Here is a 57,375-nt window from a genome sequence, read left to right on the forward strand (position 1 = left end):
CGGGCTCAAAAGGCGGTCCAAAGAGAGTCCCGCCCGACCACAATTTTAAGGCCGAAATCCCCATGTCAAATCGGCCACGTTCCGTGGCCTGCGCCCGCCGGTCCCAGCGGAGTCGCCATGCGGGCTTGAGTTCCAGCCCGGTCACCACCGACCCTGGCTCTCCGGTGGTGGGCCACCGCCTTGCCCAGGGACCGCTTGTGGTCACCGATCAGCCCGCCAGTCACCAGGCAGCCGGTCGCCCCCTTGGTGGGTCACCGGGTGGCCGCCGGTCTCGCTGGAGGTTTCCTGGCGGGACCACAACACCGCCCATCCCCTGCCGCAACCCCTTCACTCGAACGCCAGTCCCTTTCACCCGGACACCAACGGCCGAGTGACCCGCCCCTCCCCTGGTCCTCTCCACCACTCCCTGTTCGCCCCCGGACGTACGGATGCCCCGATGGGGTGGCCATCGGGGCATCAGGGTCAAGGGGTGCGGAGGGCCTGTGCTGCCATCCTCGTGTCGCCTGCCGGTTCTGCTTGGCGTGGCATCATCGACTTCGAGGTCACCGACAGGTGGGTTTCGGTGAGTGCTCGGATCTCCGCCAACAGGTCCAGGTGTTCCTGGGATGGCGGGGGGCCGACGAAGTTCGAGTGGTCGTGCGCTGTTCGTTCAGCACGCCTTGCGAGGTGCTGAATCCGTCGAATGAGTACCAGGTCCTCGTCCGAGACCTGCGAGCGCCGTTGCTCCATCACCAGAGCAGCGTTCACCCCGACAAGGGGGACGGTCCATCCCCTAGCCGAGCGAACCTCGGACGGTCACTCCAGTACCCGTTCGACCCAATCGTGAAACTGCCCGATGTGGTGTTCCGACGGCACTAGTACACCGCCCTTGGCATACGCGCGTGACGACATGGCGGGCTGGCATCGCTCACAGGCGTCGAAGTCCTGTTCGTTCACCCGGTGGAACAACTCGACCGAGCGGGAGACGTCGCGGCCCTCCGCCACTACCTGTTTCGCGTACAGCCAATCGCACTCCACGATCGTGAGATCCGGCGCCATCGGGTACATGCGGTGGATGATCACGTGATCGGGGACGAGGTTGATGAAGACCTGCGGGCGGATCGTGATGGCGTAGTAGCGGCGGTCCTGGTCGTCGCTGACGCCCGCGAGCTTGTCGAAGCCCTCACTGCCGTCCACGGTGAAACCGCTGATCTCCGACCCGAACTCGGCGCCATGTCCGACGTAGTACTGAGCGGCGTACCCATCCGCGAATTCGGGCAGCACCTCGGTGAGCTCGGGGTGGATCGTGGCGCAGTGGTAGCACTCCATGAAGTTCTCGATGATCAGTTTCCAATTGGCCTTCACCTCGTACCTGATGCGTCTGCCGACCTCGAGTTCGTCGATCTCGTAGCCGTCGATGGCGCTCAACGCCCCGAGGCGTTCCGTGACGGCACTGGTCACCGTGTCGTCGAAGGACGGCGGGTCCTCCGCGAGGGTGATCCACGCGTAGCCGAGCCATTCCCGCAGGTGGACGGTCGTGAGGCCGTACTCCACGCGGTCGACGTCGGGCATGGACGTGAGGTTGGGGGCGGCGATCAGCTTGCCGTCCAGGCCGTAGGTCCACGCGTGGTACGGGCACTGGAAGGCGCGTTTCACCGACCCGGACTCGGTGGTGCACAGGCGGGCGCCGCGGTGGCGGCAGACGTTGAGGAACGCCTTGAGCGAGCCGTCCCGCGCCCGCGAGATGATCACGCTCTCGCGGCCGACCGTGACCGTGCGGAAGTCGCCGGGGTTGGGCAGGTCGGAACTCCGGACCGCGCAGAACCACATCCGCTCGAAGACGCGCTCCTGCTCCCGAGCGAAGATGTCGGGGTCCGTGTAGTACCGGCCGCCGAGGGTGGAGATGAGGCTGCTGGGCTGCTCGGTCGCGGTCATCCGGTGGCCACCTTCTCTTCCGCTGCCGAGCCGGTCAGCCTGGCGGGGTCGAACAGGGCGATGGGGTGCTCGGTCGTGCCGTCCGCGACGAGGTCGGCGAGGATCTCGCCGACGACCGGCACGAACTTGAAGCCGTGGCCGGAGAAGCCGCAGGCGACGACCACCGCCTGGTGGTCGGGGTGGCGGGCGATGACGAAGTGCTCGTCGGCGGTGTTGGTGTACATGCAGGTCGCGGCCCGCAGGAAGTCGCCGGGCAGAGTGGGCATCGCCGCTCCGACGAAGTCGGCCATCGCGGCGACCTCGTGGTCGTGGACGGTGCGGTCGATGGTCTCCGGGCTGCACGGGTCGCCGCCGCGGAAGAACGCGACCTTCACGCCGCCGTCGATCCCGTTGTGCGCGGGGAAGCCGTAGAACTGCCTGCCCTCGGGGTTCTCCCAGATGTAGACGGGGTGCCGGTCGGGCAGGAACGGCTCGGCGCCGCCCGCCGGTTCGAACCAGTACTGGACCTGGCGCTCGATCACGAACGGGATGCCGAGGTCGGCGAGCAGGCCCGGAGCCCACGCGCCGGGGCAGATCACCAGCTGCTCGGCGCGGTAGGTGCCCTGCGCCGTCACCACCTCGACGCCGCCGTCGGCGGTCCAGGAGAGCACTTCCTCCTCGAACCGCAGCTCCGCGCCCGCGCGGGCGGCCAGGTCGAGGTGCGCGCCGACGCTGGCCTCGGGCACGACCAGGCCCGCGCCCGCCTCGTAGAGCGCGATGTCCTCGTCGGTGGGGCGCATGGTCGGGAAGCGGCGGCGGATCTCGGCCGCGTCGAGCAGCTCGTGCGGCAGGTCCCACTCCTGGGCCGACCGCAGGCTGCCGGACACCGTGCGCGACTCCGGCCGTCCGACCATGATCCCGCCGACGCGGTGGAAGATCTCCCGGCCCGAGTCGGCCTCGATCCGCGCCCACATCTCGTGCGCGCGCAGCAGCAGCGGCACGTACGCGGGGTCCTCGAAGTACGCCTGCCGGGTGATCCGGGAGCCGCCGTGGCTGGAGCCCTGGGTGTGCACCGGCTTGAACTTCTCCAGGCCGAGCACCCGCTGCCCGCGTTCGGCGAGCCGGTACGCCGCGGCGCTGCCCATCCCGCCGAGGCCGATCACGATGACGTCATAGGTGTCGGGCACGGCGTCAGCTCCTCAGTCGGGTCATCTTCGGGTCGAACAGGGGCTCCTCGGCGACGACGGCCGCGACGCGCTCGCCGAAGTACTCGACCTCCACCGCCTGGCCGGGCAGGGCCAGGTCGGCGGGCAGCCAGGCGTACGCGATGGTCAGGCCGGTCGTGTAGCCGTGGGCCGCGCTGGTCACGTACCCGGCGGGGGCGCCGTTCACGTGGACGGGTTCGTTGCCGAGCACCACGGCGTGCGGGTCGGCGATGGTCAGGCAGGCCAGCTTGCGGGTCTGCTTCCGGGCCGCGAGGGCGTCGCGGCCGACGAAGTAGCCCTTGTCCATCCGCACCGCGAACCCGACCCCGGCCTCGTACGGGTCGTGCTCGGTGGTCATGTCGGTGCCCCAGGACCGGTAGCCCTTCTCCAGCCGCAGGCTGTTGAAGGCGCTCCGGCCCGCGGCGATGACGCCGTGCGCCTGCCCGGCCTCCCACAGCACGTCCCACAGCTCGCGGCCGACGTCGGCGGTCGTGTACAGCTCCCAGCCCAGCTCGCCCACGTAGGACAGCCGCATCGCGGTGACCGGGACGTTGCCGACGTAGGCCTTCTGCGCCTTGAAGTACCCGAGCCGGGTGTCCACTGTGGAGATCGGCTCGACGAGGTCGCGCGCGAGCGGCCCCCACACGCCGATGCAGCACGTGCCCGCGGTGATGTCGCGGACCTGGACGCTGCCGTCGCCGGGCAGGTGCCGGGTCAGCCAGTCGAGGTCGAGGTTGCCGTTCGCGCCGACCTGGAACCGGTTCTCCGCCAGCCGCGCCACGGTGAGGTCGCTGCGGACGCCGCCGTCCTCGCCGAGCAGCAGCGTGTACGTGACCGCGCCGGGTTTGCGGGCGAGGTTGTTGGTGGTCATGGTCTGGAGGAAGTCGAGCGCGCCGGGGCCGGTGACCTCCAGGCGCTTCAACGGGGTCATGTCGAACAACGCCACGCGGCTGCGGGTCACGAGCGCTTCCGCGCCCGCGATCGGCGACCAGAACCGGGACGCCCACTCGTTGCGCGCGGGGACGTCGGCGACCTCGGGCAGGTCGGCGTTGGCCTCGTACCAGTGCGCGCGCTCCCAGCCCGCGCCTTCGAGGAACACCCCGCCCAACGCCTGCTGCCGCTCGTAGAACGGGCTGGCGCGCAGCGGGCGCGGATCCTCCAAGGGCTGCAACGGGTGCAGGATGTCGTAGACCTCGACGAAGTTCTGGCAGCTCCGCTTGAGCACGTACTCGGGCGCGAGCTGGACGTCCTCGAACCGGTTGAGGTCGGCGTTGTGCAGGTCCTGCTTCGGCTGGCCGTCGACCAGCCACTCCGCCACGGCCCGCGCGACGCCCGCGGAGTGGGTGATCCACACCGCTTCGGCGACCCAGAAGCCGTCCAGGTCGGGGTGCTCGCCCAGCAGCGGCATCCCGTCCGTGGTGAACGAGAACAGGCCGTTGATGCCGTCGTCCACCTTGGACTCGGCGAGCACGGGCAGCAGGTCCACGGCGGCGGTCCACGAGTCCTCGAAGTCCTCCGGCGTGAACAGCCGCTCGGACGCCATGGACTTGGTGAACCGCGGGTCGCCGATCTCGCGGGGGTCGATGGGCATGGGCTTGTGCCCGTAGGCGCCGATGCCGAGCCGGTCGCCGTGGCCGCGGAAGTACAGGTCGGCGTCCTGGTGGCGCAGGATCGGGCCGCCGACCTCGCCGGTCGGCAGGGCCGTGGTCTTCGCGTACTGGTGCGCCATCGGCACGAGCGGGACGGTGAGGTCGACCAGGTCGCCGAGCAGCGGACCCCACATCCCGGCGCACGACACGACGACGTCGGCCTTGAACGTGTCGGTCTCGGTGGTCACGCCGGTGACGCGCCCGGCGGCGCGCTCGACGGCGGTGACCTTCTGGTGCGGCACGAACACCGCGCCGCGCGCGATGGCCCGTTCCGCCTGGGTCTGCGCGGCGAGGACGGGTTTCGCCAGGCCGTCGGTCGGGATGTGGAACCCGCCGAGCACCTTGGCCGCGTCGAGCAGCGGGTGCAGCGCCACGCACTCCTCGGGCGAGATCAACGAGGTCTCGACGCCCCACGCGGTCGCCCAGCCGTGCCGCCGCTTCAGCTCGGTCAGCCGCTCCGGCGTGGTCGCGACCTCCAGGCCGCCCACGGCGTCGAAGCAGCCGAGTTCGCCGTACTTGCGCGCGGTGTAGCTCGCGAACTCGGTCATGGTCTTGTTGCCGGTGGTCTGGAAGACCAGCCCCGGCGCGTGCGAGCTGGACCCGCCCGTGGCGAACAGCGGTCCCTGCTCCAGGACCGTGACGTCGGTCCAGCCCCGCTCGGTCAGCTCGTCGGCCAGCGCGCACCCCACGATGCCCGCGCCGACGATGACCACCCGTGGTCGACCCGCCATCTGTGCCCTCCCACCGGAGTTGCGAAAGGCGCTTGGTGTTCCGCCCTCTGCAACAAGTTGCGCTCAGCGCTCCCCGATGTCAATCCCTCCATCCGAGTAGTCACGCGCCGGAAACGCGGCGTTCGGCCGCTACCGGCAGGTAATGGGACAAAACGACAAGAACCCCGTCTCACCAGGTGAAACGGGGTTCGAGATCGAGGATCTTCTAGTCGGCGAAGTACCCCAGCTGCGCGGACAGCTCGGACGCCGCCACCGTCATCGGCTCGACGACCTGCCGCACCCGCTGCCGCGAGAGCCGGTAGGACGGCCCGGAGGCGCTCATCGCCGCGATCACCTCGCCGCGCTGCCCGCGGATCGGCACGGCCACCGCGTGCAGGCCGAGTTCCAGCTCCTCGTAACAGGCCGCGTAGCCGTCGACCACGACCCGGTCCAGCTCCACGGACAGCTCGTCCGGGTCCACGACCGTGCGCGGCGTGTACCGGTCCAGCGGCAGGCCGAGCAGGCGTTTGCGCTCCTCGGGGGGCAGGAAGGCGAGCAGCACCTTGCCGCTGGACGTGGCGTGCAGCGGCGTGCGCTGGCCGATCCAGTTCTGCGCGCTGATCGCGGCCGATCCCCTGGCCTGGGTGATGTTGATGGCGACGCCCATGTCGGCGACCGCGATGTTCACGGTCTCGCCGAACTCGTCGGCCAGCGACTGGCAGGTCGGCTGCCCCAGCTTGGTGAGGTCCATCCGCCCGGTGGCCGCGCCCGCGAGCCGCACGACGCCGAACCCGATCGCGTACTTCCCGCGGTCGCCGAGCTGCTCCACGAGCCCGCGGGACTCCAGCACGCTCACGAGTCTGGACGCCGTGGACTTGTGCACACCCAGCTCACCAGCGATTTCGGTGATCCCCGCCTCGCCGTGCGCCAGCATCTCCAGCACGCTGATGGCGCGGTCCACGGACTGGACCTGAGCCACCGTTCCCCGATCTGCGTCCGAGTTGCTCATGGCGCAACAGTAACCACCGGGCGGACCGACCATGCTCCAACCAGGCGAACCTCTTGACGGCGACCCCCGCCAGCCTCACATTGTTGCGTTATCCAGGTCGTGTTCTGCATCGCGCAACGGAGGCGCCCCCATGATCCGCGTCTGCACCGTCATCGACCTCCCCCCCGGCGAGGCGGTCCGCATCGTGGCGCACGTGCCCATCGCGGTGTTCAACGCCGACGGCGAGCTGTACGCCGTCGACGACACCTGCACCCACCAGGACGCCTCCCTCGCGGACGGCTGGCTGGAGGGCTGCTGGATCGAGTGCCCGCTGCACGCGTCGTCGTTCGACCTGCGGACCGGGATGCCCAACGGGCTGCCCGCCAAGAGACCCGTCCGCACCTACCCCGTCGTCGTCCAGGACGACGTCGTCTACGTGGACACCGCAGTGCAGGACGTGGCGTGAGGACCATCGCGGTCGTCGGCGCGTCGCTCGCCGGGCTGCGGTCCGCGGAAGCGTTGCGGGCACAGGGTTTCGACGGCAGGCTCGTGGTCGTCGGCGACGAGCCGCACGAGCCGTACGACCGGCCGCCGCTGTCCAAGGACTTCCTGCTCGGCACCGCCGACCGCGAGTCGCTGGCGCTGTCGGACCCCGACGCGCTGGCCGCACTCGACGCCGAGTGGCGGCTGGGCGTGCGCGCGGACCGGCTCGCCCCGGACACCCGCGAGGTCCACCTGTCCGACGGCTCCTCGGTCGTCGCGGACGGCGTGGTCATCGCGACCGGCGGCGCGGCCAGGACGTTGCCCGGCACGCTGTCGTTGCGGACGCTGGACGACGCCGTGGCGCTGCGCGCGGCCCTCACCGGCGGCGCGGAACGGCTCGTGGTGGTCGGGGCGGGGTTCATCGGCGCGGAGGTGGCGTCGACCGCGCGCAAGCTCGGCCTCGACGTGACCGTGGTGGAGGTGCTGCCGATCCCGCTCGGGCGCGTGCTCGGGCCGGAGATCGGCGCGGTGTGCGGCGAACTGCACCTGGACCACGGCGTGGCACTGCGCTGCGGCGTCGGCGTGGACCAGGTGTCCAGCTCCGGTGTCGTGCTGACCGACGGGACGGTGCTGGCGGCGGACGTCGTCGTCGCGGGCATCGGCGCGTACCCGGCGACCGACTGGCTCGCGGACTCGGGCGTGGCGGTCGGCAACGGCGTCCTGTGCGACCAGGGCGGCGTGACGAGCGTGCCCGGCGTGGTCGCGGTCGGCGACGTGGCGCGGTGGAGCGGGCAGCGGCACGAGCACTGGACCAGCGCGGCCGAGCAGTCGTCCGTGGCGGTGCGGAACCTGCTCGCCGGGCAGACCGTCGCGGTGCACGACCGACCGGGCTACTTCTGGTCCGACCAGTACGGCGTGCGCGTCCAGTTCGTCGGCGAGACCCACCTCTACGACGAGGTCCGGTACGTCGACGGCACCCCCGAGGACCGCAAGTTCGCCGCCGTGTACCTGCGCGGCGACACCGTGGTCGGGGTGGTGGCGATGAACAACGCCAAGCACTTCACCAGGCTGCGCAGGCAACTCGGCGCGGCCACACTGTCCACACCGGCACCGTGAGGCCGGCCACCCGCGTTCGGCTTGACAGGGCCGTCCGCCTGCGGGAACGGTGAAACGATCAGTCCATCTCGCAAGGAGGCGAACACCCGTGTCGAAGCTGTTCATCGACGGCCGGTGGATCGGGTCGAGTAGCGGCGCCGAGCGCGAGGTGATCAACCCCTTCGACCGGAGCGTGGTCGCCACCGTCGCGGAGGGCACGGCGGCCGACGCCGAGGCGGCCGTCGCGGCGGCCCGGCGCGCGTTCGACGACGGCGGCTGGTCCTCGACCAGCCCGGAGCACCGCGCGGCCGTGCTCAACCACGTGGCCGACCTGCTCGACCGGGCGAAGGAGGACATCGCCCGCACGGAGACGCTCGACACCGGCAAGACGCTGGTGGAGAGCCGGATCGACGTCGACGACGTGGCGGCGGTGTTCCGCTACTACGGCAACCTCGCGGGCGCGCTGCACCCGCGGATCGTGCCCGGCGCGGGGCCGGACGTGATCAGCCGCATCGACTACGAGCCGGTCGGCGTGTGCGCGATGATCGCGCCCTGGAACTACCCGCTGCTCCAGGTGTCGTGGAAGATCGCGCCCGCGCTGCTGGCGGGCAACACGTTCGTCGTGAAGCCCAGCGAGATCACGCCGCTGACGACGATCAAGCTGTTCGAGATCCTGGCCGAGGCGGGTGTGCCCGCCGGGGTGGCGAACCTGGTGCTGGGCACCGGGCCCGAGGTCGGCTCGGTGCTCGTGGAGAGCGATGACGTGGACCTCGTGTCGTTCACCGGCAGCCTCGGCGTCGGGCAGTACATCATGCGCTCGGCGGCCACGTCGTTGAAGAAGGTCGCCCTGGAGCTGGGCGGCAAGAACCCGCACATCGTGTTCGCCGACGCCGACCTGGACACCGCCGTCGACTACGCGCTCACGGCCGCGTTCTTCCACGCGGGCCAGGTGTGCTCGTCCGGGACCCGGCTCATCGTGCAGGACTCGGTGTACGACGACTTCGTCGCCGAGGTGGCGCGGCGGGCCGACCTGGTGAAGCTGGGCAACGGGTTCGACGAGTCGAGCGAGAGCGGGCCGCTGGTGTCGGCCGAGCACCGCGCCAAGGTGGAGAAGTACGTGGAGATCGGCCTCGCTGAGGGCGCGCGGCTGCTCGCGGGCGGGAAGAGGCCGTCCGACGCCGCTTTGCAGGACGGGTTCTTCTTCCGCCCCACGGTGTTCGCGGACTGCACCCGTGAGATGAAGCTCGTGCAGGAGGAGACGTTCGGCCCCATCATCACGGCCGAGCGGTTCAGCGACCAGCAGGAGGCCGTGTTCCTCGGCAACGACACCGAGTACGGCCTGGCGGGCGGCGTGTGGTCGCAGGACCTGGAGAAGGCCCAGTGGGTCGCCAAGCGCTTGCGCCACGGCACCGTGTGGATCAACGACTTCGGCCCGTACCTGCCGCAGGCGGAGTGGGGCGGGTTCAAGCGGTCCGGCATCGGCCGCGAACTCGGGCCCACCGGGCTGCACGAGTACTGCGAGCCCAAGCACGTCTACCAGAACCTCAAGCCCACGGCCCAGAACTGGTTCGCGAGGAGTGCGGATGCCTGAGTACGACTACGTCATCGTCGGTGGCGGCACCGCCGGTTCGGTGCTCGCCGCCCGGCTGTCCGAGGACCCCGAGGTGACGGTGTGCGTCGTCGAGGGCGGCCCGAGCGACGTGGGCGACCCGCGGGTGCTGGAGCTGCGCAACTGGATCAACCTGCTCGGGTCCGAACTGGACTACGACTACCCGACCGTCGAGCAGCCGCGCGGCAACTCGCACATCCGCCACTCGCGGGCCCGCGTGCTGGGCGGCTGCTCGTCGCACAACACGCTGATCAGCTTCGTCCCGTTCCCCCAGGACCTGGACGGCTGGGGTCCCGGCTGGGACTGGGAGACGTTCGGCCCGTACTACGACCGGCTGCTGAACAACATCATCCCGGTGGACCCGAAGGACCGGAACCCGATCGCGCTGGACTTCATCGCCGCCGCCAAGGCCGCGCTGGACGTGCCCGAGGTCGAGGACTTCAACGCCAAGCCGTTCGCCGAGGGCACCGGGTTCTTCTCGGTGGCCTACCACCCGGAGAACGGCCACCGCTCGTCCGCGTCGACCGCCTACCTGCACCCCGTCCTGGACCGCCCGAACCTCACGCTGATGCTGGAGACGTGGGTGTCGCGGGTGTCCTTCGTGGACGGTCGCGCGGTCGGCGTCGAGACGTCGGCAGGCCCGGTCACCGCGCGGCGGGAAGTGCTGCTGTGCGCGGGGGCCATCGACACCCCGCGGCTGCTGATGCTGTCCGGCGTCGGCCGCGCCTCGGACCTGGCGGCGTTGGGCATCGACGTGGTGCACGACCTGCCGGGCGTGGGCGAGAACCTGCTGGACCACCCGGAGTCGGTGATCGTCTGGGAGACCGACGGCCCCATCCCGCTGAACTCGGTGATGGACTCCGACGCGGGCCTGTTCGTCCGCCGCGACACGTCCGACCCCCGGCCGGACCTGATGTTCCACTTCTACCAGATCCCGTTCACCGCCAACACCGAACGGCTCGGGTACCCGGTGGTGGAGCACGGGGTGTGCATGACCCCGAACATCCCCCGCCCGCACAGCACGGGCCGGATGTGGCTCACCAGCGCGGACCCGACGGTCAAACCGGCGCTGGACTTCGGCTACTTCACCAACCCGGACGGGTACGACGAGCAGACCTTGGTCGACGGCTTCCGCATCGCCCGCGAGATCGCCGCGCGGGAGCCGTTGAAGTCGTGGCTCAAGCGGGAGATCGCGCCGGGCCCGGCCGTGACCTCCGACGAGGACCTGTCGGAGTACGGCCGCCGGGCGGCCCACACGGTCTACCACCCGGCCGGGACGTGCGCCATCGGCTCCGTCGTGGACCCCGACCTGAAGGTGATCGGCTTGGAGGGCTTGAGGATCGCGGACGCCTCGGTGTTCCCGACCATGCCCACGGTGAACCCGATGGTGACGGTGCTGATGATCGGCGAACGGGCGGCGGACCTGGTCCGCGGGGAGTGACCGTGGAGCTTCCCGAGCGGGGGAAGCTCCACTACCCCTCAGTCGAGGACGCGGTCATGCCGCCCCCTGTGGACGTGCATGTCCTCGTGCCACCTGGAAAGAGCCAGGTCGACCGAGGTCTGGATCGTGCTCATGCGCGCTTCCATCAGGTGCATGGACGGCGCGACGTGCGCCGTCATCTCCTGCTTGACCCAGCGCACGCACACCACCGCGCCGACCAGGACACCTAACAACGCGCCGATGAAGAAGATCAGGACCATCATCGCGACCACCCCGCTACTTCTGATCAAGCTATTCTGCATTCCTGCGGACTTGATTTTTGGCCGTGCACCATGAAGTATGCGTGCTTTGCTGGCGCAGTCAAGTACGCTCGGATAGTTGAACTTCACTTGCGTGAAGTCAAACTTCATAGACTGATCGGGCATTTCTGGCCAAATCCCGGCCAAGGCACAGGTGGGTGAAGTGAGCGGACGCGAAGTGAAGCTGGGTCAAACGCTCAGCTCGCTGATCGAGCGCGGTGGGTACAGCAGAAATAGACAGGAAATCCTGACCGCGCTCGACATCAGCCCGGCGGCCCTGTCGCAGTACGCGCGCGACCAGACCCGGCCGAGCTTCCAGAAGCTCGTGGCGCTGGCCGACTTCTTCGGCGTGTCGTTGGACTACCTGGTCTACGGCGAGGTCACCGAGACCGTGAGCGACGACAGCTCCGTGGCCAAGTACGTCAACGAGTCGGTGTCGCGCGCGATGGCGAGCGCCCGCAGGCACACCGACCTGGTCGGGCGCATCGGACGCGTGCTGAGCGACCGCGTCGACGCCGTGGCCCGCGAACTCGCCGACTCGGCGACGGCGGGCCGTGAGGGCCTGATCCAGGACGACGAAGCCGCCCGGATCGAGGGATACTGCCTGTCCGCCAAAATTCTTACACTCGACCTCCAGTACGACTTGATCGCCATGCCGGACGGTGAACCCGCGGCAGGCGAGTTCCTGGAGGTGGTGGCGAAGAACCTGGCGAAGGGCTGCGACTACCAGTTCCTGGTACCGCTCGGCTCGGAAGGCATGGTCGAGCAGTTCCGCACGCTGCTCACCGATCGCGTGGGGCGCGACTCGGTGCGCAAGAACTGCTCCTTCCGGCGGACCGGACAACCGGTCACCGCGGGAACCGCCCTCTACCAGTTGGACATGGTGGCGCTCCAAGCGGACGAACCCGCGCTACTGGAGCAGATGGGCGAGTACATCAGCGTCGGAGGCGACTTCGGGTACTTGATCAGTCCCAACAGCGACTCCAACAGCGACATGGTGATGAACAAAACTCACCGCGAGCGAGCACAATCGGCGTTCGCTGCCCTGTGGGCAGCTGCGGCGCGCGTCTGACCGAGAAAGAACCCAACCGTGCCCATTCCACCTGACCAGGCATCTGTGTACCCTCCCTCAATGCGTCCCGCGAAGGTCGTAGCAGGGCAGGTCATCTCCGTCGCGGCTCATCCGAACGGGGAATTCATCCGGCTGGCCGTGGTCGACATCGGCGAGCAGGAGCCGGTGCAGATCGTGTTCGGCGGTCCCGATCTCGTCGTGAAGGGCGACTTCGTCCCCGTCGCGCTGCCGGGAGCCCGACTACCCGGCCGCAAGAAGATGCGCCGCACCAGTTTCCGGGGCAAGACCTCGCACGGGATGTTGTGCAGCGCCACGGAACTCGGCTGGGAATCGGACGGTCTGGACGAGGTCGCCCTGCTGAGGCCGGGGACGCTGATCCCCGGCGACAGCCTCGAGGACGTGGACTGGTCGGACCTCAAGGCCGACGAGACCGCGGACCACCTCGCGGCCAGGGAGCACTGGCAGTACCACCGGTACGGTGAGGAGCTCTCCGCGGGAAGCTCCACACCGGACGGTCTACGTGTCCAGGCCCCAGCCGTGGGCTAGGTGCCACGCGGCGCAAACGTTCACGTCTAGCACGTACGCGGTCGCTGTGCCGCACTGCTGCGCACCGCTTCCGGGGTCCACGGGTTGGCCGTGGCCCATGCCGGTGATGGTGTAGGTCTCCACCGCGGTGGTGCCTGTGGCGGTGCGGTACACGGCGTGCGGGTAGCCCGCCACGGTGTCGGTGACGTCCGCGGCGGTGTCGGTGGCGAGGGCGTTGGTCCACTGCTCGACCAGCTCCCGTTGGTTGGCCGTGGCGACGGTGTAGTCGGCCGTGCCGTGCCAGATGGTCACGGGCGGGCGGGGGCCGGTGTAGCTGGAGGCCTGCCTGACCTTGTCGCCCCACTGCTGCGGGGTCAGGTTCTTGCCGGGGTTCATGCACGTGAAAGCGTCGACGAGCGATGCGGCGCAGCCGAACGGGAGGCCCGCGACGATGCCGCCGCCCCGGAGGAGTTCCGGGTAGGTGGCCAGCAGGACCGAGGTCATGCCGCCGCCCGCGGACAAGCCGGTGGCGTAGGTCGGGCCCGCGGGCATCTTGGCGATCATCTGGGCGATGGAGGCGACCTCGCCCTGACCGCGAGTGGTGTCGGCGGACTGGAACCAGTTGAAGCACTTGTTGAGGTTGTTGGCGCTCTGCTGCTGCGGCAGCAGGAGTGCGAAGCGGTAGCGGTCGGCCAGCGACACCCAGCCCGAGGCGGTGCCGTAACCGGCGGCGTCCTGGGTGCAGCCGTGCAGGACGACCACGACGGGGCGACCTGTGGCGAGGCCGTCGGGGACGTAGCGGAACATCTTGAGGTTGCCCGGATTGGTGCCGAAACCGGTGACCTCGGTGATGCTCGCGGCGTGGGCAGCCGGGGTGATGGCCGTCAGCAGGAACAGGACCAGAGCGACGATGCGCATGCGGACCTCCTTGTCCGCACCTCACGCTAGGAACGACCCGCACGGCGCGCGATGGACCTGACCTCCACATCCGCGCGCGTCGTTGTGGTGGCCGGAACCATTACCCCGCAACGACCCCGGTCCTACGGTCGGCACGTGAACACCGTCGTTCCGATCCTCGTGGCCCTGTCCCTCGTCACCGTCGCGCCGGTCCAGGCCGCGCAGGCCTCCCGCTGCGGCCCGCTCCGCGTCCCCGGCGCGGAGCACCAGGAATCCGTGTCCACCAACGACTTGACCACCGCGGGCGGGCTCACCGATCCGGCGGACTGGGCCGGGTTGACGCCCGCGGGGCTGCCCGCGCCGACCGCCGTGCCGGGGACGCAGGTCGACGGCTACTTCCCCGACGACTCGACCGGCAACACCAACCACGGCTGGAACCACGACTCGCAGTTCGTGATCCGGTTGCCCGCGCGGTGGAACGGCGGTCTGGTGGTCGCGGGGTCGCCGGGCGTGCGGGAGCAGTACGCGAACGACCGCGCGATCAGCGATTGGGTACTGGACCGCGGGTACGCGTTCGCGGCGACCGACAAGGGCAACACGGGCGTCGAGTTCTACAGCGGCGGCGACGCGATCGTGGAGTGGAACCAGCGGGTCACGCAGTTGACGCGCGCGGCGAAAGCCGTGGTGCGGCAGCACTACTGCCGTCCACCCGCCCGCACGCTCGCCACCGGCCTGTCCAACGGCGGCTACCTCGTGCGGTGGCAGCTGGAGAACCACCCCGAGCTGTACGACGGCGGCGTGGACTGGGAGGGCGTGCTGTGGCGGGAGGAGGGGCCGAACCTGCTGACGTTCCTGCCGCCCGCGCTGCGCGGCGAGCCCGTGTTCCCCGCCGAGTCGGCGTTCCTGTGGCCGTTCTACCGCCAGTACTACTGGGAGCTGACCCAGCGGATCTACCGCGAGGCGCTGGACCCCGACTACGAGGGCGCGGAAGCCGACTACGACTACCGGACCCGGCCCCAAGCACGGAAAGCGGTGCGGCGCATCGCGTTGACCGGCCGGATCGGCAAGCCCCTGCTGACGTTGCACGGCACGCTGGACGGGCTGCTGCCGATCGACCAGGACTCCGACGTGTACGCCGAGCTCGTGCGGAAAGCCGGGCGCGACAAGCTGTTCCGCTACTACCGGATCGAGGGCGGCACGCACGTCGACTCGCTCTACGACGCCTTCCCCGACCAGTTGCGCCCCCTGACTCCCTGCCACCACACGGCTTTCACCGCGCTGGAGCGGTGGCTGGCCGGGGAACGCCCGCCGCCGTCGGCCACGATCGCCCGCCCGGCTACCGTCTCCCCCACCGAGTGCGCGCTAACCCACCAGTAGCAGGAGCTTCAGGGCCAGCTGGATCTCCAGCACCCGCTCGGGTGACTGCCAGTCGTCACCGAGCAGCGTGGCGACCCGGTCCAGGCGCTGCACGACGGTGTTCACGTGGACGTGCAGCTCGTCCTTGGCACGGCTGAGGTTCGCGCCGCACGCGAAGTACGCGGCCAGCGTCCGGACCAGTTCCGTGCCACGCACCGCGTCGTAGTCCAACAGCGGCCCCAACGTCGTGCGGACGTACCCGGCCACGTCCGCGCGCTCGCCCAGCAGCACGCCGACGAACCCGAGGTCGGCGGGCGTGCCGCCCTGGCCGCGCCGGTCGAGCACCAGCAGCGCCGACAGGCACCGCGCGGCCTCGGCGTGCGCCGTCACGACCTGGTCCGGTCCGGCGGCGGGGCCGCCCGCGCCGACGGTCACCGGGGCTCCGACGGCCTTGCCGAGCACCCGCGCGGTCTCCGCGGCGGCGGTCGCGGCGCCCGTGCCGGGCAGCAGCAGCACGACGTGGTCGCCGTGCACGCCCGCGAGGCCGCGGCCGGTCGACGCGAAGTGCGCGGCGGCCGCGAGCAGCCGTTCGCGGGGCGCGGACGCGCCGTCGGCGACGAGGACGACGTGCGGCACGCCCAGCTCCACGCCGACCCGCCTGGCCCGCGCGGCGAGACCGGCCGGGTCGCGGTCCGGAGCGGTCAGCAGGTCGGTGATCAGCTCGCCGCGCACCTTGTTCTCCGCCTCGGCCACGCTGCGCCGCAACAGCAGCAGCAACGCCGTCACGACGCTCGCGCGTTCGAACAGCCGCCGGTCCGCGTCCGCCAGGTCCGGCCTGCCGGTCAACGTGATGCTGCCCAGCAGCTCCCGGCCCGCCAGCACCGCGCACACCCACGTGCCGTCCCGTTCCACGGCCCGGCCGGTCGCGCGCGAGGCCGTGACCGCCGACCGCGGCGGAGTCCCTCCGGTGGCACCGATCCTGGCCAATTCGGCGAGGTCGCCGTCGTGCACGGCGATCGCGCCGTCGAGGACCTTCGCCACGGCCGCGGCCACCTCGGGCACGTCCGCGCCGCGCAGCACGAGGTCCGCGAGCCGGTCGTGGGCCTCCTCGGCGCGGCGCATGTCCTCGCTCTGGGCGCGGATCACCTCGTTGGCCTCGTTGCGCTCCCGCAGCGCGACCCTGGTCTCCTCCAGCAGGTGCGCGGTGTCCAGCGCGATGGCCGCGTGGTCGGCCAGCGACGACAGCAGCGCCACCTCGTCCGGCGGGAAGCGCCGGGGCGTGCGGTTCGCCGCGTACAGCACGCCGATCACCCGGCTGCCCAGCGTCAGCGGCACGCCCAGGATCGCGACGAGCCCCTCGTCCTTCACGGCCGTGTCGATCGGCGTGGTGTGGTTGAAGCGCAGGTCGGCGAAGTAGTCGGCGGTGGCGTAGGGCCGGGCGGTCTGCGCGACCAGACCGCCGAGCCCCTCCCCCATGCCGAGCCGGACCTCCTGGAACAGCGCGGACACCGAGCCGTCGGTCACGCGCATGTACGTGCCGTGCGCCGCGGGCTCGTTCATGCTCAGGTAGGCCACGTCCGTGCCGAGCAGCAGCCGGGCCCGCCGGACGATCGAGCGCAGCACCGCGTCCGGGTCGCGCGCGCCCGCGAGGTCGCTGGCGGTGTCGAACAGCGCCTCCAGCTCGGCTTCCCGCCTGCGGTGCTCGGTGAGCGTGCGGCGGATCTCCAGCGCCCGCTCGGTCGCCCGTTCGACCCGGTCCAGCTCGGCGTCGGCCACGCCCGCGGCCCGCGCCGCGGGGAGCACCTGCGCGAGCCGCTCGCTCCCCGCGTCCTGGGCGAGCAGTTCCAGCAGGTGCTCCACCGGGTCGGTCATGCGCTCATGCTGGCAGTTCGGCGGGCTCGGCGTCGTCCTTCTCCAGCGACACGCCCCTGGTCTCCTTGGCGACCACCACGGCGATGACGCTGAGCAGGCACGCGAAGCCGACGTACAGCGCGACCGGGACCGTGCTGCCGAACTCCTTGAGCAGCGCCGTGGCGATCAGCGGGGCCAGCGCCCCGGCCACGATGGACGCGAGCTGGTAGCCGACGGACGCGCCGGAGTAGCGGACCCTCGTGCCGAACAGCTCGGAGAAGAACGCCGCCTGCGGGCCGTACATCGCGCCGTGCAGCACCAGCCCGACGGTCGTGGCCAGCAGGATCGCGCCGAACGACTTCGTGTCCAGCAGCGCGAAGAACACGAAGATCCACACGCCGACGCCGACCGCGCCGAACAGGTACACCGCGCGGCGGCCGACGCGGTCGGACAGCGCGCCCCACAACGGGATCGACACGAAGTGCACCGCCGAGGCGATCAGCACCGCGTTGAGGCCGTAGGACTTCGACAGGCCCAGCGGGCCGGTGATGTAGACCAGGATGAACGCGGTGATCACGTAGTACGACACGTTCTCGCCCATGCGGGCGCCCATCGCGATCAGCACCTCGCGCCAGTGCAGGCGCAGCAGCGTCACGATCGGGGCCTTCTCCACGACCGGCGACTTCCTGGCCTCGGCCTTGCGCTGCGCCTCCAGGAACACCGGCGACTCGCTGACGGTCAGCCGGATCCACAGCCCGACGCCGACCAGCAGGCCGGACAGCAGGAACGGCACCCGCCAGCCCCACGACAGGAACGCCTCGTCGGTCTGCACGGCGGCCAGCACCGCGAGCACGGCCGTGGCGAGCAGGTTGCCCACCGGGACGCCCGCCTGCGGCCAGGAGGCCCAGAAGCCCCGCCGTTTCGCGTCGCCGTGCTCGGACACGATCAGCACCGCGCCGCCCCACTCGCCGCCGAGGGCGAAGCCCTGCACCAGCCGCAGCAGGGTCAGCAGTACCGGCGCGGCGAGGCCGATGCTCGCGTAGGTCGGCAGCAGGCCCATCGCGAACGTGGCGCCGCCCATCAGGACCAGCGCCAGCACGAGCAGCTTCTTGCGGCCGATCTTGTCGCCGAAGTGCCCGAACACCACGCCGCCCAACGGCCGCGCGAGGAAGCCGATGGCGTAGGTGGTGAACGCGAGCAGCGTGCCGGTGAGCGGGTCGACGCTCGGGAAGAACAGCTTGTTGAACACCAGGGCCGCGGCGGACCCGTAGAGGAAGAAGTCGTACCACTCGATCGTCGTGCCGATGAGGCTGGCGGCGACCACCTTGACGATGGGTTTCCTTGGCGGGGCTGAGGTCTCGGCCATGCGATCACCACTTCTTCGGGGTGGGCTTGCAGGGGTCACTGGGCGGTCCAGCCGCCGTCGATCGTGAACGTGGAACCGGTGACGTGCCCGGAGTGCCTGCCGCACAACCACAACACGGTCGCGGCGACGTCCTCCGGCTCGATGAGCCGCTTGATGGCGCTGCGCTGGAGCATCACGTCGGCGAGCACGCGGTCCTCCGGCACGCAGTGCGCGCGGGCCTGCTCGGCGACCTGGCCCTCCACCAGCGGGGTGCGGACGTAACCGGGGCTCACGCAGTTGCTCGTCACGCCGTGCTCGGCGCCCTCCAGCGCGGCGACCTTGCTCAGCCCCTCCAGACCGTGCTTCGCGGCCACGTAGGCGGACTTGAACGCGCTGGCGCGCAGGCCGTGGACGCTGGTGAGGTTGACGATCCGGCCCCAGCCGCGGGCGTACATGTACGGGAGGCAGTGGCGGGTCAGCAGGAACGGCGCGGTGAGCATGACCCGCTGGATCAGCTCGAAGCGCTCCGGCGGGAACTCGTGGATCGGCGCCACGTGCTGGAGGCCCGCGTTGTTGACCAGGATGTCGACCTCGCGCGGCAGGTCTCGGGTCGGGTCGGCGGCGGAGAGGTCGACGACGTGCTCGGTCCCGCCGGTCTCGTCGGCCACCGCGCGCACCGCGTCGGCGTCGCGGTCGACCAGGTGGACCTTCGCGCCCGCCTCGGTCAGCGCCACGGCGCAGGCGCGGCCGATGCCGCCGCCCGCCCCCGTGACGAGCGCCGTGCGGCCCGCGAGGTCGTCTCCGGTGTGACGGAGCCCACTGTTCATGCGGTCGACGCTAGCGAGAGGCCGCCGGGTCGGCACATGTGTGACCAGCACATAACACCGTATTGCTTCATGTGCTCAGCCGACAGTCGACGATGTGACAATCGGCTTAGTGAATACGTGGTGATGTTGAGGCGCTTCCATGAGTACAGTTCATTGATCCGTTCGGGGGACGACCACGTACTTGGGGGTAACTCAATGTCATTAACACCGATTTACGACGACCTCATGCGCGAGCTGGACGGCATCATGGAGGCCAGCAAGGCGAAGCAGGCCGAAAGCGACGAAAAGGCCGCCGAGCAGAAGCTCGACGGCCAGATCGCGGGCTGATCCCCCGCAGGGGTCAGCTGGGCTGCTGAAGCAGGTCCGCGGGGACCGGCTCGTCCTTCTCCAGCGCGCCGAACAGGCGCAGGGCGTTCTCCCGGTCCCACTGCACGACCGACCCGACGCCGTCGAGCGTCGGCGTGCTCCCGATGGGCACCGTCGCCGTGTCGACGCCGCCGCCCATCCCGAACGCGAGGCCCGCCAGGTTGTAGAGGTGGTCGCCCTCGTTCACCGAGATGGCGTCCGTGCTCGCGAACAGCAGCGGGAACGCGCGGAACGGGTTGAGCAGCGTGCCCGCGCTGGTCGCGCGGTCCGACAGCGCCGCGAGGAACTTCCGCTGGTTCTGCACCCGCTGGAGGTCCGCCGTGGCGAACGCCCGCGTGCGCACGTACCCGAGCGCCTGCGTGCCGTTCAACTCCTGGCAACCCGCCTTGAGGTCGAGGCCCGCCAACGGGTCCTGCATCGGCTCGTCGATGCACATGTCGACGCCGCCGACCGCGTCCACGATGCCCGCGAACCCGCCGAAGCCGATTTCCATGTAGTGGTCGAGGTGGATGCCGGTCGCGCCCTCCACGGTCCGCGCCAGCAGCGGCGCGCCACCGAGCGAGAACGCGGCGTTGATCTTGCTCTTGTCGTTCCCCGGAATGTCCACATAGGAGTCGCGCGGGATGCTCACCAGCGTCGACTTCCCGGATCCGGCCGGGATGTGCAGGAGCATGATGGTGTCCGTGCGCTTGCCGCCCGCGTCGCCGGTGGACAGCGCGTCCTTCTGCTCCTGGGTGAGGTCGTCGCGCGCGTCCGACCCGACCAGCAGCCAGTTCGTGCCGGGGGTGTCCGCCGGGCGGCCCTCGTAGTCCGGCAGCGCGTCCGACCGCCGCAGCGACGAGTCGACGTAGAAGTACAGCCCGACCAGCGCGAGGAGCAGCACGAAGAGGATCGCCAGGAACACGCGCCCCTTCTTCACCTTGTGCTGCCGCGGCATCGGCCTGCGCGCGTACGGTTGCTGGTACCCCTGCTGGTATCCAGCGCTCATGTTCGCCAACCCCGATCTCGTGGATGCTTCCGGTCAACCGCTCTTGCCACTTAGAGACGCGGCGCAAGCGGAGAGGTTGCCACCTTAGTGACCCGGTGGCAGCACGAGCGCGGCGAGCAGCCGGTTCACCTCGGCCTCCGGGTCGTCGGTGAACCCGGTGTGGGTGGGCGAGGTCTGGATCACCGTGCTCCGCGGCGCGGTCAGCCAGCGGAACCGCTGACCGCGGGTCGTCGCGGACACCGGCCCCGCCTCCGCCGCCCCGTCGCAGGACGACCCGAGGTGGCCCAGCAGCGCCTCCAGCAGCTCCACGTCGACGGCGGGGTCCAGCGCCCGCACGCGGGCGGCGTCCACAAAGGTCTTCGCGCGCAGGAAGTCCAAGGGGGCGCAGTAGAGCAGCACGCCGACGTTGACGAACTCGCCCCGCTCCACCCTCGGCACGGCCCGCAGCACGGCGTACTCAAACACGTGCGGCACGGGCCACCTCCAGCGCGTCGACCCACGTGCGCGGGCCTTGGAGGCGGGCGGCGAAGTACGCCAGGTACGCCTCGCGGACCGCGGTCGCGCCCTCGAACACCTGGTCCTGCGCCAGCCACTCGTCCGGCACCAGCGCCAGGACCTCCCGCAGCAGCTCCGGCGTGACCTTCGCGGCCAGCTCGGCGTCCACATCGGCCAACGGGCCCGCGAACGGCAGCATCAGGTGGTCGCCCGCGTCGAACCGGTACTCCTTGGCGGGGAACCGGTCCGCGCGCCAGCCGTGGTGGAAGTACAGCGCCGCGCCGTGGTCGATCAGCCACAGCTGGCGGTGCCACAGCAGGGTGTTCGGGTTGCGCCAGCTGCGGTCGACGTTGAGCACCAGCCCGTCGAGCCACAGCAGCCGGGTCGCCAGGTCGGTCTCGGGCTCGCGCACGACCGGGTTGTAGTCGAACGAGCCGGGCAGGAAGTCCAGGCCGAGGTTGACGCCGCCGCTCGCGCGCAGCAGGTCCTGGATCTCCTCGTCCGGCTCGGACCGCGCCAGCTCCGGGTCCAGGTCGACCAGCACGATCTCCGGCACCCGGAAGCCCAGCCTCCTGGCCAGCTCCCCGACCACGATCTCGGCGATCAGCGCCTTGATGCCCTGCCCGGCTCCCCGGAACTTGAGCACGTACATCCCGAGGTCGTCGGCCTCGACCAGCCCCGGCAGGGACCCGCCTTCGCGGAAGGGGGTCACGTACCGCGTGGCCGACACCTTCCTCAGCCCGTTCGTTGATTCCACCGGGGCATCATCGTCGGGACGGTCGCCCGCACGCCAACCGGTTGACCGGTCAGGGGGCCACGGGCTGCGTCGTGGCCAGGGGTTCGAGCGCCGCCTCCAGCGCCCGGAGGTAGCCGACCTGGCCGGACTTGTTCGGGTGGTAGGAGTCGGCGGTCGGCGTGGTGAGCGGGTTCACCCACGGCTCGTCGGCGCAGACGCCGTGGCCGAGGAACGGGGTGCGCACGTCGACGAAGGTGGCGCTCGCGGCGGTCGCGGCGGCGGACATCACGTCGGCGAGCAGGTCCGCGCCCTCGTTGACCGCCGTCCGCTTGGCCGCCGTCAACCCGCCGGAGCACGCCTTCTCCTCGAACAGCCTCGGGTAGCCGAGCAGCACGACCTTCGCGCCCGGCGCCCGGTCGGAGACCGCGGCGAACAGCTTCGCGTACCGGCCGGGCAGCTCGGTGCGCATCAGCCCCTTCGCCTCGTCCACGGCCTTGGCGCAGGAGCGGTCCGAGCCGACCGAGCACGTGGTCATCACGTCGGTGAAGCCGACGTCGTTGCCGCCGACGGTGATCGTCACCAGCCCGGTCTCGGTGGACAGCACCGACACCTGCCGGTCCAGCACCTCGGGGATGGTGGCGCCCGCGCACGCCGGGAACTGGAACGAGGTGTACCCGTGCGCGTCGCGGTACATGTCCGGGTAGGAGTACGGGCTGCGCCCGCAGCCCGCGCCGGTGCCCCCGGTCCCGACACCGGCGGCGTAGGAGTCGCCCAAGGCGACGTAGTCCGACGCCACCGGCGCGGGAACCAGGACCATGCTCAAGACCAGTGCGGTGGCGATACCCATGTGCCATGGGGTACCACCGCGGGAGGTCCGCCCGGAACCCCGTTAACCCAGCCGGGTGGGCACCACGCAGACCGGGATCGGCGACGCCAGCGGCGTCCCGGAAGGCCGCAGACGGCCGGTGGCCAGGTCTGCTCGGAACGACGTCACCGTGTTCGAGTTCTGGTTGGCCGCGAACAGGATTCGCCCGGTCGGGTCGAACGCGATGTGCCTCGGGTACTTGCCCCCGGTCGACACGGCCTCGACGAACCGCAGCCGCGCGCCGCCCTGCTCCACCGCGAACAGCGCCACGCTGTCGTGGCCGCGGTTGGACAGGTAGACGAACTTGCCGTCCGCGGACACCACGACCTCGGCCGGGTAGTTGCGCGGCGTGGCCGGGGCACCGACGGGCAGCGTCCGCAACGTCTGGGCGGGCGTCAGCACCCCCGTCTCGGGGTCGTAGCCCGCGGCTATGATCGTCGAGTCCAGCTCGTTCGCGATGTAGGCGAACTTGCCGGTCGGGTGGAACGCCAGGTGCCGGGGGCCCGCCCCCGCCTTCACCTTCGCGGTGCTGACCAGGGCGAGCTTGCCGGTGGCCACGTCGAGCCGGTACGTGTAGACGGAGTCGGTGCCCAGGTCCACGGCCAGCAGGAACTTGCCGCCGAGGTCGGGCAGGATCTGATGGGCGTGCGGGCCCTCCTGCCGCTCGCGGTCCGGCCCGGACCCCGTGTGCTTCTTGAGGTCCGTGCGCGTCCCGAGCCCGCCGTCGGCCCTCACCGGGTGCACCGAGACGCTGCCCGACGAGTAGTTCGCCGACAGCAGGTACTTGCCGGACGGGTCGACCGCCAGGTGGCACGGGTCCGCGCCGCCGGTGCTCTGCGAGTTGATGATCCGCAGGCCACCGCCCGCGCTGACCGCGATGGCCGTCACCGACCCGTTGGTCTGCTCGTTCACCGCGTAGAGGGTCCGACCCGACTCGATGACGAACGAGGGGTTGGCCACGCCGGGGAACACGCCGGTCGCGCGGAGCTGCCCGGTCGTCTGGTCGTAGGAGGCGAGGCCGATGCCGGTGCCCCCACCCGACCAGGTCGTGTAGGTCCCGAGGTACACGCGGGACTCCGCACGCGGTTGCGCCGAAGCGGTCTCACCCGTCACCAGCATCCCTGCCCCAACACCCATGGCTCCGAGGAACCGTCGCCTGTCGATCACCACTGCGCTTACCTCCGTTGATCCCTGGCGGCAGGATCAACAGTGGACTAGACCACTGCGTCCGGACAAGGGAGGCAACGAAGATTGCGCCTACCGCAACGGGTCCGCCTCGATCAGCCGGGACAGCTCCGCCGCGGGGTCGTAGTCCGGTTCAGGGTACGTGGGCTTGAGGTCGCGCAACGTCTGGAGCAACAACTGGGCGACCACCCAGTTGCGGTACCACTTGCGGTCCGACGGCACGGCGTACCAGGGCGCGGACTCCGGGGAGCACTGCGTCAGCAGGTCGCTGTACGCCTGCTGGTACTGCGACCACTTCGCCCGCACGACCAGGTCGTTCGGGTTGTACTTCCACAGCTTCTCCGGCGTCTCCAGCCGGGCGACGAGCCGTTCCTTCTGCCGCTCCGGCGAGATGTGCAGGAAGCACTTCACGATCGTCGTGCCCGCCTCGGCCAGCTCGGCCTCGAAGTCGTTGATCTGCTGGTAGCGGGCCCGCCAGGCCGCGGGCGGCACGAGCTTGTCGACCCTCGGGACCAGCACGTCCTCGTAGTGCGAGCGGTCGAAGAAGCCGATCATGCCCGGCCCCGGCACCTGGCGGCGGATCCGCCACAGGAAGTCGTGCGACAGCTCCGCGCGGGTCGGCTTCTTGAACGACACGATGTGCAGGCCCTGCGGGTTGACCAGGCCCGCGACGTGCCGGATCGTGCCGCCCTTGCCCGAGGTGTCCATGCCCTGGAGCACGACCAGCACCCGGCGGCGACCCCCGCCGATACCCTCGGCGTACAGGTTCTCCTGGAGCTGGTCCAGCTCCTCCGCCATGGCCGCGAGGTCCTTCTCGGCCTCGGACTTGCTCGTCGGGCCGACCGGGGTGGCCGCGGGGTCGATCTTCGCCAGGTCGACCCCGTCCGGGTGGACCTTGAGCACGTCGCGGATCGAGTGGACGTGCGCGGACTTCTTCGCCATCGTCGCAGGGTAGCCAGGGCGTGATCACTCCGCTCGCTACGCAACGGATCGCCGCTGATCACCTCGATTGCGCAAGAAACCTGACATCTGCGCAACACCTGACGGATGAAATCGCCGCCATCCGCCCCTTAGCCTTGTCCTATGACCGCCATCGCCGCTCCCACCACGGACGCCCCGACCAGCGGGGCCGACTTCATCGCGCTGGACGAGCACTGGAGCACGCACAACTACCACCCGCTGCCGGTCGTGATCTCGCACGGCGAGGGCTCGTGGGTGACGGACGTGGACGGTCGTCGCTACCTGGACTTCCTGTCCGGCTACTCCTCGCTCAACTTCGGCCACCGCCACCCCGCCCTCATCGCCGCCGCCGTCGAGCAGCTCGGCCGCGTCACGCTGACCAGCCGCGCGTTCCACCACGACCAGTTCGGCCTGTTCTGCCGCGAGCTGGCGGAGCTGACCGGCACCGAGACCGTGCTGACGATGAACTCCGGCGCGGAGGCCGTCGAGTCCGCGATCAAGGTGGCCCGCAAGTGGGCCTACCAGGTCAAGGGCGTGCCCGCGGGCACGGCGGAGATCGTCGTCGCGGGTGCGAACTTCCACGGCCGCACCACCACGATCGTCTCGTTCTCGACCGACGAGGTCGCGCGCGCCGACTTCGGCCCGTTCACCCCCGGCTTCACGGTCGTGGCCTACGGCGACGAGCTGGCGCTGCGCGAGGCCATCACCGACCGGACCGCCGCCGTGCTGATCGAGCCCATCCAGGGCGAGGCGGGCATCGTCGTGCCGCCCGCGGGCTACCTGGCCGCCGTGCGCCGGATCTGCGACGAGAACGACGTGCTGATGATCGCCGACGAGATCCAGTCCGGCCTCGGCCGGACCGGCGAGCTGCTGGCGCTGGACCACGCGGGCGTGCGCGCCGACCTGTACACGCTGGGCAAGGCGCTCGGCGGCGGGATCGTGCCGGTGTCGGCGGTCGTCGGCAGCCGCTCGGTGCTCGGCGTCCTCAAGCCGGGCGAGCACGGCTCCACGTTCGGCGGCAACCCGCTGGCCTGCGCCGTCGGCCGCGCGGTCGTGAAGCTGCTGGCCACCGGCGAGTTCCAGGAGCGCTCCCGCGAACTGGGCGGCTACCTGCACGCCCGCCTGAACGACCTCGTCGGCCACGGCGTCGCCGAGGTCCGCGGCCGCGGCCTGTGGGCGGGCGTCGAGATCGCGCCCGGCGGTCCGAAGGGTCGGGAGGCGTCCGAGGCGCTGGCCGCAAGGGGCGTCCTGTGCAAGGAGACGCACGACTCGACGTTGCGCGTGGCTCCCCCGTTGGTGATCACCGCCGAGGAGATCGATCTCGGCGTGGACGCCATCGCGGAGATCGTCAAGCGATAGTCACGATCGGCACGCGGGCACCTCACGATGCGTCATACAGCACGTGAGGTGCCCGTTCCCGTTGCATGATGCCGTCCATGGGTGAACGGGTGAGGGCGGAAGCGGCGGCGGCGCTGGGTCGGTGGACCGAGCCGGAGGAGGTCCACGCGAGCGGACGCGCGCTGCGCGACGCCGTCGGCCACCAGGCCCACCGCAAGGCCCTGCTGGCCGTGAGCCGGCCGTCCATCCCGGACTACGTCCGCGCCAGCAACGAGGGCAGGCTGGAGAACCTCGTCCCGTTGCGGATCGGCCGGATGATCGCCTCGCCGTTCTCGTTCTTCCGCGGCAGCGCGGGCCTGATGGCGGGCGACCTCGCGGTGAGCCCGCGCAGCGGGGTCGACGTCCAGCTGTGCGGCGACGCCCACGCGGCGAACTTCGGCCTCTACGGCACGCCCGAGGGCCAGATCGTCATGGACGTCAACGACTTCGACGAGACCCTGCCCGGACCGTGGGAGTGGGACCTCAAGCGCCTCGCGACCAGCCTGGTGCTCGCGGGCCGTGAGGGCGGCGTGTCGGAGAAGGGCTGCCGCGACGCCGCCGAGGACGCCGTCCGGGCGTACCGGGGCGCGCTGCGGCACATGGCCGAGCTGCCGTTCCTGGAGTCGTGGAGCGCGCTGGGCGACGAGTCGGTGCTGAGCAAGGCGAAGGCGAGCGACCTGACCGACGAGTTCAGCAAGGCCGCGCAGAAGGCCCGCAAGAACACCAGCGCCAGGGTCGCGGCGAAGTGGACCCGCAAGGAGGGCGAGCACTGGCGGTTCATCGCCGACCCGCCGGTGCTCACCAGGATCACCCAGGAGACCGCGGACCAGGTCGTGGCGGCGCTGCCGTCCTACGTGGACACGCTCCGCGAGTCCCGCCGCAACCTGATCATGCGCTACGGCGTGTCCGACGTGGCGTTCCGCGTGGTCGGCACCGGCAGCGTCGGCCTGCGCAACTACCTCGTCCTGCTGCACGGCAACGGCGACGAGGCCCTGATCCTCCAGGTCAAGGAGGCCAGGCCGTCGGCGTTGGAGCCGTTCCTCGACGTGCCGCCGAGCAAGCACCAGGGCAAGCGCATCGTCCACGGCGCGCGCCTGGTCCAGGCCGAGTCGGACATCCTGCTGGGCTGGACCAGCATCGAGGGCCGCGACTACATCGTCCGCCAGTTCCGCAACCGCAAGGGCGAGATCGACGCCACCACCCTCAAGCGCGACGACCTGGACGACTACGGCCGGTTCGCGGGCGCCCTGCTGGCCCGCGCCCACACCCGCTCGGTCGACCCGCGCCTGCTGGCGGGCTACTGCGACGCCGACGGCGAGGACCTCGACGAGGCGTTCGCCAAGTACGCGCTCGACTACGCCGACCAGACCGAGTCCGACCACGCGAAGCTGGTCGCGGAGGTCAAGGCGGGCAGGCTCCCGGCGCTCATCGAGGAGGACTGACCCGCACGGCCGCCTCGCGCGTGACCAGGTACAGCACCACGGCGTTGAGCAGGTGCCACAGGTAGTGCGTGCCCGACGGCCACTCCGCGCACGCGCTGAGGTCCACCGTCCGCAGGGTCAACGCCACCCCGAACACCACACCCGCGACCGCGAACGCCCACCAGTGGTGCCGCGTGCCGGGCGGCCCGAAGAACTTCAGCGCCACCGCCAACCCGATCAACGCCACCCCGGCCGCGAGGTACGGCCCCGACCCGGCCGGGATCAGCAGCGACACCGGGATCAGCACCACGCCCAGGAGCAGGAGTCCGGGCGCGAACCACCACGCCCGCTGCCACGGCAGCCCCCAGAACCAGTGCCCGAAGCAGACGACGTAGAAGAACACGAACAGCGCGATGAACAGCACGTCGAACACCCGCGTCAACTGGGTGGCGGCGGTGTGGAACGACAGGCTGCCCAGCCCGATCAGCACGAGCAGCAGCACCAGCGCCCGGATGCTCCGCTGCTCGGGCCGGTACCGGAACCACACCACCGCGGCGGCCAGCAGGAACGCCAGGTTGCTCAGCGCGTTGAGCGGCTCGCCCCACAGTCCGGGAGCCAACCGCTCGCAGTAGGTGTCGACGTACGTGTTCATGGGTGGGTTTTAGCGCACGGAAAACGGGTACGTTCCACCGCGTGACGGATCTGGGCTGGATCGGCGTGGTCAGACACGGTGAGAGCACCGGCAACGTGGCCAGGGCCCACGCCGAGGCCACGGGCCTGGACGTCATCGACATCCCGGAACGCGACGCCGACGTCCCCCTCACCACCAGGGGCGAGGACCAGGCAAAAGCGGTGGGCCGTTGGCTCGCGTCCCTGCCGAACGACCAACGCCCGAACGTGATCGTCTCCTCCCCCTACCTCAGAACGGTGGGAACGGCCTGGTTCGCCACCAGGGAACTCGACTACCAGCCGACCCAGGTCGTCGACGAACGCCTGCGAGACCGAGAACTGGGCATCCTCGACCTCCTCACCACCAAAGGCGTGTCCCTGCGCTACCCGGACGAGCAGATCAGAAAACAACGCCTCGGCAAGTTCTACTACCGCCCACCGGGCGGCGAGTCCTGGGCGGACGTGGCACTGCGACTGCGCTCACTGCTGGGCGACCTGGAACGCGACCACAGAGGCAAACGAGTACTGCTCTTCGCCCACGAGGTAACGGCCTACCTCCTCCGCTACCTCCTGGAAGGCGTACCGGAGAAGAACCTCCTGGCCATAGCCCACAACTCAGCGGTAGCGAACGGCTCCCTCACCTCGTGGACCAGGGACGACCACCACTTCCGCCTCGTACACGAATACTCCACCGCCCACCTGCAATGCCCGGACGACGAGGCAACGGTGGAGGTACCGGTCCGCGCCAGCACCACCCGCTCCTGGCTCTGAACAGCAAAAACAAAAGACAATTTAGAAAAGCAAAAAACCCAGCAATCCAATGACCACGACGGGACTGGAGTCGGCTGGTTGGACGTGTCCGATTTTATTTGGGGGATTTGCCCCTTAAAATTGGAGATCGGGCAGGGCTTTGGGGCACTGCCTTTTGGCCCGATCAAGGGGCAAATCTAGGGGCCCCAAATCAAATCGGACACAGCGGGCTGGAAGCCGTAGCCGCTGGGTGACCACCCCGGAAATCGAAGCCTCCCGGTGACCACCTCAAACCCAGCGGCCACCGGAAGACCCAAGATCACCGAGCCCTCTGCACCCGAGCCTCGTCCCACACCGGCTCGGCAACTTCCACCACTTCCCCGTCCGACCGGAACAACAGGAACCGGTCGAACGACTTCGCGAACCACCGGTCGTGCGTCACCGCCACCACAGTCCCGGTGAACTCCTCCAACGCCCTCTGCAACGCCTCAGCCGAGTTCAGATCCAGGTTGTCCGTCGGCTCGTCCAGCAGCAGCAACGTCGACCCGGCCAGTTCCAGCAGCAACACCTGGAACCGAGCCTGCTGCCCACCCGACAGCGACTCGAACTTCTGGTCCCCGCTCTGCCCCAACCCGTACCGGGTCAGGATCGCCATCGCCGCGCCCCGGTCCTTCCCGGTCCGCGACCCCTCCCCGTGCCACAGGATGTCGACGAGGGTCTTCCCCACCCACTCCGGGTGCTGGTGGGTCTGCGCGAACAGCCCCGGCAGCACCCGCGACCCGGTCTTGCACACCCCGGTGTGAGCGACGTCCCCACCGCCGAGCAACCGCAGGAAGTGGCTCTTCCCGGACCCGTTGGACCCGAGCACAGCCACCCGGTCCCCGAAGAAGATCTCCGTGGAGAACGGCTTCATCAACCCGGTCAGCTCCAGCGCCTCGCAGGTCACCGCCCGCACAGCCGTTCGCCCGCCCCTCAACCGAGGGGTCACCTTCTCGTCGACTGGCAGCTCCGGCGGCGGCCCGGCCTCCTCGTACTTCTTCAGCTTCGCCGACATCACCCGGTACTTGGCCGCCATGACCTCGGAGATCGTCGCCTGGATCTGGAGCGTCCGCACCAGCTCCTTCAGCCGCTCGTGCTCCTCGTTCCACCGCTTGTGCAGTTCGAGCAGCCGGTCGATCCGCGCGGTCCGGGCCGCGTGCCACGTGCCGAAGGACCCGGCGTGCGTCCACGCGCTGTGCGCCTCGACCGTCACGACCTGGGTGGCCGCGATCGACAGCAGCTCCCGGTCGTGCGACACCAGCAGCACGCCCTTGTCCGTCTCGGCGAGCCGCTGCTCCAGCCACCGCTTGCCGGGCACGTCCAGGTAGTTGTCCGGCTCGTCGAGCAGCAGCACCTGCTCCTGGCCGCGCAGCAGCGCCTCCAGCACGAGCCGCTTCTGCTCGCCGCCGGACAGCGTCTTCACGTCCCGGAACCGCGCCCGGTCGTACGGCACGCCCAGCGCGGCCACGGTCACCGTGTCCCACAGGACCTCGATGTCGTACCCGCCGTGCTCGCCCCAGTTGTTGAGGGCGTTCGCGTACTTCATCTGGGTCGGCTCGTCGTCGGTCTCCATCAGCGCCAGCTCGGCCGCGTCCAGGTCGACGGCGGCTTTCCGCAGGCCCGGCGGGGCGACCGCCAGCAGCAGGTCGCGGACGCTGCTGTCGTCGCGGACGGATCCGACGAACTGGGGCATCACCCCGAGACCGCCCTGCACGCGGACGCTGCCCGTCGCCGGGGTCAGCTCACCCGACAGGATCCGCAGCAACGTGGTCTTCCCGACGCCGTTCGCGCCCACGAGCGCGACCACCGACCCGGTACCGACCTTGAACGACACATCGCGAAACAGCTCGCGTCCATCGGCTAGACGGAAGGCAAGACCATTCGCATCGAGGAAACCCACAGTGGGTCATCGTCGTCTGAGAGGGGTCACATGACCAAATCATTTGGTGTATCACCACGGCCTCGAGCGCCTCCGAGCAGGAGAGGCGCATCTACGGAGGGAGCTCGATGACCCGCATCGAGTCGGCTCGGCTGGTCGCGGCGCAGCTCGGCGTGCTGGCGACGCTGGGCGCGTTGCCGGACCTGCCGGGCGGACCGCGGCTGGACCGCGCACCGACGCCGGTGCACGACGTCAACGGCGACCTGCTGCTGTGGCGGATCGGGTCGAGCTGCGGCCGCGGCTACGTCGACGTCGCCGCGCACCCGAGGATGGGCGCGCCGCTGGTGGCGATCGCGCCCGAGGCCGTCTGGGAGCCGGAGATGCTGCTCGGCGAGGCCCGCAGCCTCGACGTCGAGCACGACGAGCTGCGGTTCGTCGCCTACAGCTTCCCGAAGCTGGCCGTGCTGTTCCTGCTCGACGGCGTCGAGGTCGCGCTGCGCGAGCTGCACACGTGGGAGCAGGTGCCCGAGGTCCGTGCGGACCTGAGCGAGCCGCCCGGCGAGTTCGAGCGCTGGTCGTTCCTGGACGAGCAGACCCCGGAGGCCCGGCACCTGCGCGAGGAGCGGTACCGGCAGCAGGTCGAGGCGCTGACGCACCTGGCGAACGTGCTGCACGTCGACGAGCCGGTGGTGCGGCGGTTCGACCGCAAGATCGTCGAGCAGGTGCTGAAGCCGAGGGTGGACGCGCTGGAGCTGCACTACTCGCACAGCTTCGCCGACCAGTCGAGCTGCCTCGGCCTGGTCGGGCAGGAGACGAACCGGTGGAGCGCGGCGGCCAGCACGCAGATGATCCTGGACTTCTACCGCTACCGCTACGACCAGGAGCGGCTCGCCGACGAGCTGGGGCTGGGCACGGAGGAGCACCCGGTGGGGCTGCCCGCGAGCCGGGACTTCGACGTGGTGACGGCGTTGGAGAGCCTCACCGGCAAGTCGCTGTCCGCGGCGCTGTCGACGTCGCCGTCGTTCGCCGAGTACCGCTCGGAGATCCGCGCGAACCGGCCGGTGATCAGCTTCATCCCCGGCCACTGCCGGGTCGTCGCGGGCTACACGCGCACGAGTTCGCTGCTGCTCATCGGGGCCAGCTTCGCCGCGTTGCAGGTCAACGACCCGTGGCCGCCCAGAGCAGGCGTCGTGACGAGGTGGGAGAACGTCGACACGATCGTGTGCCGGAGCACGGTGACGGCGAAGGTGACGCTGATCCCGTAGAGGTGGCCGGCGCCACGGCGAAGGTGGCGCCGACGCCTCAGCGCCAGGTGGTGCCGCGGAGGAGGAGCAGCACCGAGACCATGCCGAAGCAGCCGAGCGCCGCGCCGATCACGCCCAGGCACAGGAGGCCGACGCCGATCACGCCGAACACGATCGCCAGGACCGTCGTGGGCATGGGGCGGGCCCGCCCGACGGCGAGTCTGTTGTCCAGCAGGGGGTCGTCGAGGCGGAACTGGTGCTCGATCTGGTCCAGTGACCGCCGCTCGAATTCACTCAGCATCGGGGCTCCTCCACATGCTCCAGGCATGGGGTGAATACCCGGTTTTCGCCGCCTCAACCCTTTTATCGGCGGGAAAGCGCGACCAGCCGGGAGACGGCCCGCAGGTACTTCTTGCGGTACCCGCCGCGGAGCATCTCGTCGGTGAACAGCTCCGACAGCGGCCGTCCCGACACGGCCACCGGCACGTCCCGGTCGTAGAGCCGGTCGCCCAGCGCGACCAGCCGCAACGCGACGGACTGGTCGTCCGCGGGCCGCACGCCGCGCAGGTGCACGGCCGCGACGCCGTCGACCAGCCTGCCGTAGCGCGACGGGTGGATCTTCGCGAGCCGGGCGCACAGGGCGTCGAAGTCGTCCAGCGTCGAGCCGGGGGTGGCCTCCGCGCTGGCGGTCAGCTCGTCGTCGGTCATCGGGTCGGGCGCGTCGGGCAGGCCGCGGTGCCGGTAGTCCGGGCCGTCGACCCGCACCACGTCGAACCGGGCCGACATGGCTTGGATCTCGCGCAGGAACTCGTGGGCGGCGAACCGGCCCTCGCCGAGCTTGTCCGGCAGCGTGTTGGAGGTCGCGGCGACGAACACGCCCGCCTCGGTCAGCTCCTTGATCAGCCTGCTGACCAGCGTGGTGTCGCCGGGGTCGTCCAGCTCGAACTCGTCGATCGCCAGCAGCCGGTGCCCGGACAGCCGCCGCACGGCCTCGCCGAACCCGAGCACGCCGACCAGGTTCGTCAGCTCCACGAACGTGCCGTACGCCTTGGGCCCCGGCACGGCGTGCCAGATCGAGGCGAGCAGGTGGGTCTTGCCGACGCCGAACCCGCCGTCGAGGTACAGGCCGAGCTTGCCGTCCGGCGCGGCCTTCCGGCCGAGCAGCGACCCGAGCCAGCCGCCGCCGGAGTCCTTGGCGACCCGCTTCGCGAACGCCGCGCACGCCGTCACGGCCGCCGCCTGGCTGGGCTCGTCCCGGTTGGGCACGTACGTCTCGAACCGCACGTCGTCGAACCGGGGCGGCGGGACCAGGGAGTTCACCAGTTCGTCCGCTTCGATCCGGGGATCTCGGTCGGCCAGGCGCGGGGCGGACATGTGCCAAGGGTATCGGCGCCCGAACGGCGTGACCTCGGAGTGTGTTGGGATGAACTCCATGCAGATCCTGTGGCCCCCGCGCGACGGCGAGATCACCGACGCGGAACTGGAGCGGGCCTACGACTACCCCGCCGACCTGGACCGCCCGTGGGTGCAGGTGAACTTCGTGTCCAGTGTGGACGGGGCCGTGGCGGTGGACGGCCAGTCCGCCGGGCTGGGCAACCCGGCGGACAAGAAGGTGTTCGCGCTCGGCCGCGACCTGGCGGACGTGGTGCTGGTCGGCGCGGGCACGGCGAAGTCGGAGCGCTACCACGGGATCAAGGCGGGCGAGGTGCGCGCGGAGCGCCGGGCGCGGCTCGGGCTCGCGCCGATCCCGCCGATCGCCGTGGTGACCGCCCGCGGCTCGATCACCCCGGACTCCCCCCTGCTGACCGACTCGACCGTGCGGCCGATCGTGATCACCACGTCGTCGGCCCCCGCCGACCGCCGGGCCGCGCTCGCCGACGCGGGCGCGGACGTCGTCGTCGCGGGCGAGACCGAGGTGGACCTGGCGGTCGCGTTGCGCGCGCTGGGCGAGCGCGGGCTGCTGCGGGTGAACTGCGAGGGCGGGCCGACGCTGTTCGGCGACCTGATCGCCGCGGACCTGGTGGACGAGCTGTGCGTGACGATCGCGCCGAAGCTCGTCGGCGGCGAGGCGGGCCGGATCGCGCACGGCGCCGTGGCGCCGCCGCGGGACATGGCGCTCGTGTCGGCCCTGCACTACGAGTCGGCGCTGCTGCTGCGCTACCAGCGCGTGCGCTGACCAGCCGCGAGGGGCAGGATGGCGCCCGTGCCGCTACCGCTGACCCCGCCGTTGCAGCCGATGCTCGCGACCGCGGTGGACGAGATCCCCACGGGCAAGGACCTGCTGTTCGAGCCGAAGTGGGACGGCTTCCGCTGCCTGGTGTTCCGCGACGGCGACGACGTGGTGCTCCAGTCGCGCAGCGGGAAGCCCCTGAACAGGTACTTCCCCGAGGTCGTCGAGGCGCTGAAGCGCACGCTGCCCACCCGGATCGTGCTGGACGGCGAACTGGTGGTCGCCAAGGACGACCGGCTGGACTTCGACGCGCTGGCCGAGCGCATCCACCCGGCCGCCAGCCGGGTGACGCTGCTGGCCGAGTCGATGCCCGCCGCCTACGTGGCGTTCGACGTGCTCGCGGTCGGCGACGACGTGCTGCTGGAACGGCCGTGCACCGAGCGCCGCGACGTCCTGTTGGCGCTGCTCAAGCCGGGTGACGGGCTGTACCTGACGCCCGCGACGACCAACGTGGAGCTGGCGCGGCAGTGGTTCGAGCTGTTCGAGGGCGCCGGGCTGGACGGCGTGATCGGCAAGCCCGCTGCCTCGGAGTACACGCCGGGCAAACGCTCGATGATCAAGGTCAAGCACGCCAGGACGGCCGACTGCGTGGTCGCGGGGCTGCGCTGGCACAAGGACACCGAGCCGGGCACCGCCGTGGGCTCGCTGCTGCTCGGCCTGCACGACGACCGGGGCGTGCTGCACCACATCGGCGTCGTCGGGTCGTTCAAGGCGGCCCGCCGTCGCGAACTGGCCGACGAGCTGAGCGACCTGATCACCGAAGACGACCACCCGTGGCTCGGGCCGGACGCCGAGGACGGCCGCAGGCTGCCGGGCGCGATCAACCGGTGGCGCGGCGAGCACGCGTCGTGGATCGCGCTGCGGCCCGAGCGGGTGCTGGAGATCTCCTACACGCAGACCGAGGGCGCGCACCCGGCCCGGCTGCGGCACAACGGCCAGTTCAGCCGGTGGCGGCCGGACCGCGAGGCCGACTCGTGCCGCTACGACCAGCTCGACCAGCCCGCGCGCTACGACGTGGACTCGGTGCTGCGCGGCGAGGTCAAGCCTGCTTAGCGGTCCGGGTCGCGCCCGCGGAGGCGAGCACCACGCAGCACACGGCGACCCACTGCGTCGGCCGCAGCGCCTCGTGCAGCACGACCAGGCCGACGAGCGCGGCCATCGCGGGTTCGAGGCTCATCAGGATGCCGAACACCCGAGGCGGGATGCGGCGCAGCGCCTCCAGCTCCAGCGAGTGCGGCACCACCGTCGACAGCAGCGCCACGCCGAGGCCTGCCAGCAGCACCAGCGGGTCGAGCAGCACCGGACCGAGGTCGCCGACGCCGAACGGGAGCACCACCAGCGCGGCGAACACCATCGCGAGCGCGAGCCCCTGCCCGTCGGTGGACTGGCTGCCCAGCGAGGCCGCGACCAGGATGTACGTCGCCCAGCAGACGCCCGCGAGCAGCGCGAACAGCACCCCGGTCCACACCAGGCCGCCGTCGGACCTCGTCAGCAGCAGCACCCCGCCCGCGGCCAGCAGCGCCCACAGGCCGTCGACCCACCGGCGTGACCCGACCACCGCGACGGCGAGCGGGCCGAGGAACTCGATCGTCACCGCCGCGCCGAGCGGGATGCGTTCGATCGCCTGGTAGAAGAGCAGGTTCATCGACCCGAGCACCACGCCGTAGCCGAGGACGGTGAGCAGCATCCGCTTGCCGATCCGCACCGAGGGCCGCCAGAGCAGCACCAGCACGACGGCCGCGAACGCGAGCCGCAGCGCGACCGTGCCGGACGTGCCCGCGAGGGCGAACAGGTGCTTCGCCAGCGCCGCGCCGACCTGGATGCTGACGATCCCCAGCAGCACCAGCGCCGTGGGCGGCACCGCCCCCGCCACGCGGGCCGCCGCCGCGAACGGCCCCGACCCCCCTGTCGACCGCCCCGACGTCGGACCTGCTTGCGCCATCACCACGTCCGCCATCCTGCCCGTCCGAAGAGGATTCCCGCACGCCGGTATCCACTGGTCGGGACCGGCCGCTCACCGAAGTCTCACCTGGCTCGTGCGACCCTTCTGCCCAGTCCGGTCAGCCGCCCGCCGAGAGCGAGGAACCTCCAGTGCCGCGTCGGCGCCACGCCGCCCTTTTGCTTCCGCTCGTGGTGATGACCGCACTGAGCGCGTGCAGCGCGGGCCCCTCCATCCGCCCGGTGATCGCCGTCCGCGGCGACAGCGGCCCGCCCAGCGCGGCCGCGCCGTCCGGCACCCAGCCCGTGCCGGACCTGGAGGAGATCAAGGGCAGCCTCAACTGGACCGAGTGCACGGACCCCACGATGCTGCGGATGGGTTCCACGGCCCCGCAGACGTCGATGACCTTCCAGTGCGCCCGGTTCGCGTCGGTGCTGGACGCCCCGAGCAGGCCGGGCCGCGGCACCATCAGCATCTCCGTCCTCAAGGCGGGCACCGGCAAGAGCCCGCTGGTGGTCCTCAGCGACGCCGACGGCGAACCCGGCACCCTCAAGGCCGCCCGCCTCGCCGCGTCACTGCCACCCGAGGTGCTGACCACGTTCAGCCTCATCGGCGTGGACCGCAGGGGCACCGGCAAGTCCGACGGCGTCCAGTGCGTCCCCTCCTCGGCCAGGCTGGACATCGTCGAGTTCGACCCGGCCAACACCGACAACGCCGCCCTGCGCAGCGCCATCACCACCGCCAGCCAGGAATGCGTCCTGGACCTGGAGAACCGCCTGACGGCCATGGACTCGTGGCGCGCGGCGGCCGACCTCGACAAGCTGCGCGACCTCATGGGCGTCAGCACCTTGAACGCCATCGGCGTGGGCGACGGCGCCAAGGTCCTCACCCTGTACTCCAGCCGCTACCCCACCCGCATCGGCCGCATGGTCTTCGACGGAGCCCCGGACCCGACCCTCGACGCCATCGGCGCCGCAGAGGCGAAAGCGGTGGCGGCGGAAGCCACCTTCGACGCCTTCGCCAAGGACTGCATCGCCAGGAACTGCGCCCTCGGCGCCACCCCCAAAGCCGAACTGGTAGCCCTGCTCGACAAGGTCCGCACCAGCCCAGGCCGTTCACTCGGTCTCTCCCTCACCCCCGGCACCACCGTGCAAGCGGTCCTCCTGGGCTTGGCCGACCGCTCCCGCTGGCCCGCACTGGCAGACGCCCTGGTGGCCGCGAAGTCCGGCGACAGCACCGGCCTCACCTCCCTGGTGGAGCCGCTGGTGGCCGACGTCAACGAAAACCCCCCACGCCTGGACGCCACCCTCGTCACAGGCTGCAACGACACGGCCATGCGCATCCCTCCGGACAGGGTCACCGTCCTGACGAAGGACTGGCGCGACAAGCACCCCCTGTTCGGCGCCTTCTACGCCCACAGACTCCTCCTGTGCGCTTCTTTCCCAGTCCCCACACCGTTGAAGGTCCCCCCGCTGGTGGGCGCACCCCCGATGCTCGTCCTCAGCACCGCGACCGACCCGATCACCCCACAACAGGGCACCGAACGCGCGGCAGGCGCACTGCCGGCAGGCGTGGTCGTGGGCTGGCAGGGCGGCGGCCACGGCGCACTCGGCCTCTCCCAGTGCGCGACCACGGCGACGGCAGACTTCCTGATCAACGCCAAGGTCCCGGCGAACGGCACCGTCTGCCCCCCGTGATCAGGGCCGGAGCGCTGCGTACAGATACATGTCCCGGCGCGTACCCGCGATCTCCTGGTACCCCTTGAGCAGCCCTTCCCGCTGGTAGCCCGCCTTTTCGGCGGTCCTGGTCGAGCCGGTGTTCCACGGCTCGATGTACAGCTCGATGCGGTGGAGGGCGGGGATCGTCCAGGCGAACGCGGTGACCGCTTTCAGTGCGTCACGGGCGACGCCTCTCCCTCGGTGCTTCGGCGAGACGGAGTACCCGACGGAGGCCCGTCCGGCGTCCAGGTTCCGCAGCCAGAGTCCGGTGCTGCCGATGGCGGTGTTGGTTGTTGCGTCGGCGATGGCGAACGAGAACCCTGCGCCTTCTGCGAGGCGACCGCGTTGGCGGGTGATCCAGGCGAGGGCTTGGTCGTGGGTCGGGAATGCCGGGAGGGTTCCGACGAGCGGGATGTACGGGTCCGCGCCGCACTCGATGGCGAGGTGGACGTCGTCGTCGGTGAACTCCCGGAGGAGCACGGGTCCGAACGCCGGGGGCGTCGTGGGCCAGTCCATGGGTGCTCCTCACGTCGTGGTCCGGCTTCGACTTCCAGCATGGCCGGTCAGCGGCTTCGATTTCCAGCCCGCTGTGTCCGATTTGATTTGGGGCCCCTAGATTTGCCCCTTGATCGGGCCAAAAGGCAGTGCCCCAAAGCCCTGCCCGATCTCCAATTTTAAGGGGCAAATCCCCCAAATAAAATCGGACACGAACCAACCAGCCAGGCCAAGCAGGTAGGCAATCGGCTCTCAAGCCTGCTGCCGCAGGCAACCCTGCGCCGTCGACGGACAGCAGGCCTGCCGCAGGCAACCCTGCGCCCTCAACCCCCGTAGGCCTGCCGCAGGCAACCTTACGATCTGAACCACCGCTAGCTGCCTGCCGCAGGCAACCTGAAACTGTGGCACCGCAGGTTCGGCTCTCACCACCTGGCCACATCGGCAGCCGTGGCCAGCGGGCCCCCGGCCCCAACGAGACCCCGTGACCAACCCAGCCCACATCTAAATTGCACCGATCGGAACTGCTCTCTCTATCTTCCGGCCCCCGGCCGGCACTCGCACCGAGCACCAACCGGACCGTGCCGGCAGGTTCTTTTAACCCCCACCCCGGCCGGCCCCCGGTTGTTTTTGCGCCCCCACCCTCTTTCGCTTTGTCAAGGCGTCTTTCCAGCCTTGACAAAGCGAAAGAGGGTGGGATAATCGGCGCAACCGGGGGTTAGCCCCAATCCCCAAACCCATCAAAACAACGACCGGCCGATGTCCCCTTTGACACCGACCGGCCGCCGCCTATCCCCTACCAACTACCCCCTAGTTACGCACGATCGTAAACGTAGAAGTAGTGTTCTTCACATCCTGCGCATTGTTGCTCAACCGCAGGTTCGTGAACGTAGCCGTGCCCACAGCCGGCCCCTGCCCAGGCTCAGCCGACTCGTTGGCCCAAATCCCAAACCCGGACTTGGCGTCATAAGCATCGCCACTCTTCTTCGCCCCGCTGATCGACACGTTTGTAAAGATCGTGTCCTTCACCGGGAACTGAGCAGTGTTCCCGACGTAGTTCGTCTGGAACATCACCCCGCTGTAAGTCGGATCCACAATATCCACGTCACTGATCCGAATCCCCTGGAACACCTTCGACGCCGAGAAGATCCAAATACCAGGGAACGTCTGCCCGTTCCAGAAGTGCCCACCAGCCCGCACGATCGAGATGTTCTCGAACTTCGTCGGCGGGTCGGCCCCGAACCCGTTCATCGGGTACCCGAAGTCCAGCGAGCTGATCGTGATCCCGGCGTACACCAGCGTGTCCGCGATGTAGATGTTCCGGAACGTGTTCGCGTACCCGCCGTACACAGCCACACCAGCGGCCCGCCACGTCAACGTGGTGGACAGGTTCTCGTACACGTTGTCCTTCTCATCCGCCCCACCCGCGTCAATAGCGGAGAACAACGCGAACGAGTCGTCACCGGTAGCACGAGCATCGTTGTTGATCACATGGTTGTTAGTACTGCCGTTCGTCATGTTCACACCATCAGCGAACAGGTTCCGAATCCGCGAGTTCTTGATCGTCACGAAGTCGGTGTTGGCACCCCAGTAGAGGCACACCATGTGCTCCACCCAGATGTTGTCGATCTCCATGTTCGCCACGTTGGAGAAGTCGAACACCTTCCCCGGCCCGTCGATCCGCGACGTGTAGTTCCCGAAGTAGGCGAACCCGGAGAACGTGGACCCGTTCGCCGTCCCCTCCGCCCGGAACCCGACGTCCGTGTTGTCCTGCGTGGTGGGAGCCTGGAACTTGGTGAACCAGGGCCCGGCACCGACGACCTTCACGGCCTTCCCGTACACCTGGAACTTGCTGGCCGTCTGGTACGTGCCCGCGGGCAGGTACACGCCGACCAACGTCCCGGTGGTGTCCATCCGCACCCGGTCCAGCGCGTTCTGCACGTCCTGGTGCCCGAACCCGGTCGGCACGGCGTACTTCGCCGGATCCGGGTTCGCGATCGCCGTGACCTGCTCGGTGTTGATGAAGTCGATCGCGTAGTTCGTCGTGTTCGCGGCGTCCTTCTGCAACCGGATCTTGTGCCCGGCGGCCACGGTCGAGTTCAGCATGATGCTGGCCTCGTCGTAGATGTGCCGAGCCTCGCCACCGGGCGAGTTCCCCGGCCCGGCCTCAGGCCCGTACAACCACGCGTACTTCGACGTCAACGGCAACGCCTTGTGGAAGACCCCGTCGACGTACACGTTGATCGTCGCGTCGATACCCCCACCACCGGCCGAGTCCGGGATGGAGAACCGCGTCACCAACGAGTTCGTGCTCGCCTTCGTGGTGAACTCGACATAACTCCCGGTCGAGTTCAACGTCACGGCCTTCCGCCCGGACGCCTCACCCGCGAGGTCACCGATCTTCCGGTTCGGCCCGACCACGACCGCGCCACCACCAACAGCGGCGTCCTCGGCCTCCAGCATGTCGTAAGGCATGTTCGCCCCACGCCCGACGAAGAACGGCTGCTCACTGGTGTTGTTCGGCTGCTTCACCGGCAACTCGTTGGCGTCGTTGGCCAGCACCACCTTGACGGTGTACTTCCCGTTGACCGCCGTCCAGTTCCCCAGCGACACCGGCGACGTGGTCGCCCCAGCGGCGATAGCCCCGCTGTAAGACCCGGTCAAAGTCTGCACAACAGCCCCGGTGGTCGTGTTGACCACCTGAAGGGAAATCCCGTGCGCGCCCCCGGCAGAAGCCACCGTCCCCTGGTTCTTGATCGCCACCGAGAACGCCACCGCGTTACCAGCCGCAGGGTTGTTGGGCGTCCACCCGACACTCGCGACCAGGTCCGAGCTGGCCACCGGCGTCACGACCAGCGTCGACCCGGTGAAGCTGTTGTTCGTCTCGTTGGACTCGATGACGACGTTGCCCTCGTCCACCTTCGCGCTCAACGGGTAGCTACCAGCGTTGCGCGTCCCGACGTTTGCGGTGACGGTCGCCGAAGCCCCAGCCGCCAACGCACCCACGTTCGCGGTACCGGCCTTCGTGTCCCCGAGGTAGAAGTTGACGTTCGTGGCCCCGGAAGCGACAGCCCCCGCGTTCCGCACCACGGCCGACAACGTCACCGCGTCCGTCTCCACCGGCGCGGCAGGCGACCAGGAGGCACCCGTGATCGTCAGGTCCGGGTTCGGCGCGGGCACGCCGATGACCTGGAACTCGGCCACCTGCCCCGCCGGAGCACCGGTGTTGGACGTGATCCGCAGCTGGACGTCGGCCAGCGCCGCACCACCCACCGGGATCGTCACGATGTTGCTCGACGACGGGTTGAACACGTAGTTCGCCGCCGACACCACGTTGCTGAACCCGGACGCGCTCTGCTCGCGCCCCAGCACCTGGATGTTCTGCGTGCGCGTGCCCCACGAGCTGTCGGGGTTGAGCTTCACCACGACCGAGTCGACGGCCGCGTTCGCGCCGAGGCTCACCGCGAGGGTGTTCGGGTAGGAGCCGCCCGCGCCCTCCCAGTAGGTGGAGGTGCTGTTGTCGTTCGCGTTGGTCGCGACGAACGTGAACACCGACGAGGACGCCGTGATCGGCTTGCCCACGGCCAGGTTCGTGCCGCCGGGGCCGCCGGTCCCGGTGCGGGTCACCGTGTTGCTGTTCGCGGACTGGTTGCCCGCGGCGTCCTTGGCCCGCACGTAGTAGGCGACCGTGGAGGTGCCCGGCTGCGTGTCGGTGTAGGTGAGGACGTTGCCCGCGACGCTGGTCCGCAGGACGTTGTTGGCGTAGACGTCGTAGCCCGTCACGCCGACGTTGTCGGTGGAGGCGCTCCACGCCAGCCGGATCTGGCCGGTGCCGGGCTCGGTGAACGAGAGGCCGGACGGCGCGGAGGGCGCCTGCGTGTCACCGCTCGTGGGCCCGTAGACCTCGAACTCGGACAGCTGCCCCGCGGGCCACCCGGTGTTCGCCGTGATGTTCAGGCGCACGTACCGGATGGTGGTCGCGGCGATGTCGATCGTCACGGTGTTGCCGCTGGACGGGGTGAACACGTACCCCTTGGACGGGGCCAGGTCGGAGAACGCGCTGCCGTTGGTGCTGCCCTGCACGGAGAGGGTCTGCGTCCGGGTCTCCCAGCCCGTCGGCAGCTTCAGCACGACCTTGTTGGTGGCGACCGAGGAGCCGAGGTCGGCCTGGATCCACTGCGGGAACGCGTTGCTGTTGCTTTCCCAATAAGTGGCCTGGTTGCCGTCGTTCACGTTGGCCGCGGGGTACTCGCCGTGAGCGCTGCTGGCGGAGACGGAGACGGCGGAGGCGGCGAGCCGGGCGCCCAGGGCGTTGGCCTGGGCTGGCGCCGCGTTCGCCGGGAGGCCCGGCCCGGCGAGCAGCACGAGGCTGCTCGCGAGCAACGCGGCGGTGAGCCGCGTGATCAGGCTTGTGGTTCTCATTGCGGTCCTCTCTACAGGGAGCGGGTATGGCAAAGAGACCCCTTGGACAGGCCGGCGGGAGGGCTGCCGGTCAGGGGCAGGGGGTGACCGGTCGTCGGGGGATGGATGGCTGTCCAGGCGGAATTACGAAGCTCTGCGAGTAATTTCCAAGATCATGCAACTTTTTTGCGTCGAGTTGGGCAAGAGTTACAGACGCGCTACAGCTACGTCAACGGTTCGGCGACCGTCGGGTTACTCCTCGCGCAGGGCGACAACCGTTCGGCCCAACGGAAACGGCCGAACGGCAGGGGGACGGGCGGGGAGGGAGGACCGGATTCCCGGTCAGCCGGTCACGCGATCTCTTGCGGTGACGGGGCCGGTGGTGGTTCGACACGCTTCGTCACGCGCCGGGCGACCACCGCGCCGACGACCGTCAGCACGACGAGCGCGCCGATGGACAGCAGGAAGGCTGGCGACGACGGGTGCTCGGCGGTACCGCCGAGGGCGGTGTAGACGATCATGCCGGGCGTGATGCCCAGTCCCGTGCCGAGGAGGAACCCGCGCAGCGGGAGGCTGGTCACCGCGAGCACGTAGTTCAGCAGGGCGAAGGGGCCCAGCGGGAGGAGCCGGAGCACGAACACGGTCGCCGCGCCGTAGCGGTCCAGCAGGGCGTTGACCTTCGCCATCCGCCCGCCCGCCAGGCTCTCGACGGCGTCCTTCGACAGCCCGCGACCGACGAGGAACGACCCCGCGGCCCCGAGCATCGCGCCCGCCCACACGACGGGGATGCCGAGCACCGGGCCGAACAGCACCCCGGCGACCGCGCACAGCAGGGAGGCGGGCAGGAACCCCATGATCGCCACGGCGCAGAGCACGACGAACACCACCGGCCCGAGGACGCCGAGGTCCGCGACCCACGCCTTCGCCACGTCCACGGCGTCGAGCCCGTGGGTCAGCGCCAGGACGACGGCCGTTCCCAGGAACACGGCCAGCAGCACGAGCCGCGGCCAGGGAGAGCGGAGCAGGCGCTCGACGCTCGTCCGGTCGACCTCGGTCCGCACGACGACTTCCCTTCCTCCGACCACGTCCGATGCTAGCCGGGACCGGTACCGGCGCGAGCGTGACGCGCGTCCCCCGGACGACTGGGAAACCGGTTCGGCATAACACAAAACGGCGTCACGATCCGACAACTCCGGACCCGCCTCGGACGAGGCCGCACCCCCGTTCGCCCCAACGGGATCGCGCCGTTCGGAGCACCGGCTGGACCGGTCCAGGAAACTTGGGAGAGACCCTTGACGACCCACATTTCGGGGATGTTAACTCCACCACAATACCCATGGAACCGGTTCCGGGACCGGTTCCACCGCTTCGAGAGAGCGCTCTCCCAGTAGGACCTGGCCGACCGTGGCGACCACGCAGGCCGGTCGTCACGCGCCCAAAACCCTGCCCCTGACCGGGCTCCAGGCCGTCTCCCCTTTCCGACAGGCAGGAACATGAGACTCGCTGTCGCGTCATCACCGTCCCCCCGCCGCCGCTCCCTGCGCAGGCTGTCCGTGCTCGTCGTCGCCACGGCGACGCTGCTCGGCGCCCTCTCCACCACCGACTCCGCGCCCTCCGCGAACGCCGCGCCCGTCCTGCTGTCGCAGGGCAAGACCGTCACCGCGTCGTCCACCGAGAACGCGGGCACGCCCGCCTCCGCCGCCGTCGACGGCAACGCCGGGACCCGCTGGTCCAGCGCCGCCGCCGACCCGCAGTGGCTCCAGGTCGACCTCGGGTCCACGGCCACCGTGAACCAGGTCGTCCTCAACTGGGAAGCCGCCTACGCGCGGTCGTTCCAGATCCAGACCTCCGCCAACGCCTCGGACTGGACGTCGATCTACACGACGACCACCGGCACGGGCGGTGCGCAGACCCTGGACGTGACTGGCACAGGCCGTTACGTCCGGGTGCTCGGCACCGCCCGTGCCACCGCCTACGGCTACTCGCTGTGGGAGTTCCAGGTCCTCGGCACCCAGGGCACCACGGCGCCCACCTGCGGCACGGCGAACGTGGCGCAGAACAAGACCGCCACGGCGTCCTCGACCGAGAACGCGGGCACGCCCGCCTCGGCCGCCGTCGACGGCAACGCGGGCACCCGCTGGGCCAGCGCCGCGAGCGACCCCCAGTCGCTCCAGGTCGACCTCGGCTCATCTCAACAGGTGTGCCGCGTCGGGTTGAACTGGGAAGCCGCGTACGGCAAGTCGTTCCAGATCCAGGTCTCGGACAACGCGTCGCAGTGGACCACGGTCTACTCGACGACGACCGGAACTGGCGGAAACCAGACATTGGACGTCACCGGCACTGGCCGTTACGTGCGCGTGTTGGGTACGGTTCGCGGAACCAACTACGGCTATTCCCTCTGGGAGTTCACGGTGAACACCGTCGGTGGCACCGTGGACGTGCCCGTGCCCGACATCCGCAACCCCGACCTGGGCCCGAACGTGTCGGTGTTCAGCCCGAGCACGCCCGCGGGTGACATCCAGGCGAAGCTGACGGCCGTCGCGAACCAGCAGCACACCAACCAGTTCGGCCCCGAGCGCTACGCGCTGCTGTTCAAGCCGGGCACCTACAACGCCGACGTCAACCTGGGCTTCTACACCCAGGTCGCCGGTCTGGGCCTCTCGCCGGACGACGTCAACCTCAACGGCCACGTGCGCGTCGAGGCGGACTGGCTCCAGCAGGGCGACAACCCGAACAACAAGGGCAACGCGACGCAGAACTTCTGGCGCTCCGCCGAGAACCTCTCGGTGACGCTGCCCGCCGGGCAGATCGAGCGCTGGGCCGTGTCGCAGGCCGCGCCGTACCGCCGCATGCACCTCCGCGGCCAGGCGCAGCTGTGGAACGGCGGCGACGGCTGGGCGTCGGGCGGCTTCATCGCCGACTCGCGCATCGACGGCGTCATCGAGTCCGGCTCGCAGCAGCAGTTCTACACCCGCAACAGCGACCTCAACGGCGGCTGGTCGGGCTCGGTGTGGAACATGGTGTTCCAGGGGACGAACGGCGCTCCGCCGCAGCACTTCCCGAACCCGTCGCACACCACCATCGACCAGACCCCGCAGGTCCGCGAGAAGCCGTTCCTCTACGTCAACGGCGCGGGCGAGTACAACGTCTTCGTCCCGGCGCTGCGCACCAACTCGCGCGGCACCACGTGGGGCAACGGCGCGCCGGCGGGCAACTCCATCTCGCTGAGCCAGTTCTACATCGTGAAGCCGGGCACCCCGACGGCCACGATCAACACCGCGCTGGCCGCGGGCCGGAACCTGCTGTTCACCCCCGGCATCCACCACCTCAGCGAGTCCATCAAGGTGACCCGCGCGGACACCGTCGTGCTCGGCCTCGGCCTGGCCACGCTGATGCCCGACAACGGCTCCGCGGCCCTCCAGGTGTCCGATGTGGACGGTGTGAAGCTCGGTGGCCTGCTGATCGACGCCGGCCCGGTCAACTCGCCGGTGCTCGTCGAGATCGGCGCGGCGGGCTCCTCGGCCAACCACGCCGCCAACCCGACGTCGCTGCACGACGTGTTCATCCGCATCGGCGGCACGGGCACGCTCGGGCGGGCCTCGGTCAGCCTGCGGGTCAACAGCAACAACGTGATCGGCGACCACATGTGGCTGTGGCGCGCGGACCACGGCGCCAACGTCGGCTGGACGCAGAACACCGCGGCCAACGGACTCGTGGTCAACGGCAACGACGTGACCATGTACGGCCTGTTCGTCGAGCACTACCAGGAGTACCAGACGATCTGGAACGGCAACGGCGGCAAGACGTACTTCTACCAGAACGAACTCCCCTACGACCCGCCGAACAACGCCTCGTGGAGCAGCGGCGGCGGCAACCAGGGCTGGGCGGCGTACAAGGTGGCCGACTCGGTGACCACGCACCAGGCGTGGGGGCTGGGCAGCTACGCGTTCTTCCAGACGAACCCGGCCGTCGTGGCCAGTCGAGGGTTCGAGGCGCCGAACAAGCCGGGCGTGCAGTTCCGCGACCTGGTGGCGGTGTCGCTCGGCGGCGTCGGCACGATCACCAACGTCATCAACAACGTGGGTGCGACCGCCAACCTCGCCAACCAGATCAGCTACGTGGTCAGCTACCCGTAGCGGCTGGTCGAACGGAACGCCGCGGTATCCGCTCCTTGGATCCCGCGGCGTTCCGCGTTCCGGGGGTTATTCGCAGCCGATGCCGTCGTTGTCGCTGTCGAGCTTGTAGATGTCCGTGCCGATCACCGTCACCGGGCCCTTGACGTAGGCCGGGCCGTTGCCGGAGCCTCCCGCGCAGTCCACGTCGGACGCGATCGGGACGCAGCCGGAGTAGTTGGGGTCGCAGGTCGAGGCGGGCGCGGGTTCCGGGGCGGGCGGCGGCACGACCACCGGAGCCGGTGCGGGAGCAGGGGCGGGTTTTTCGACCGTCGTCGTGGTCGTGGTCGGCGGCACGGTCGTGGTGGTCGTGGTGGTCGTCGTCGTGGTGGTCGTGGTCGTCGTGGTGGTGGGCGCGGCCTTGGTCGTCGTGGTGACGATGGCGGCGGCGGCCTTGGTCGTGGTGGCGGAGGTGGAGACCTCGGCGGCGGTGTTCGTCGACTTCGGCGGTTTGGTGCCGCTGTTGGCGACGCCGATGACCACCAGGAGGCCGACCACGGCGGCGACGATCATCACCGGCTTGCGGTTCGCCTTGTGCCTGGGCTGCAACGGGATCACCTGGGCCATCGGCGCTCCGACGGGCGCGTAGGTCTGCGTGGCGGGGCCCGGCGCGGGCAGCGGGACGACGCCGTTGCCGTCGCGGGGCAGGCGCAGCACGACCTCCAGGCCGCGCGTGCCGCGTTGCACGACGGCGCTGCACCCCGGACGGCCCCCTCGGGCGGTGACCTGGGCGACGAGCGGGGCGTAGCGGCGGGACATCAGGTGGGTCAGCTCCCCCACGCGCTGCCCGTCGAGGAGGACCTCGATCCCGCGTTCGCCGCGGTACTTGCCGGACGCGATCGTGCACCACGCCAGCTCCACGGCGACGTGCCGCTCCTGACCGTCGGTGACGGTGTAGCGGGCGAGCGCGAGCTGGTGGTGCTCCTCGCGCGTGACCGTGACGGACACCTCGGCGTCCAACTTCACCAAGCCTGCCGACGAGTTCTCGATCACCATGCGCTCCAGGGGGCTGAACGGTTGTATGCCTCACCATCGGCGCTCCCGGCCCATCGTTACCGTCAGCTACGAACGGGTCACGGTTGCCCCGGACGGGTAACGGAGGGGCGCGGGATCCCGATCCGTTCGCCCGGTGCGGGCCCCGGAGTCGGCCTACCCTCCACGGGTGGACCTCCCCGTGATGCCGCCGGTCAAGCCGATGCTCGCGCGAGCCGTGCACGAGGTGCCCGTCGCCGAGGGCCTGGTGTACGAGCCGAAGTGGGACGGGTTCCGCTGCGTGGTGTTCCGCGACGGCGACGAGCTCGAACTCGGCTCCCGCAACGACCGCCCGCTGACCCGGTACTTCCCCGAACTGGTCGAGCTGCTGAAGGCCGTGCTGCCCGAGCGGTGCGTGGTCGACGGCGAGATCGTGCTGGTCACCGGGGCGGGCCTGGACTTCGACACCCTCCAGCTGCGCCTGCACCCGGCCGCGTCACGGGTGCGGAAGCTGGCCGAGGAGACGCCCGCCAGCTTCGTCGCGTTCGACCTGCTGGCGCTCGGCGAGCGCGACCTGACCGGCGAGCCGTTCTCGGTCCGGCGAGCGCTGCTCGCGGACGTGGTCGACGGCGAACTGGCCCGCGTGCACCTGACGCCGATCACCGACGACCCGGCCGTGGCGCGCGACTGGTTCACCCGGTTCGAGGGCGCGGGGTTCGACGGCGTGATGGCGAAGCCGGACGTGCCGTACGAGCAGGACAAGCGGGTGATGTGGAAGGTGAAGCACGAGCGGACCGCCGACTGCGTCGTCGCCGGGTTCCGGTGGCACAAGGACGGCTTCGGCGTGGGGTCGCTGCTGCTCGGCCTCTACGACGGCGAGGGCGTCCTGCACCACGTCGGCGTCGCGAGCAGCTTCACCGCCGCGCGCAGGCGCGACCTCGTGGAGGAGCTGGAACCGTTGCGGCACAACGCCCTCGACGGCCACCCATGGCGTTCCTGGGCCGAGGCGCAAAGCCAGGAGCAGGGCAGGATGCCCGGCGGCCAGAGCCGCTGGAGCGCGGGCAAGGACCTGTCGTGGGAACCGCTGCGCCCGGAGTGGGTAGCGGAGGTCCGCTACGAGCACGTGTCCGGCGGCCGCTTCCGCCACATGAGCCGCCTGACCCGCTTCCGCCCGGACCGCACCCCCGACTCGTGCACCTACGCCCAACTCGAGGTCGTCGCCCCGGCCGAACTGGCAACCCTGTTCGGCACACCGAAGGCCTGATCAACCGGGATCACAGGTCTCGGTAGATCTCGCTCCGGTGCCCGAGGTCGACAACGAGGACGACGAGCTTCCCGTCGTGGATCTCGTAGACCACGCGGTAGTCACCGACCCGGATCCGGTGCAGCCCCGCGCTTCCCTTCAACGCGATGGCTCCGTGCGGTCGCGGATCGCGCGCGAGACCGTCGAACGCGGACTGGAGGCGACGCCGAACGGGCTTGTCGAGCTTGAGCAAGGTCTTCAACGCGGAAGGGACGATCTGAACGTCGTACGGACTCACCGCTCGTCGCCCGAGGTCTCATCGGCGTCCGCGGACTCCAACACGACCAAGGCCTGCTCCCACGGGATCGGCTGTTCGCCCGCCGCCTCCATGTCGCGTTTGGCCTGAGCGGCACGAGCGGACCAGTACGCGTCCTCCATCTCGCCCAGGTGCTCGGCGACGTCGGCGGACACCAGGGCGCCGACGCGGCGGCCGTGCCGGGTCAGGAAGACGACTTCACCTTCGCGCACGTGCTCGTCGAGCAGTTGGGGAAGCGTTCCGCGGGCATCCGAAAGGGGCACATCGATCTCACCGTGCGAGTCGTGCGGCCGCGAAGCAGTCATGTACACAATGTACGTAAGTTACCAAGTGCGCGTAAGAGGCAAGAATCGTGTCATACCCACGACCTGCCGGGGGATTGCGGCGCCGGTGAGCGCTCGAGCCCACCAACCCACCGGCGCCGCTGGTGGGAACGTCCTCCTGTGCGGCGCTGGGCCGCGGGCACTTCCACCACATCGCCGCGGTCGGACGGTGGCTGCCCCTCGGAGCCACCGGCGCGACCGCTCCAACACCGGGATCGGGCCCGGCGAAAACCTCGTGGCCACCGGCCCGCTACGGGCGGGAGGTGGCCGATGGTCGGCCCCACGCTGCCGGGCGGACCGCCGACGGGCGGGTCCGGCCGTGGTGTTCCGGTCTGGTCAGGCACGGGGTGCGACGGGCGTCGCGCACGACTGCCGCGTCGACCACGCAGGTGTCGACCGGTGTTCCGGTCATCGCACGATCCGCCACGGTGCCCATCACAGCAGACGGGTCAGGCGATCCTGTCGTCCGGGAGTTCCAAGAGCTCCTCGAGGACCGAACACGCGGGTCCGCGCCTGCGCCACGAGAACCTGGTCGGGGCCAGGACGTTCTGCTCGTCGGCGGGCATCCGGGTCGCCACCGCGTCGTCCTCGGTGTGCAGCCTGACCACGTCGATCACGTTGTCGTGCGCCCGTACGCCCACGACGGCGGCGAGTTCGCCGCGCGCGTCGGTGGGGTGCAGGAACTGGAACCCGCGCGAGATCAGCTCACGCAGCCGGACTTCGGCCCTGGCCGCCGTGTCAACGGACGAGGTCATCGAATTCGCCGTCCTTGGCCCCGGCCAGGAAGGCCGAGATCTCGGCGCGGGTGTACACCAGCGCGGGTCCGTCCGGGAAGCGGGAGTTGCGCACGGCCACGTCCCCACCGGCCAGCGCGCTCACCTCCACGCAGTTGCCCAGCGCACCGCTGTAGCTGCTCTTCGTCCACGCCGTCCCGACGAGCTGCGCGGCTGACATTCCGTTGCGGATCTCGCTCACCACGACACCACCTTCAAGAAGCCACAGGAGTGCATCTGCACGTGCATCTGACTGAGCACAGACGGTAGCACCCCGTGACGCACGGGTAAATGCACGTGCAGATGCGCGGTCTACCCCGATCGGGTTAAATTTCCGCGCGGGCCTTCGCCAGCATCTGGCGGGTGCGATCCGGGGTCACGGCGTCCACCGTCAGCCGGTCGAACGCGCGGCTGTACAGCTCGACCTCGTCGCGTTTGTCCAGGTAGAGGGCACCGGCGAGGTGTTCGATGTACACCAGGTCCGGCAGCTCCGGCTCACCGAAGCGGAGCATCGTGAAGGGGCTCTCGGCGGCGTACCCGCTGAGCGCGAACGGCACGACCTGAAGGGTGATCTGCGGCTGCTTGGTCAGCTCGAGCAGGTGGTCCAACTGGCCCATCATGATCTCGCGTCCGCCGATGGGCCTGCGCAGCACCGACTCGTCGATCACGGCCCACAGGCGGGGCGCGCCGGGGCGGTGGAGGATCTTCTGGCGGCTCATCCGCAGGCCCACGCGGCGCTCCACGTCCGGGCCCGCCGAGTCCGGCCTGCCGTGGCTGGCGATGGCCCGCGCGTAGTCCTCGGTCTGCATGAGTCCGGGCAGGAACTGGAGCTCGTAGGTGAGGATGCGGGTCGCCGCCTCCTCCAGCCCGACGAAGTCCTGGAACCAGTCCGGCATGAGGTCGTTGAAGCGGTGCCACCAGCCCGGTTGGTTCGAGCGCTTGACCATCTCGAGGAACGTGTCGCGCTCCGTCTGGTCGGTGACGCCGTACATCGTGAGGAGGTCCGAGACGTCGCGCTCCTTGAGCCCGACGCGGCCCAGCTCGAGCCTGCTGATCTTCGACTCGGAGCCCCTGATGGAGTAGCCGGCGTCGGCGCGGGTGATGTCCGCGGCCTCGCGCAGCCTGCGCAGCTGGGCGCCGAGCACGATCCGCAGAGCGGTCGGTCCACCGGATGAGGCAGCGGGATCCACCGTGGTCATAACCGTCCTCCTGCGTTTCCCGGCACGTGCGCCCACCCGTGACGGCCGGTCCACCCGAACAGCGGTTGCGCTCAGTGAAGGCGTGGCAGGCCGGTCACTGAACGTACACCGAGTGGCCCCAAGGTCAACTTCGTGCCTGATGCTCGCACTTCGAGCCCATATGCTTACGCTAGGTGCACTGTGATCTGGTGCACAAACTCCCCCGATAACAACGCTCTGTGAGGCCTGCCATGCCCGGTAGCACCGCCCCGTCGTCGGACGTTGCCGCACCCGTCTACATCGACACGACCAAGGCGAGCATCGCCAGGGTCTATGACGCCTTCCTGCACGGGAAGGACAACTACGAGATCGACCGCGAGGTCCTCCGGCGCGTGCAGCGGGTCGCCCCCGAAGCGGCCACGCTGGCGTGGGACAACCGGGCGTTCCTGATCCGGGCGAGCCGGTTCATCGCCAGCCAGACGGGCATCACCCAGTACCTGGACTGCGGCTCGGGCCTGCCGACGGCCGAGAACACCCACCAGGTCGTGCAGCGCCTCCAGCCCGAGGCGAAGGTCGTCTACGTCGACAACGACCCGGTGGTCCTGGCGCACGGCCGGGCACTGCTGGAGGAGAACGACCAGACCCACTTCACCGCCGAGGACATCTTCGAGCCGGAGAAGATCCTGGCCAACGAGGTCGTGACCAAGCACATCGACTTCTCCCAGCCGGTGGCGCTGTTCCAGCTCGGCACGTTCCACCACTACAACGGCGAGCGCACCCCCGCGGACATCATGAAGACCTACGTCGACGCGCTGCCCTCCGGCTCGTACGTCGCGTTGTCGCACTTCTACGACCCGCAGACCCCGGAGCACAGCGAGGTCGCCCGGCGCATGGAGGACACCTTCCTGCACAGCCCGATGGGCACGGGCCTGTTCCGCACGCGGGACGAGATCCTGGAGATGTTCCCCGGCCTGGAGCTGATCGACCCCGGTCTCACGCTGTGCGCCGACTGGTGGCCGGACGGTCCCCGGATCAAGCCGCTCGACCAGGTGTCGCACTGCATCGTCGGTGCCGTCGGCCGCAAGCCGTAGTACGTCCTGACAGTTTTGGGCAACACGATCGGGTGATTTTGGTTAACCCGTTCGGCGGCTCGCGGGTGTCCTTCGGCGGTGGGGGACACCCGCGCGACCACTCCCGCTTGACTCCTCGCGGTTGTAAGTGTTCACTCACATACATGCCACTGACCGACACGCCCCGCTCCACCGCCGACGCCCGTCGCACGACGGTCGTCGCCAAGGCGGTGTCGGTGTTCGGCCGCGGCGGCTACCACGCGACGCCGGTCACCGACGTCGCCGTCGCCGCGGGCATCTCCCAGGCGTACGTGCTCCGCCTGTTCGGCGGCAAGCTCGGCCTGTTCACCGCCGCGCTCGACCGCTGCTACCTGCTGATCCGCGAAGCCCTCGCCCGAGGCGCGGAGCAGGCCTCCGGCGTTACACCCGTCGAGGTCCTCGAGGTGATGGGCGACGCCTACGCCGCCCTGATCGCCGACCGCGACCTGCTCATGCTCCAGATCCACGCGCAGAGCGCCGCCGACGTCCCGGAGATCCGCGAGGCGCTGCGCCGCGGGTACGCCTCCGTCGTCGAGACGGCGCGGGAGCTGTCCGGCGGCACCGACGAGGAGGTGCAGCGGTTCATCGCGTTCGGCCAGCTCTGCCACCTGATCGTCGCCGCCGAACTCGACTCCGTCGACGCGGGCTGGGCCCGCGTCCTCACCGCGGGCATGCGCCACCCCTGATTTCCACACCCCGCTCCACCAGCGCTTTTCTTTGCCCGAAGAAGTATGTGACCACTCACAAACAAGGAGCCAGCCATGACCGAGAGCATCGAGGTCGTCCTCCCCGGCATCGTCGAGCCGACCGGCCTCCAGGTCCGCGCGACCACCGTCCCCGCCCCCGGCGCGGGCCGGGCGTCGATCCGCGTCGAGGCCACCGGCGTCTCGTTCGCCGAGCAGCAGATGCGCCGCGGCAAGTACTACGACCAGCCGCCGTTCCCGTTCGTGCCCGGCTACGACCTGGTCGGCACCGTCACCGCCGTCGGCGAGGGCGTGCCGCCCACCCTCGTCGGCACGCGCGTCGCCGCGCTGACCAAGACCGGCGGCTGGGCGAGCCAGGTCGTCCTGGAGGCCGCCGACCTGGTCCCGGTCCCGGCGGGCGTCGACCCGGCCGAGGCGGAGACCGTCGTCGTCAACGGCATCACCGCGTGGCAGATGCTGCACCGGGTCGCGAAGGTCCGCTCGGGCGGCACGGTCCTCGTCCACGGCGCCAACGGCGGCGTCGGCTCCACCCTCGTCCAACTGGCCAGGCACGCGGGCGTCCGCGTGATCGGCACGGCCTCCCCGCGCCACCACGACACCGTCCGCGCGCTCGGCGCGACCCCGGTCGACTACCGCGCGGACGTCCCCGCGCAGGTCCGGGCACTGGCCCCGAACGGCGTCGACGCCGTGTTCGACCACGTGGGCGGTCCCGGCATCGTCGACTCCTTCAAGCTCCTGGCTAAGGGCGGCACGCTCGTCTCCTACGGCAGCGCCTCCACCCGCGACGACGGCGGTTCCAAGCAACTGCCGGTGCTCAAGCTCGTGGCGAGGCTCCTGTGGTGGAACTACTCCCCCACCGGCCGCAACGCCCACTTCTTCAACATCTGGGCGGGCAAGCGGAAGGCGGCGGCGTTCCGCGCCACGCTGGCCGAGGACCTCGGCCAGGTCCTGGCGCTGCTGGCCGACGGCTCCTTGACCGCCCAGGTCGCGGCCCGCTTCCCCCTGACCGAGGCGGCCGCGGCCGTCGCGCTGGCCGAATCGGGCACGGTCACGGGCAAGGTCGTGCTGGTGCCGTGACGGTTCGCACAGCCCCTCCACGAGGTGAGGGTCGGCTAATCTCGGCTGGTGGAGTGCACACCGACGTTCCTGCGAGCCCGCAGGCCCGAGCACAAGCGGCAGCGCTACGACGCCATCCGGTCCGCCGCGGCGGAGTTGGCGCTGGAGCGCGGGGTCCGCTCGGTCAGCCTCGGGGACATCGCGACGGCCGTGGGCGTGCACAAGTCGGCGATCCTGCGGTACTTCGCGACCCGCGAGGAGATCTACCTCAGCATCGGCGCGGACGCCTGGGTGGACTGGACCCAGGCCGTGCACGCGGAGTTCGCCGACGTCGTCGAGACGACGCCCGCGGCGCTCGCGGAGGCGCTCTCCCGCACCCTCGCCGACCGCCCGCTCCTCTGCGACCTGCTGGCCCAGGCCCCGCTCAACCTGGAGCGCCACGTCTCCACCGGGGCGGTGCGGTCGTTCAAGCTGGCGGTGCTCGAAGCGGTGGAGGGGTTGGCCGCGCTGGTCGAGAAGTTGGTGCCCGCCTTGGCGGACCGCGGTTTCGAGGCCGTCGCCGCCATCGCGTGCTTCGCGTCGTCGGCCTGGCAGATCGCCCACCCGTCGGAGAGCCTGGCCGCCCTCTACGCCGCGGAACCCGCGCTGGCCAGGGCGTGCGTCGACTTCGTCCCCACGGTCAGCCGGTTCGGCGAGGTCTACCTGACCGGGCTGATCGCGACCGTCAGCTAGCGACCAGGCCGAGCACGGTCCGCCGGATCGCGTCCCGGCGGACCGCGACCCCGTCCTCGGACGGGATCTCCGACGCGGACGCCGACCCCCAGGTGGCCGCGAGGGCCAGCACCAGCGACAGCACGACGGCGGGCGGCGACGTCGAGGCGACCACGCCGTCGGCCTGCGCCTTGGCGATGGCGTCCACCTTGGACCGGTACGACTCGGCCACCGCGGGCAGCGCTTCCAGCGCGCCGCGTTCGAGCCGGTGCCACGTCGCCAGCCGGAGCAGTTCCGGGTGGGCGCGGTAGAAGTCGAACAGCTTGCCCGCGTAGCCGGGCAGGTCGTCGGCGGTGAACGGGACCTCGTCCAGCACGCGCACGACGTGGGCGTCGAACACCGCGTCGAAGAGCTGGTCCTTGCTGGAGAAGTAGACGTAGATGAGGTTCTTGTTCGCCTCGGCCGCGGCGGCCACCCGGTCCACCCGCGCGCCCGCTATGCCGTAGGCCGAGAACTCCGCCGTCGCTGCTGCGAGGATGCGGGCTTTCGTGGCCTCGGCGCGGGACATGGCCGCGATCCTAACGGGCGGCCCGAATGGCAAAAACGCCAACGCGCGGCGTCTCGAATCGAGCGGTTCACCCCGCTGGGCGCGCCGTCCGGAGCGCCGCCGGACGGGCTCGGCACCACGCCCGGCGGGCGCGCGTCCGTCCGATGTGGACTCGACGCGCTGGGCCGTCCGAGCGACCGCCGCTGTGCTCCCCGACTCGTCCGGCGGGCGCGAACGGCGATCCCGGCACTGGTGCGTTCGGCCGTTCGAGTGCTCTCCGGAGTCGTAGATCACTGGGCCGTTCAGCCGTGAGCGGGCGGGCGCGGATCCGCCGCCGGACTACCCTGGGAGGTGACGCATGGAGGTAACTGGTGGACGTCGACCTGCGCAAACTCCGGTACTTCGTCGCCGTCGCCGAGGAGTTGCACTTCGGCCGCGCCGCCGAGTCGTTGCACATCGCGCAGCCGGTGCTGTCCCGGCAGATCAGGGCGCTGGAGGAGGAGCTGAAGGCGCGGCTGTTCCTGCGCGACAAGCGCGGCACCGAGCTGACACCGGCGGGCGCGCAGCTGCTCACGGACGCGCGGCCGCTGCTCGCCAACGCGGACGCGCTGCGCCGCCGGGTCGGGCGGGCGGCGCGGGGCGCTGACCGGTTCACCGTGGGGTTCATGCCGGGGCTGATCGTGTCGGCGGCGATCCGCGTGCTGGCCTCGCGGCACCCCTCGTTGAGCGTCGACGTGGTGCGCACCGGCTGGTACGACCAGACCGACGTGATCCACGACGGGCGGGTGGACGTGAGCTTCGTGCGGCTGCCCGTCGACCAGCGCGGGCTCCAGGTGCGGCCGCTGCTGGCCGAGCCGCGCGTGGTCGTGCTGCCGGTCGGGCACCGGTTGGCGCACAAGAAGTCCATCGGCATCGCCGACCTCGCCGACGAGCACCTCGCGCAGGACCCGGACGCGGTGCCGGAGTGGCGGGACATCGCGACCGAGCTGCGCACCGGGCGGCGCGAGCCCGCGCCGGTCGTGCTCACGGTCGAGGAGAAGTTCGAGCACGTCGCCGCGGGGGCGGGCGTGATGGTGTTGCCGAAGTCGGTGACCGAGTTCTACACCCGCCGCGACCTCACGTCGGTGCTCATCGACGACATCGGCCCGAGCCGGGTGTGCCTGGCGTGGGACGCCTCCCGCCGCAGCCCGCTGATCCTGGAGTTCGCGGCCATCGCCGAGGAGCACCATCGGGTGTACCAGGCCACCTGAGACGATAAGAGGACACCGGCCT

51 protein-coding genes are annotated in these 57,375 nt (G+C 70.1%); 21 read left to right on the top strand and 30 right to left on the bottom strand.

Translation table 11 applies throughout. The features are described 5' to 3' along the window. Positions 1–795: 795 nt before the first annotated feature. The 4 genes from ACFWW9_RS21665 to ACFWW9_RS21680 all read right to left on the bottom strand — a co-directional run bounded on the left by ACFWW9_RS21665 (position 796) and on the right by ACFWW9_RS21680 (position 6,466). The gene (locus tag ACFWW9_RS21665; RefSeq protein ID WP_390380595.1) at positions 796–1,914 is read right to left on the bottom strand and encodes an aromatic ring-hydroxylating dioxygenase subunit alpha; all 1,119 of its coding nucleotides are present in this window, start codon (positions 1,912–1,914) and stop codon (positions 796–798) included. After that, the gene (gene solA / locus ACFWW9_RS21670) at positions 1,911–3,080 is read right to left on the bottom strand and encodes an N-methyl-L-tryptophan oxidase (protein WP_390380598.1); all 1,170 of its coding nucleotides are present in this window, start codon (positions 3,078–3,080) and stop codon (positions 1,911–1,913) included. The genes ACFWW9_RS21665 and solA overlap by 4 nt, the downstream gene beginning before the upstream one ends. 4 nt (positions 3,081–3,084) lie before the next feature. Continuing rightward, positions 3,085–5,478, bottom strand: a complete 2,394-nt coding sequence (locus tag ACFWW9_RS21675; protein WP_390380601.1) for an FAD-dependent oxidoreductase — start codon at positions 5,476–5,478, stop codon at positions 3,085–3,087. 205 nt (positions 5,479–5,683) lie between these two features. Next, positions 5,684–6,466 carry an IclR family transcriptional regulator gene (locus ACFWW9_RS21680; protein WP_390380604.1) on the bottom strand — a complete coding sequence of 261 codons (783 nt, stop codon included), beginning with the start codon at positions 6,464–6,466 and terminating at the stop codon, positions 5,684–5,686. Between the two features lie 130 nt (positions 6,467–6,596). Between ACFWW9_RS21680 and ACFWW9_RS21685 the strand changes: the two genes are divergently transcribed. From ACFWW9_RS21685 to ACFWW9_RS21700, 4 genes are all read left to right on the top strand, one after another. After that, on the top strand, positions 6,597–6,911 hold the full coding sequence (locus tag ACFWW9_RS21685; RefSeq protein ID WP_390380607.1) for a bifunctional 3-phenylpropionate/cinnamic acid dioxygenase ferredoxin subunit: 315 nt from the start codon (positions 6,597–6,599) through the stop codon (positions 6,909–6,911). Beyond that, positions 6,908–8,044: an NAD(P)/FAD-dependent oxidoreductase gene (locus ACFWW9_RS21690; RefSeq protein WP_390380610.1), complete on the top strand. Its 1,137-nt coding sequence runs from the start codon at positions 6,908–6,910 to the stop codon at positions 8,042–8,044. Before ACFWW9_RS21685 ends, ACFWW9_RS21690 begins: the two co-directional genes overlap by 4 nt. Positions 8,045–8,132: 88 nt before the next feature. Further along, entirely contained in the window at positions 8,133–9,614 is a 1,482-nt protein-coding gene (locus ACFWW9_RS21695) for an aldehyde dehydrogenase family protein (protein ID WP_390380613.1), read from the top strand. Then, positions 9,607–11,073: a GMC family oxidoreductase gene (locus tag ACFWW9_RS21700; RefSeq protein ID WP_390380616.1), complete on the top strand. Its 1,467-nt coding sequence runs from the start codon at positions 9,607–9,609 to the stop codon at positions 11,071–11,073. The genes ACFWW9_RS21695 and ACFWW9_RS21700 overlap by 8 nt, the downstream gene beginning before the upstream one ends. A 38-nt stretch (positions 11,074–11,111) precedes the next feature. Here ACFWW9_RS21700 and ACFWW9_RS21705 read toward each other — a convergent pair whose 3' ends face one another. Beyond that, positions 11,112–11,336, bottom strand: a complete 225-nt coding sequence (locus ACFWW9_RS21705; protein ID WP_390380619.1) for a hypothetical protein — start codon at positions 11,334–11,336, stop codon at positions 11,112–11,114. A 199-nt stretch (positions 11,337–11,535) separates the two neighbouring features. Here ACFWW9_RS21705 and ACFWW9_RS21710 point away from each other — a divergent pair, with 199 nt between their 5' ends. Next, positions 11,536–12,444 (top strand): helix-turn-helix domain-containing protein, encoded by a 909-nt coding sequence (locus ACFWW9_RS21710; RefSeq protein ID WP_390380622.1) that lies wholly within the window; start codon positions 11,536–11,538, stop codon positions 12,442–12,444. Positions 12,445–12,504: 60 nt separating this feature from the next. Next, on the top strand, positions 12,505–12,990 hold the full coding sequence (locus ACFWW9_RS21715; RefSeq protein ID WP_390380626.1) for a hypothetical protein: 486 nt from the start codon (positions 12,505–12,507) through the stop codon (positions 12,988–12,990). Here the strand turns inward: ACFWW9_RS21715 and ACFWW9_RS21720 are convergent. Then, on the bottom strand, positions 12,961–13,887 hold the full coding sequence (locus ACFWW9_RS21720) for an alpha/beta hydrolase family esterase (RefSeq protein WP_390380629.1): 927 nt from the start codon (positions 13,885–13,887) through the stop codon (positions 12,961–12,963). The genes ACFWW9_RS21715 and ACFWW9_RS21720 overlap by 30 nt on opposite strands. A gap of 153 nt (positions 13,888–14,040) precedes the next feature. On the opposite strand from ACFWW9_RS21720, the gene ACFWW9_RS21725 reads away from it, so the two are divergent. Further along, on the top strand, positions 14,041–15,243 hold the full coding sequence (locus ACFWW9_RS21725) for an alpha/beta hydrolase family protein (RefSeq protein WP_390380773.1): 1,203 nt from the start codon (positions 14,041–14,043) through the stop codon (positions 15,241–15,243). Here ACFWW9_RS21725 and ACFWW9_RS21730 read toward each other — a convergent pair. The 9 genes from ACFWW9_RS21730 to ACFWW9_RS21770 all read right to left on the bottom strand — a co-directional run bounded on the left by ACFWW9_RS21730 (position 15,229) and on the right by ACFWW9_RS21770 (position 24,822). Next, positions 15,229–17,094: a helix-turn-helix domain-containing protein gene (locus ACFWW9_RS21730; protein WP_390380632.1), complete on the bottom strand. Its 1,866-nt coding sequence runs from the start codon at positions 17,092–17,094 to the stop codon at positions 15,229–15,231. The genes ACFWW9_RS21725 and ACFWW9_RS21730 overlap by 15 nt on opposite strands. A 4-nt stretch (positions 17,095–17,098) precedes the next feature. Continuing rightward, positions 17,099–18,439 (bottom strand): MFS transporter, encoded by a 1,341-nt coding sequence (locus ACFWW9_RS21735; protein ID WP_390380635.1) that lies wholly within the window; start codon positions 18,437–18,439, stop codon positions 17,099–17,101. Positions 18,440–18,474: 35 nt separating this feature from the next. Continuing rightward, positions 18,475–19,245: a 3-hydroxybutyrate dehydrogenase gene (locus ACFWW9_RS21740; RefSeq protein ID WP_390380638.1), complete on the bottom strand. Its 771-nt coding sequence runs from the start codon at positions 19,243–19,245 to the stop codon at positions 18,475–18,477. 340 nt (positions 19,246–19,585) lie between these two features. After that, positions 19,586–20,599, bottom strand: a complete 1,014-nt coding sequence (locus ACFWW9_RS21745; RefSeq protein WP_390380641.1) for an LCP family protein — start codon at positions 20,597–20,599, stop codon at positions 19,586–19,588. 84 nt (positions 20,600–20,683) lie between these two features. Beyond that, positions 20,684–21,073: a DUF3037 domain-containing protein gene (locus tag ACFWW9_RS21750; protein ID WP_390380644.1), complete on the bottom strand. Its 390-nt coding sequence runs from the start codon at positions 21,071–21,073 to the stop codon at positions 20,684–20,686. Continuing rightward, entirely contained in the window at positions 21,057–21,851 is a 795-nt protein-coding gene (locus ACFWW9_RS21755) for a HipA family kinase (protein WP_390380647.1), read from the bottom strand. Before ACFWW9_RS21755 ends, ACFWW9_RS21750 begins: the two co-directional genes overlap by 17 nt. Positions 21,852–21,900: 49 nt before the next feature. Next, positions 21,901–22,677: an SGNH/GDSL hydrolase family protein gene (locus tag ACFWW9_RS21760; RefSeq protein WP_390380650.1), complete on the bottom strand. Its 777-nt coding sequence runs from the start codon at positions 22,675–22,677 to the stop codon at positions 21,901–21,903. A 42-nt stretch (positions 22,678–22,719) separates the two neighbouring features. Then, positions 22,720–23,763 carry a lactonase family protein gene (locus tag ACFWW9_RS21765; protein WP_390380653.1) on the bottom strand — a complete coding sequence of 348 codons (1,044 nt, stop codon included), beginning with the start codon at positions 23,761–23,763 and terminating at the stop codon, positions 22,720–22,722. A 189-nt stretch (positions 23,764–23,952) separates the two neighbouring features. Beyond that, the gene (locus ACFWW9_RS21770; protein ID WP_390380656.1) at positions 23,953–24,822 is read right to left on the bottom strand and encodes a PPK2 family polyphosphate kinase; all 870 of its coding nucleotides are present in this window, start codon (positions 24,820–24,822) and stop codon (positions 23,953–23,955) included. 141 nt (positions 24,823–24,963) lie between these two features. On the opposite strand from ACFWW9_RS21770, the gene rocD reads away from it, so the two are divergent. Further along, positions 24,964–26,199, top strand: coding sequence for an ornithine--oxo-acid transaminase (rocD, locus tag ACFWW9_RS21775; RefSeq protein ID WP_390380659.1), 1,236 nt, complete (start codon positions 24,964–24,966; stop codon positions 26,197–26,199). Positions 26,200–26,276: 77 nt separating this feature from the next. After that, positions 26,277–27,659: a DUF2252 domain-containing protein gene (locus ACFWW9_RS21780; RefSeq protein ID WP_390380662.1), complete on the top strand. Its 1,383-nt coding sequence runs from the start codon at positions 26,277–26,279 to the stop codon at positions 27,657–27,659. Here the strand turns inward: ACFWW9_RS21780 and ACFWW9_RS21785 are convergent. Next, positions 27,643–28,290, bottom strand: a complete 648-nt coding sequence (locus tag ACFWW9_RS21785; protein WP_390380665.1) for a hypothetical protein — start codon at positions 28,288–28,290, stop codon at positions 27,643–27,645. The two genes, ACFWW9_RS21780 and ACFWW9_RS21785, sit on opposite strands and share 17 nt — an antisense overlap. Before the next feature lie 41 nt (positions 28,291–28,331). Here ACFWW9_RS21785 and ACFWW9_RS21790 point away from each other — a divergent pair, with 41 nt between their 5' ends. Continuing rightward, entirely contained in the window at positions 28,332–29,078 is a 747-nt protein-coding gene (locus ACFWW9_RS21790; protein ID WP_390380668.1) for a histidine phosphatase family protein, read from the top strand. Positions 29,079–29,376: 298 nt separating this feature from the next. On the opposite strand, the gene ACFWW9_RS21795 is transcribed toward ACFWW9_RS21790, so the two are convergent. Next, a complete protein-coding gene (locus ACFWW9_RS21795) occupies positions 29,377–30,996 on the bottom strand; it encodes an ABC-F family ATP-binding cassette domain-containing protein (protein ID WP_390380671.1) in 1,620 nt (539 codons plus the stop codon). Positions 30,997–31,103: 107 nt separating this feature from the next. Here ACFWW9_RS21795 and ACFWW9_RS21800 point away from each other — a divergent pair, with 107 nt between their 5' ends. Further along, positions 31,104–32,240, top strand: a complete 1,137-nt coding sequence (locus ACFWW9_RS21800; protein ID WP_390380674.1) for a C39 family peptidase — start codon at positions 31,104–31,106, stop codon at positions 32,238–32,240. Positions 32,241–32,277: 37 nt separating this feature from the next. Here the strand turns inward: ACFWW9_RS21800 and ACFWW9_RS21805 are convergent, their stop codons facing one another. Next, positions 32,278–32,520, bottom strand: a complete 243-nt coding sequence (locus tag ACFWW9_RS21805) for a DUF3040 domain-containing protein (protein ID WP_390380677.1) — start codon at positions 32,518–32,520, stop codon at positions 32,278–32,280. 62 nt (positions 32,521–32,582) lie between these two features. After that, positions 32,583–33,593: a cell division protein ZapE gene (gene zapE / locus ACFWW9_RS21810; RefSeq protein ID WP_390380680.1), complete on the bottom strand. Its 1,011-nt coding sequence runs from the start codon at positions 33,591–33,593 to the stop codon at positions 32,583–32,585. 58 nt (positions 33,594–33,651) lie between these two features. On the opposite strand from zapE, the gene ACFWW9_RS21815 reads away from it, so the two are divergent. Together ACFWW9_RS21815 and ACFWW9_RS21820 are read left to right on the top strand one after the other, a co-directional pair. Next, entirely contained in the window at positions 33,652–34,395 is a 744-nt protein-coding gene (locus tag ACFWW9_RS21815; RefSeq protein ID WP_390380776.1) for a pyrimidine reductase family protein, read from the top strand. Positions 34,396–34,413: 18 nt separating this feature from the next. Beyond that, positions 34,414–35,502, top strand: coding sequence for an ATP-dependent DNA ligase (locus ACFWW9_RS21820; RefSeq protein ID WP_390380683.1), 1,089 nt, complete (start codon positions 34,414–34,416; stop codon positions 35,500–35,502). Here ACFWW9_RS21820 and ACFWW9_RS21825 read toward each other — a convergent pair. Further along, a complete protein-coding gene (locus tag ACFWW9_RS21825; protein ID WP_390380779.1) occupies positions 35,489–36,397 on the bottom strand; it encodes a DMT family transporter in 909 nt (302 codons plus the stop codon). The genes ACFWW9_RS21820 and ACFWW9_RS21825 overlap by 14 nt on opposite strands. A gap of 188 nt (positions 36,398–36,585) precedes the next feature. On the opposite strand from ACFWW9_RS21825, the gene ACFWW9_RS21830 reads away from it, so the two are divergent. Beyond that, positions 36,586–38,085 carry an alpha/beta fold hydrolase gene (locus ACFWW9_RS21830; RefSeq protein WP_390380686.1) on the top strand — a complete coding sequence of 500 codons (1,500 nt, stop codon included), beginning with the start codon at positions 36,586–36,588 and terminating at the stop codon, positions 38,083–38,085. On the opposite strand, the gene ACFWW9_RS21835 is transcribed toward ACFWW9_RS21830, so the two are convergent. The 3 genes from ACFWW9_RS21835 to ACFWW9_RS21845 form a co-directional block, all read right to left on the bottom strand. Continuing rightward, a complete protein-coding gene (locus ACFWW9_RS21835) occupies positions 38,086–38,622 on the bottom strand; it encodes a GNAT family N-acetyltransferase (RefSeq protein WP_390380688.1) in 537 nt (178 codons plus the stop codon). Between the two features lie 786 nt (positions 38,623–39,408). Beyond that, complete coding sequence (locus ACFWW9_RS21840) at positions 39,409–43,020, bottom strand: discoidin domain-containing protein (RefSeq protein WP_390380691.1); 3,612 nt, start codon at positions 43,018–43,020, stop codon at positions 39,409–39,411. Positions 43,021–43,349: 329 nt separating this feature from the next. Next, entirely contained in the window at positions 43,350–44,060 is a 711-nt protein-coding gene (locus ACFWW9_RS21845) for a TVP38/TMEM64 family protein (protein WP_390380694.1), read from the bottom strand. A gap of 432 nt (positions 44,061–44,492) precedes the next feature. On the opposite strand from ACFWW9_RS21845, the gene ACFWW9_RS21850 reads away from it, so the two are divergent. Next, on the top strand, positions 44,493–47,135 hold the full coding sequence (locus tag ACFWW9_RS21850) for a discoidin domain-containing protein (protein WP_390380697.1): 2,643 nt from the start codon (positions 44,493–44,495) through the stop codon (positions 47,133–47,135). A 66-nt stretch (positions 47,136–47,201) separates the two neighbouring features. On the opposite strand, the gene ACFWW9_RS21855 is transcribed toward ACFWW9_RS21850, so the two are convergent. After that, a complete protein-coding gene (locus tag ACFWW9_RS21855) occupies positions 47,202–48,167 on the bottom strand; it encodes a hypothetical protein (protein WP_390380700.1) in 966 nt (321 codons plus the stop codon). A gap of 166 nt (positions 48,168–48,333) precedes the next feature. Between ACFWW9_RS21855 and ACFWW9_RS21860 the strand changes: the two genes are divergently transcribed. Further along, positions 48,334–49,407, top strand: coding sequence for an ATP-dependent DNA ligase (locus ACFWW9_RS21860; protein WP_390380703.1), 1,074 nt, complete (start codon positions 48,334–48,336; stop codon positions 49,405–49,407). Positions 49,408–49,417: 10 nt separating this feature from the next. Here the strand turns inward: ACFWW9_RS21860 and ACFWW9_RS21865 are convergent, their stop codons facing one another. The 5 genes from ACFWW9_RS21865 to ACFWW9_RS21885 form a co-directional block, all read right to left on the bottom strand. After that, positions 49,418–49,684 carry a type II toxin-antitoxin system RelE/ParE family toxin gene (locus ACFWW9_RS21865; RefSeq protein WP_390380706.1) on the bottom strand — a complete coding sequence of 89 codons (267 nt, stop codon included), beginning with the start codon at positions 49,682–49,684 and terminating at the stop codon, positions 49,418–49,420. Then, a complete protein-coding gene (locus tag ACFWW9_RS21870; protein WP_390380709.1) occupies positions 49,681–50,007 on the bottom strand; it encodes a type II toxin-antitoxin system prevent-host-death family antitoxin in 327 nt (108 codons plus the stop codon). Before ACFWW9_RS21870 ends, ACFWW9_RS21865 begins: the two co-directional genes overlap by 4 nt. Positions 50,008–50,474: 467 nt before the next feature. Further along, on the bottom strand, positions 50,475–50,780 hold the full coding sequence (locus ACFWW9_RS21875; protein ID WP_390380711.1) for a hypothetical protein: 306 nt from the start codon (positions 50,778–50,780) through the stop codon (positions 50,475–50,477). After that, positions 50,764–51,003, bottom strand: a complete 240-nt coding sequence (locus ACFWW9_RS21880) for a DUF397 domain-containing protein (RefSeq protein WP_390380714.1) — start codon at positions 51,001–51,003, stop codon at positions 50,764–50,766. Before ACFWW9_RS21880 ends, ACFWW9_RS21875 begins: the two co-directional genes overlap by 17 nt. A 121-nt stretch (positions 51,004–51,124) precedes the next feature. Continuing rightward, positions 51,125–51,997, bottom strand: coding sequence for a helix-turn-helix domain-containing protein (locus ACFWW9_RS21885; RefSeq protein ID WP_390380718.1), 873 nt, complete (start codon positions 51,995–51,997; stop codon positions 51,125–51,127). 230 nt (positions 51,998–52,227) lie between these two features. Between ACFWW9_RS21885 and ACFWW9_RS21890 the strand changes: the two genes are divergently transcribed. The 4 genes from ACFWW9_RS21890 (at position 52,228) to ACFWW9_RS21905 (ending at position 55,577) form a co-directional block, all read left to right on the top strand. Then, positions 52,228–53,067 carry an SAM-dependent methyltransferase gene (locus tag ACFWW9_RS21890; protein WP_390380721.1) on the top strand — a complete coding sequence of 280 codons (840 nt, stop codon included), beginning with the start codon at positions 52,228–52,230 and terminating at the stop codon, positions 53,065–53,067. 143 nt (positions 53,068–53,210) lie between these two features. Next, positions 53,211–53,771, top strand: a complete 561-nt coding sequence (locus ACFWW9_RS21895; protein ID WP_390380724.1) for a TetR/AcrR family transcriptional regulator — start codon at positions 53,211–53,213, stop codon at positions 53,769–53,771. Between the two features lie 75 nt (positions 53,772–53,846). Further along, complete coding sequence (locus tag ACFWW9_RS21900; protein WP_390380727.1) at positions 53,847–54,866, top strand: medium chain dehydrogenase/reductase family protein; 1,020 nt, start codon at positions 53,847–53,849, stop codon at positions 54,864–54,866. Positions 54,867–54,914: 48 nt separating this feature from the next. Then, a complete protein-coding gene (locus ACFWW9_RS21905; protein ID WP_390380730.1) occupies positions 54,915–55,577 on the top strand; it encodes a TetR family transcriptional regulator in 663 nt (220 codons plus the stop codon). Here the strand turns inward: ACFWW9_RS21905 and ACFWW9_RS21910 are convergent. Next, positions 55,570–56,124, bottom strand: a complete 555-nt coding sequence (locus ACFWW9_RS21910) for a TetR family transcriptional regulator (RefSeq protein WP_390380733.1) — start codon at positions 56,122–56,124, stop codon at positions 55,570–55,572. The genes ACFWW9_RS21905 and ACFWW9_RS21910 overlap by 8 nt on opposite strands. Before the next feature lie 350 nt (positions 56,125–56,474). On the opposite strand from ACFWW9_RS21910, the gene ACFWW9_RS21915 reads away from it, so the two are divergent. After that, a complete protein-coding gene (locus ACFWW9_RS21915; protein WP_390380736.1) occupies positions 56,475–57,353 on the top strand; it encodes a LysR family transcriptional regulator in 879 nt (292 codons plus the stop codon). The last annotated feature ends 22 nt before the right edge of the window (positions 57,354–57,375 follow it).

It is taken from the genome of Umezawaea sp. NPDC059074 (genome assembly GCF_042738955.1).
Lineage (GTDB): Bacteria > Actinomycetota > Actinomycetes > Mycobacteriales > Pseudonocardiaceae > Umezawaea.

Coding starts and splice junctions, on each gene's coding strand:
- ACFWW9_RS21770 (WP_390380656.1), bottom strand. CDS start 24,822: ATGGCGAAGAAGTCCGCGCACGTCCACTCGATCCGCGACGTGCTCAAG.
- ACFWW9_RS21835 (WP_390380688.1), bottom strand. CDS start 38,622: ATGGACTGGCCCACGACGCCCCCGGCGTTCGGACCCGTGCTCCTCCGG.
- ACFWW9_RS21740 (WP_390380638.1), bottom strand. CDS start 19,245: ATGAACAGTGGGCTCCGTCACACCGGAGACGACCTCGCGGGCCGCACG.
- ACFWW9_RS21890 (WP_390380721.1), top strand. CDS start 52,228: ATGCCCGGTAGCACCGCCCCGTCGTCGGACGTTGCCGCACCCGTCTAC.
- ACFWW9_RS21850 (WP_390380697.1), top strand. CDS start 44,493: ATGAGACTCGCTGTCGCGTCATCACCGTCCCCCCGCCGCCGCTCCCTG.
- ACFWW9_RS21705 (WP_390380619.1), bottom strand. CDS start 11,336: ATGATGGTCCTGATCTTCTTCATCGGCGCGTTGTTAGGTGTCCTGGTC.
- ACFWW9_RS21665 (WP_390380595.1), bottom strand. CDS start 1,914: ATGACCGCGACCGAGCAGCCCAGCAGCCTCATCTCCACCCTCGGCGGC.
- ACFWW9_RS21730 (WP_390380632.1), bottom strand. CDS start 17,094: ATGACCGACCCGGTGGAGCACCTGCTGGAACTGCTCGCCCAGGACGCG.
- ACFWW9_RS21720 (WP_390380629.1), bottom strand. CDS start 13,887: ATGCGCATCGTCGCTCTGGTCCTGTTCCTGCTGACGGCCATCACCCCG.
- ACFWW9_RS21805 (WP_390380677.1), bottom strand. CDS start 32,520: ATGCTGAGTGAATTCGAGCGGCGGTCACTGGACCAGATCGAGCACCAG.
- ACFWW9_RS21820 (WP_390380683.1), top strand. CDS start 34,414: ATGGCGCCCGTGCCGCTACCGCTGACCCCGCCGTTGCAGCCGATGCTC.
- zapE (WP_390380680.1), bottom strand. CDS start 33,593: ATGTCCGCCCCGCGCCTGGCCGACCGAGATCCCCGGATCGAAGCGGAC.
- ACFWW9_RS21675 (WP_390380601.1), bottom strand. CDS start 5,478: ATGGCGGGTCGACCACGGGTGGTCATCGTCGGCGCGGGCATCGTGGGG.
- ACFWW9_RS21895 (WP_390380724.1), top strand. CDS start 53,211: ATGCCACTGACCGACACGCCCCGCTCCACCGCCGACGCCCGTCGCACG.
- rocD (WP_390380659.1), top strand. CDS start 24,964: ATGACCGCCATCGCCGCTCCCACCACGGACGCCCCGACCAGCGGGGCC.
- ACFWW9_RS21735 (WP_390380635.1), bottom strand. CDS start 18,439: ATGGCCGAGACCTCAGCCCCGCCAAGGAAACCCATCGTCAAGGTGGTC.
- ACFWW9_RS21715 (WP_390380626.1), top strand. CDS start 12,505: ATGCGTCCCGCGAAGGTCGTAGCAGGGCAGGTCATCTCCGTCGCGGCT.
- ACFWW9_RS21800 (WP_390380674.1), top strand. CDS start 31,104: ATGACCCGCATCGAGTCGGCTCGGCTGGTCGCGGCGCAGCTCGGCGTG.
- ACFWW9_RS21780 (WP_390380662.1), top strand. CDS start 26,277: ATGGGTGAACGGGTGAGGGCGGAAGCGGCGGCGGCGCTGGGTCGGTGG.
- ACFWW9_RS21680 (WP_390380604.1), bottom strand. CDS start 6,466: ATGAGCAACTCGGACGCAGATCGGGGAACGGTGGCTCAGGTCCAGTCC.
- ACFWW9_RS21685 (WP_390380607.1), top strand. CDS start 6,597: ATGATCCGCGTCTGCACCGTCATCGACCTCCCCCCCGGCGAGGCGGTC.
- ACFWW9_RS21900 (WP_390380727.1), top strand. CDS start 53,847: ATGACCGAGAGCATCGAGGTCGTCCTCCCCGGCATCGTCGAGCCGACC.
- ACFWW9_RS21885 (WP_390380718.1), bottom strand. CDS start 51,997: ATGACCACGGTGGATCCCGCTGCCTCATCCGGTGGACCGACCGCTCTG.
- ACFWW9_RS21830 (WP_390380686.1), top strand. CDS start 36,586: ATGACCGCACTGAGCGCGTGCAGCGCGGGCCCCTCCATCCGCCCGGTG.
- ACFWW9_RS21855 (WP_390380700.1), bottom strand. CDS start 48,167: ATGGTGATCGAGAACTCGTCGGCAGGCTTGGTGAAGTTGGACGCCGAG.
- ACFWW9_RS21785 (WP_390380665.1), bottom strand. CDS start 28,290: ATGAACACGTACGTCGACACCTACTGCGAGCGGTTGGCTCCCGGACTG.
- ACFWW9_RS21910 (WP_390380733.1), bottom strand. CDS start 56,124: ATGTCCCGCGCCGAGGCCACGAAAGCCCGCATCCTCGCAGCAGCGACG.
- ACFWW9_RS21700 (WP_390380616.1), top strand. CDS start 9,607: ATGCCTGAGTACGACTACGTCATCGTCGGTGGCGGCACCGCCGGTTCG.
- ACFWW9_RS21875 (WP_390380711.1), bottom strand. CDS start 50,780: ATGACCTCGTCCGTTGACACGGCGGCCAGGGCCGAAGTCCGGCTGCGT.
- ACFWW9_RS21870 (WP_390380709.1), bottom strand. CDS start 50,007: ATGACTGCTTCGCGGCCGCACGACTCGCACGGTGAGATCGATGTGCCC.
- ACFWW9_RS21815 (WP_390380776.1), top strand. CDS start 33,652: ATGCAGATCCTGTGGCCCCCGCGCGACGGCGAGATCACCGACGCGGAA.
- ACFWW9_RS21745 (WP_390380641.1), bottom strand. CDS start 20,599: ATGAGCGCTGGATACCAGCAGGGGTACCAGCAACCGTACGCGCGCAGG.
- ACFWW9_RS21840 (WP_390380691.1), bottom strand. CDS start 43,020: ATGAGAACCACAAGCCTGATCACGCGGCTCACCGCCGCGTTGCTCGCG.
- ACFWW9_RS21760 (WP_390380650.1), bottom strand. CDS start 22,677: ATGGGTATCGCCACCGCACTGGTCTTGAGCATGGTCCTGGTTCCCGCG.